Origin of the sequence: Nocardioides potassii (genome assembly GCF_021648885.1) — a bacterium.
In the GTDB taxonomy this organism is placed as follows: Bacteria; Actinomycetota; Actinomycetes; order Propionibacteriales; family Nocardioidaceae; genus Nocardioides; species Nocardioides potassii.
This window is the reverse complement of record NZ_JAKJHZ010000013.1, coordinates 1-43,042: the sequence shown is the minus strand read 5'-3', so window position 1 is coordinate 43,042 and position 43,042 is coordinate 1. Positions and strand designations below refer to the sequence as shown.

Annotated in this window: 41 protein-coding genes; 28 read left to right on the top strand and 13 right to left on the bottom strand. The window is 70.9% G+C overall.

Going from position 1 to position 43,042, the window contains the following annotated elements; all coding sequences use genetic code 11:
• Positions 1 to 985, top strand: a 985-nt coding sequence (ccsB, locus tag L2K70_RS20595; RefSeq protein WP_236405297.1) for a c-type cytochrome biogenesis protein CcsB, incomplete at its 5' end; no start/stop codon positions are given.
• Here ccsB and L2K70_RS20590 read toward each other — a convergent pair.
• A complete protein-coding gene (locus L2K70_RS20590) occupies positions 890 to 1,087 on the bottom strand; it encodes a hypothetical protein (protein ID WP_236405295.1) in 198 nt (65 codons plus the stop codon). The two genes, ccsB and L2K70_RS20590, sit on opposite strands and share 96 nt — an antisense overlap.
• Before the next feature lie 36 nt (positions 1,088 to 1,123).
• On the opposite strand from L2K70_RS20590, the gene L2K70_RS20585 reads away from it, so the two are divergent.
• Both L2K70_RS20585 and L2K70_RS20580 read left to right on the top strand, forming a co-directional pair.
• Positions 1,124 to 1,387, top strand: coding sequence for a DUF4229 domain-containing protein (locus L2K70_RS20585; RefSeq protein WP_236405293.1), 264 nt, complete (start codon positions 1,124 to 1,126; stop codon positions 1,385 to 1,387).
• A 7-nt stretch (positions 1,388 to 1,394) separates the two neighbouring features.
• Positions 1,395 to 2,465: a DNA glycosylase AlkZ-like family protein gene (locus L2K70_RS20580; protein WP_236405291.1), complete on the top strand. Its 1,071-nt coding sequence runs from the start codon at positions 1,395 to 1,397 to the stop codon at positions 2,463 to 2,465.
• On the opposite strand, the gene L2K70_RS20575 is transcribed toward L2K70_RS20580, so the two are convergent.
• The 3 genes from L2K70_RS20575 to L2K70_RS20565 all read right to left on the bottom strand — a co-directional run bounded on the left by L2K70_RS20575 (position 2,452) and on the right by L2K70_RS20565 (position 6,098).
• Entirely contained in the window at positions 2,452 to 3,708 is a 1,257-nt protein-coding gene (locus tag L2K70_RS20575; protein WP_236405289.1) for a GNAT family N-acetyltransferase, read from the bottom strand. The genes L2K70_RS20580 and L2K70_RS20575 overlap by 14 nt on opposite strands.
• 178 nt (positions 3,709 to 3,886) lie before the next feature.
• Positions 3,887 to 4,759, bottom strand: coding sequence for a 1,4-dihydroxy-2-naphthoate polyprenyltransferase (locus L2K70_RS20570; protein WP_236405288.1), 873 nt, complete (start codon positions 4,757 to 4,759; stop codon positions 3,887 to 3,889).
• Positions 4,743 to 6,098, bottom strand: a complete 1,356-nt coding sequence (locus tag L2K70_RS20565; RefSeq protein ID WP_236405286.1) for an MFS transporter — start codon at positions 6,096 to 6,098, stop codon at positions 4,743 to 4,745. Before L2K70_RS20565 ends, L2K70_RS20570 begins: the two co-directional genes overlap by 17 nt.
• A gap of 244 nt (positions 6,099 to 6,342) precedes the next feature.
• On the opposite strand from L2K70_RS20565, the gene L2K70_RS20560 reads away from it, so the two are divergent.
• Both L2K70_RS20560 and L2K70_RS20555 read left to right on the top strand, forming a co-directional pair.
• The gene (locus L2K70_RS20560) at positions 6,343 to 7,797 is read left to right on the top strand and encodes an HNH endonuclease signature motif containing protein (protein WP_236405284.1); all 1,455 of its coding nucleotides are present in this window, start codon (positions 6,343 to 6,345) and stop codon (positions 7,795 to 7,797) included.
• Positions 7,798 to 7,871: 74 nt separating this feature from the next.
• Entirely contained in the window at positions 7,872 to 8,372 is a 501-nt protein-coding gene (locus tag L2K70_RS20555; RefSeq protein ID WP_236405282.1) for a DinB family protein, read from the top strand.
• Here L2K70_RS20555 and L2K70_RS20550 read toward each other — a convergent pair.
• The 3 genes from L2K70_RS20550 to L2K70_RS20540 are packed head-to-tail and all read right to left on the bottom strand — an operon-like array spanning position 8,369 to position 9,671.
• Positions 8,369 to 8,707, bottom strand: coding sequence for a DUF1801 domain-containing protein (locus tag L2K70_RS20550; RefSeq protein ID WP_236405281.1), 339 nt, complete (start codon positions 8,705 to 8,707; stop codon positions 8,369 to 8,371). The two genes, L2K70_RS20555 and L2K70_RS20550, sit on opposite strands and share 4 nt — an antisense overlap.
• A gap of 1 nt (position 8,708) precedes the next feature.
• The gene (locus L2K70_RS20545) at positions 8,709 to 9,002 is read right to left on the bottom strand and encodes a DUF1330 domain-containing protein (protein WP_236405278.1); all 294 of its coding nucleotides are present in this window, start codon (positions 9,000 to 9,002) and stop codon (positions 8,709 to 8,711) included.
• A 9-nt stretch (positions 9,003 to 9,011) separates the two neighbouring features.
• Positions 9,012 to 9,671 carry an endonuclease/exonuclease/phosphatase family protein gene (locus L2K70_RS20540; protein ID WP_236405276.1) on the bottom strand — a complete coding sequence of 220 codons (660 nt, stop codon included), beginning with the start codon at positions 9,669 to 9,671 and terminating at the stop codon, positions 9,012 to 9,014.
• An 82-nt stretch (positions 9,672 to 9,753) separates the two neighbouring features.
• On the opposite strand from L2K70_RS20540, the gene L2K70_RS20535 reads away from it, so the two are divergent.
• From L2K70_RS20535 to menD, 3 genes are read left to right on the top strand one after another with little or no spacing between them, the layout of a single operon-like run.
• Positions 9,754 to 10,773 (top strand): AMP-binding protein, encoded by a 1,020-nt coding sequence (locus L2K70_RS20535; RefSeq protein ID WP_236405274.1) that lies wholly within the window; start codon positions 9,754 to 9,756, stop codon positions 10,771 to 10,773.
• Positions 10,773 to 11,735 (top strand): o-succinylbenzoate synthase, encoded by a 963-nt coding sequence (locus L2K70_RS20530; RefSeq protein ID WP_236405272.1) that lies wholly within the window; start codon positions 10,773 to 10,775, stop codon positions 11,733 to 11,735. Before L2K70_RS20535 ends, L2K70_RS20530 begins: the two co-directional genes overlap by 1 nt.
• Complete coding sequence (gene menD, locus L2K70_RS20525) at positions 11,732 to 13,378, top strand: 2-succinyl-5-enolpyruvyl-6-hydroxy-3-cyclohexene-1-carboxylic-acid synthase (protein WP_236405271.1); 1,647 nt, start codon at positions 11,732 to 11,734, stop codon at positions 13,376 to 13,378. The genes L2K70_RS20530 and menD overlap by 4 nt, the downstream gene beginning before the upstream one ends.
• A 40-nt stretch (positions 13,379 to 13,418) precedes the next feature.
• On the opposite strand, the gene L2K70_RS20520 is transcribed toward menD, so the two are convergent.
• The gene (locus tag L2K70_RS20520; RefSeq protein ID WP_236405269.1) at positions 13,419 to 14,633 is read right to left on the bottom strand and encodes a glycoside hydrolase family 16 protein; all 1,215 of its coding nucleotides are present in this window, start codon (positions 14,631 to 14,633) and stop codon (positions 13,419 to 13,421) included.
• A 145-nt stretch (positions 14,634 to 14,778) separates the two neighbouring features.
• Between L2K70_RS20520 and L2K70_RS20515 the strand changes: the two genes are divergently transcribed.
• Complete coding sequence (locus L2K70_RS20515; RefSeq protein ID WP_236405266.1) at positions 14,779 to 15,414, top strand: MBL fold metallo-hydrolase; 636 nt, start codon at positions 14,779 to 14,781, stop codon at positions 15,412 to 15,414.
• 3 nt (positions 15,415 to 15,417) lie between these two features.
• Here L2K70_RS20515 and L2K70_RS20510 read toward each other — a convergent pair whose 3' ends face one another.
• On the bottom strand, positions 15,418 to 16,671 hold the full coding sequence (locus L2K70_RS20510) for an isochorismate synthase (protein WP_236405265.1): 1,254 nt from the start codon (positions 16,669 to 16,671) through the stop codon (positions 15,418 to 15,420).
• A gap of 118 nt (positions 16,672 to 16,789) precedes the next feature.
• Between L2K70_RS20510 and L2K70_RS20505 the strand changes: the two genes are divergently transcribed.
• Positions 16,790 to 17,974 carry an AMP-binding protein gene (locus L2K70_RS20505; RefSeq protein ID WP_236405263.1) on the top strand — a complete coding sequence of 395 codons (1,185 nt, stop codon included), beginning with the start codon at positions 16,790 to 16,792 and terminating at the stop codon, positions 17,972 to 17,974.
• A 7-nt stretch (positions 17,975 to 17,981) separates the two neighbouring features.
• Here L2K70_RS20505 and L2K70_RS20500 read toward each other — a convergent pair whose 3' ends face one another.
• Positions 17,982 to 19,052, bottom strand: a complete 1,071-nt coding sequence (locus L2K70_RS20500; protein WP_236405261.1) for a L,D-transpeptidase family protein — start codon at positions 19,050 to 19,052, stop codon at positions 17,982 to 17,984.
• A 99-nt stretch (positions 19,053 to 19,151) separates the two neighbouring features.
• Here L2K70_RS20500 and L2K70_RS20495 point away from each other — a divergent pair, with 99 nt between their 5' ends.
• From L2K70_RS20495 to L2K70_RS20420, 16 genes are all read left to right on the top strand, one after another.
• The gene (locus tag L2K70_RS20495; protein ID WP_236405259.1) at positions 19,152 to 19,841 is read left to right on the top strand and encodes a demethylmenaquinone methyltransferase; all 690 of its coding nucleotides are present in this window, start codon (positions 19,152 to 19,154) and stop codon (positions 19,839 to 19,841) included.
• A gap of 197 nt (positions 19,842 to 20,038) precedes the next feature.
• A complete protein-coding gene (locus L2K70_RS20490; RefSeq protein WP_236405257.1) occupies positions 20,039 to 20,398 on the top strand; it encodes an NADH-quinone oxidoreductase subunit A in 360 nt (119 codons plus the stop codon).
• Positions 20,399 to 20,411: 13 nt separating this feature from the next.
• The gene (locus L2K70_RS20485; protein WP_236405255.1) at positions 20,412 to 20,966 is read left to right on the top strand and encodes a NuoB/complex I 20 kDa subunit family protein; all 555 of its coding nucleotides are present in this window, start codon (positions 20,412 to 20,414) and stop codon (positions 20,964 to 20,966) included.
• A gap of 185 nt (positions 20,967 to 21,151) precedes the next feature.
• Positions 21,152 to 21,826, top strand: a complete 675-nt coding sequence (locus L2K70_RS20480; RefSeq protein WP_236405303.1) for an NADH-quinone oxidoreductase subunit C — start codon at positions 21,152 to 21,154, stop codon at positions 21,824 to 21,826.
• A 1-nt stretch (position 21,827) separates the two neighbouring features.
• Complete coding sequence (locus L2K70_RS20475) at positions 21,828 to 23,168, top strand: NADH-quinone oxidoreductase subunit D (protein WP_236405252.1); 1,341 nt, start codon at positions 21,828 to 21,830, stop codon at positions 23,166 to 23,168.
• Positions 23,165 to 23,854 (top strand): NADH-quinone oxidoreductase subunit NuoE, encoded by a 690-nt coding sequence (gene nuoE, locus L2K70_RS20470; RefSeq protein ID WP_236405250.1) that lies wholly within the window; start codon positions 23,165 to 23,167, stop codon positions 23,852 to 23,854. Before L2K70_RS20475 ends, nuoE begins: the two co-directional genes overlap by 4 nt.
• A 54-nt stretch (positions 23,855 to 23,908) precedes the next feature.
• Positions 23,909 to 25,219, top strand: a complete 1,311-nt coding sequence (nuoF, locus tag L2K70_RS20465; protein ID WP_236405248.1) for an NADH-quinone oxidoreductase subunit NuoF — start codon at positions 23,909 to 23,911, stop codon at positions 25,217 to 25,219.
• Complete coding sequence (locus tag L2K70_RS20460) at positions 25,216 to 27,663, top strand: NADH-quinone oxidoreductase subunit G (RefSeq protein ID WP_236405246.1); 2,448 nt, start codon at positions 25,216 to 25,218, stop codon at positions 27,661 to 27,663. Before nuoF ends, L2K70_RS20460 begins: the two co-directional genes overlap by 4 nt.
• An 11-nt stretch (positions 27,664 to 27,674) precedes the next feature.
• Complete coding sequence (gene nuoH / locus L2K70_RS20455; protein ID WP_372477495.1) at positions 27,675 to 29,018, top strand: NADH-quinone oxidoreductase subunit NuoH; 1,344 nt, start codon at positions 27,675 to 27,677, stop codon at positions 29,016 to 29,018.
• Positions 29,011 to 29,574, top strand: coding sequence for an NADH-quinone oxidoreductase subunit NuoI (gene nuoI, locus L2K70_RS20450; RefSeq protein WP_236405243.1), 564 nt, complete (start codon positions 29,011 to 29,013; stop codon positions 29,572 to 29,574). The genes nuoH and nuoI overlap by 8 nt, the downstream gene beginning before the upstream one ends.
• The gene (locus L2K70_RS20445; protein WP_236405242.1) at positions 29,571 to 30,383 is read left to right on the top strand and encodes an NADH-quinone oxidoreductase subunit J; all 813 of its coding nucleotides are present in this window, start codon (positions 29,571 to 29,573) and stop codon (positions 30,381 to 30,383) included. The genes nuoI and L2K70_RS20445 overlap by 4 nt, the downstream gene beginning before the upstream one ends.
• Positions 30,380 to 30,673, top strand: a complete 294-nt coding sequence (gene nuoK / locus L2K70_RS20440) for an NADH-quinone oxidoreductase subunit NuoK (RefSeq protein ID WP_201932131.1) — start codon at positions 30,380 to 30,382, stop codon at positions 30,671 to 30,673. Before L2K70_RS20445 ends, nuoK begins: the two co-directional genes overlap by 4 nt.
• Positions 30,674 to 30,755: 82 nt before the next feature.
• A complete protein-coding gene (nuoL, locus tag L2K70_RS20435) occupies positions 30,756 to 32,678 on the top strand; it encodes an NADH-quinone oxidoreductase subunit L (protein WP_236405301.1) in 1,923 nt (640 codons plus the stop codon).
• On the top strand, positions 32,675 to 34,153 hold the full coding sequence (locus L2K70_RS20430) for an NADH-quinone oxidoreductase subunit M (protein WP_236405240.1): 1,479 nt from the start codon (positions 32,675 to 32,677) through the stop codon (positions 34,151 to 34,153). The genes nuoL and L2K70_RS20430 overlap by 4 nt, the downstream gene beginning before the upstream one ends.
• Complete coding sequence (gene nuoN / locus L2K70_RS20425; protein ID WP_236405299.1) at positions 34,153 to 35,742, top strand: NADH-quinone oxidoreductase subunit NuoN; 1,590 nt, start codon at positions 34,153 to 34,155, stop codon at positions 35,740 to 35,742. Before L2K70_RS20430 ends, nuoN begins: the two co-directional genes overlap by 1 nt.
• Positions 35,739 to 36,737 (top strand): polyprenyl synthetase family protein, encoded by a 999-nt coding sequence (locus L2K70_RS20420; protein WP_236405238.1) that lies wholly within the window; start codon positions 35,739 to 35,741, stop codon positions 36,735 to 36,737. Before nuoN ends, L2K70_RS20420 begins: the two co-directional genes overlap by 4 nt.
• A 316-nt stretch (positions 36,738 to 37,053) precedes the next feature.
• Here the strand turns inward: L2K70_RS20420 and rarD are convergent, their stop codons facing one another.
• Positions 37,054 to 37,962, bottom strand: a complete 909-nt coding sequence (gene rarD / locus L2K70_RS20415) for an EamA family transporter RarD (protein WP_236405236.1) — start codon at positions 37,960 to 37,962, stop codon at positions 37,054 to 37,056.
• A gap of 109 nt (positions 37,963 to 38,071) precedes the next feature.
• Between rarD and L2K70_RS20410 the strand changes: the two genes are divergently transcribed.
• Positions 38,072 to 38,482, top strand: coding sequence for a hypothetical protein (locus tag L2K70_RS20410; protein WP_236405234.1), 411 nt, complete (start codon positions 38,072 to 38,074; stop codon positions 38,480 to 38,482).
• A gap of 16 nt (positions 38,483 to 38,498) precedes the next feature.
• Here L2K70_RS20410 and L2K70_RS20405 read toward each other — a convergent pair whose 3' ends face one another.
• Positions 38,499 to 39,644, bottom strand: coding sequence for a 2-oxoacid:ferredoxin oxidoreductase subunit beta (locus L2K70_RS20405; protein WP_236405232.1), 1,146 nt, complete (start codon positions 39,642 to 39,644; stop codon positions 38,499 to 38,501).
• On the bottom strand, positions 39,644 to 41,569 hold the full coding sequence (locus L2K70_RS20400) for a 2-oxoacid:acceptor oxidoreductase subunit alpha (RefSeq protein ID WP_236405230.1): 1,926 nt from the start codon (positions 41,567 to 41,569) through the stop codon (positions 39,644 to 39,646). Before L2K70_RS20400 ends, L2K70_RS20405 begins: the two co-directional genes overlap by 1 nt.
• Positions 41,570 to 41,845: 276 nt before the next feature.
• Here L2K70_RS20400 and L2K70_RS20395 point away from each other — a divergent pair, with 276 nt between their 5' ends.
• A complete protein-coding gene (locus tag L2K70_RS20395; protein ID WP_236405228.1) occupies positions 41,846 to 42,895 on the top strand; it encodes a sulfate ABC transporter substrate-binding protein in 1,050 nt (349 codons plus the stop codon).
• The last annotated feature ends 147 nt before the right edge of the window (positions 42,896 to 43,042 follow it).

Sequence of the window (43,042 nt, the reverse complement as noted above, 5' to 3'; positions counted from 1 at the left end):
GGCCGATCTCCGCGTTTTGCGGGTAATACTGCGCGCCGTTGTGGGTGGTGGGGGCGCCGGCGCCGCCGCCACCATGGTGGAGGACGTCCCCGCGGTGCCGGAGGAGAAGGCGCACCGCACGGAGATGGCCGGCCGCCTCGGCGTCCTGCTGGTCGCCATCGGCGCCCTGGCCCACTTCATCGCCCTGCTCGGGCGTGGCATGGCCGCGGACCCCAACCGGGTGCCGTGGGGCAACATGTACGAGTTCACGCTGACCGGCACCTTCGTCGTCGTGGCGCTCTTCCTCGCGACCACGAGCCGCTGGCGGCTCGCCTGGCTCGGCCCCATCGTCGTCGGCTTCGTGCTCTGCGTCCTGCTGGCCGACGTGCTCTGGCTCTACGAGCCCGTGGCCCCGCTGACCGAGGCCCTGGAGTCCTACTGGCTCGTCATCCACGTCGTGGCCGCGTGCATCGCGACCGGTGCCTTCACCCTCGGCGGGATCACCTCGGTGCTCTACCTGCTGAAGGCCCGCTCGACCAAGGAGACGGGCTACCTCGCCCGCCTGCCCGAGCTGCCCGCGCTCGACCGCATCGCCTACCGGATGCACGCCTTCGGCTTCCCGGTGTGGACCTTCGGCGTGCTGATCTCCGGCCCCATCTGGGCGCACCAGGCGTGGTCGTCGTACTGGAACTGGGACCCCAAGGAGGTGTGGGCCTTCATCACCTGGGTGGTCTACGCCGCCTACCTCCACGCCCGCGCGACCGCCGGGTGGCGCGGTCGCAACGCCGCGATCCTGGCGCTCGTCGGTGCCGCGACGCTGTGGTTCAACTTCATCGGCATCAACTTCTTCAGCACGACGAGCCAGCACTCCTACGCCGAGGGAGCCGCTGTCGAGCGGACGGTCGAGCCGTCAGTCGTCGTCGGGCTTGGGGCCGGGCTTCGGCTTCCGGTCGAGCCCGCGCAGGAAGTCCGGGTCGTCGTCGGGGCCGAGGGTCCGCGGGCGTGAGCCGCCTTCTCCGCCGCCGCCGTCGAGGCGGCGCAGCATCAGCTTGACCAGCACCCACACCACGACCGCGATCAGCGCGACCACGAGCAGCACCTTCAGCATTGCTCCAATGTAGCCACGCCGTCCTAGGCTGGTGGCGTGAAGGAGTTCGTCGTCTACACCGCGTTGCGGATCGTGCTGTTCCTCGCGTCGTTCGGCATCGTCGTTGGCGTCATGGCGCTGTTCTCCGACGGGTCCTACAACCTGTTCTGGGCCGTCGTGCTGGGCTTCCTGATCTCCGGCGTCGGCTCGTTCTTCATCCTCGACCGTCAGCGCCGGGCCTTCGCCGAGCGCGTCGAGACCCGGGCCGCCAGGGCGTCCGCCGCCTTCGAGGAGCGCAGGTCGCGCGAGGACGTCGACTGAGGCGACCGTGCGCGTCCCCGAGGTCACCCGCCAGCAGGCGCTCACGTGGCGCCTGCAGCGCCAGCACCTGACCGTGGGAGCCGCCTCGGTCGTCGAGGTGGTTCGCACGTTGGCGGCGGTCTCGGTGTTCGCCAGCGACCCCGACCTCGCCGTCCGTCGGCGGCTCGACGAGCCCGGCGAACCCGGGGAGGTTCAGCGCGCACTGGCCGACGGACGCCTGGTGCGCACCTTCTCGTTCCGCGGATCGGTGCAGGTGATGGCGCCGGAGACCGCGGGCGCCTACCTGGCCGTCCGGTCCGCGGGACGGCAGTGGGCCCTCAGGAGCTGGGTGGACCACTACCGGCTCGAGCCCGACGACTGGCCGGAGCTGCGCGCCCTCGTCCGGGAGGTCGTGGCCAACGGACCCGTTCCACCGCAGGAGATCGCCGACGCCGTCACCGGTACACGGTTCGACCACCTGGCGCGGGAGTTCGCGGAACCCAACGTCACCCTCATCAAGCCGCTGTGCTGGCAGGGCGACGTGGTGCTCGGCCCCGACCAGTCCGTCGGCCTCACCCTGCAGAGCCCGGCGGCTGCGTCGGCGTGGGCCGGCATCCCACCGCTCGACGAGGCGGGCCCGCAGACCGTGCTGGAGTACGTCGGCACCTACGGGCCGTGCACCCGCGAACACCTGGACCACTGGCTCGGTGGCGGGCTCAGCGCCGGTCGTGCGCGGCTGGCTCGCTGGTGGGCGGAGGTCGACGAGAGCCTCGCGGAGGTCGACGTCGACGGCGAGACCCGGTGGGTGCTGGCCGATGACCTGCCCGGGCTGGTCGACGTACGCCCGGAGTCGTCGGTGGTGCTGCTGCCCGGCAAGGACGACTGGGTGATGGGACCGGGTACGAAGGACGAGTGGGTCGTGCCGGCCGAGTGCCGCACGTCGATGACGCGCGGCGCGAACCCGGTCCTGGTCGACGCTGTCGTCCGAGGCACGTGGCGCCTCTCCGGTGGGGCGGTCGAGGTCGATGCGCCGGCGGCTCCGTCCGACGTGACGGCACGCGAGGTGGAGCGGCTCGAGGCCCTGCTCAGAACCCCGTGAGGCTGTACGGCGCCTCGCTGAGGTCGGCCATCGCCGCGAACCGGCGTACGGCCTCGTCGTCACCCCTGACCCGACCGGCGCGGTGCAGGTGCAGGGCCGGGACGGCGGAGAGGTAGAGCGAGCCGAGGGTCTCCGCGCTGACCTCCACCTCCGCGGGTCGGTCCGTGGCGGCGACCGTGGCGACCCCGTCGGACGTGGTGACCTCGAACCGTCCGGCGGCGTGGCCGTGCGGGTCGTCGACGCCGAGCACGACCGTGCCGTCGGCCGCCCAGGGCCGGGCAGCCAGGCAGCGCGGGACGTCGAGGACGCGCAGCCAGAGGAACTCCTCCACCTCGGTCGTCTTCACGCGGTTGAGGTCGGTGAGCGCCCAGGGCAGCGGGTCGTCAGGATGGAACAGGTTGAAGGTGACCTTCTTGATCCGGTCCATGCTCGCGAGGAACGACCAGAGGCCGAGCTGGGCGTCGGTGGTGAGCGCGATCATCTCCTCGACGCGGACGGAGTAGTCCTCGCCGTGCTTGAAGATCACGAACCCGTCGACCTGCCTGGTGCCGTCGAGGTGGACGGCCGCGCGGATCTTCTTGTTCGGTCCGCCGTCATTGAAGTCGTAGGACCCGCTGTGGATGTCCTCGTACTGCGCGGGCCACTCGACGGACCCGCGCTGGCGGCGGTGGAAGGTGTCGAAGACCGCCTTGACGTGCGGCCAGGCGTCGGCCGGCTCGACCAGCTCGACACGGCCCGGGTCGGTGAAGTCGCGGAACGCGAAGCCGGGGGAGGCGTCGACCTCGACGCCCACGCGGAAGGTGGCCGGCCCGAAGCCCCAGCGGCCGTAGATCGTCGCCTCCGACGCCGTGAGCGCTGCCATCGGGACGCCCGTCGCCACGGCGTCGGCGAGGTCGTCCTCGATCAGTCGGCGCAGCAGCCCCTGACGACGGTGGCTGGCGCTGGTCGTGACGTCGGTGATCATCCGCAGGGGAAGGAGCTCGCGGCCGGCGTTGAGCGTCTTGTCGAGGCTGGCGTAGGTCGCCACCGGCATGGGGCCGGCGCCGAACTCGCCCTCGGGGAGCCAGGCGCCGCTGACGTCGACCTCGTCGGCGCGGTAGTGGGCGACCCACTTGTCGACCAGCTCGTCGTCCGGGCGAGGATCGCGGAACCCGCGCAGCACCGCGCCGACCCACCCGCGACGGCGTGCCACGGCCTCCTCGGAGTCGTCGTGGAGGTCGAGGTGCGCGAAGTCGTAGTCCACCCGCGCGACGCTAGTGACCCGGGTGCGGGTCGGGCCACGGCTTTTCGACTCAGCGCAGCCGCGACCAGCGACCGCCCGTGCCCCTGGGCCAGGCCCGAAGCCCGCACCTCGGCAGTGACGTCGCGATGGCTCGAGGATCCCATGTCCGTTCGACGGCCTCCGGGGATTGGCGGAAGTGTCAGCGCACGAACAGGGGGAGGGCCACGAGGACCGACCACGCGAGCTCTGACGCCCCGGACGCCGCGAGGACCGGGATCAGCGCCGGGCCGGCGGCGCCGCCGAGCACGGCCTTGGTCGGCGCCGCGGCGCGGGCGAGGAAGACCAGTCCGAGCAGCGCCCACCACGTGGTGGCTGCCGCCACCGCGACCACCGCTGCGGCGGCGACCAGGACGAGGAAGGCGTAGAGGTAGCGGGTGCGCTCGTCGCCCAGCCGGACGGCCAGCGTGCGCTTGCCGGCGACGGTGTCGGTGGGGATGTCGCGCAGGTTGTTGGCGACGAGGATCGCGCAGGCCAGCGAGCCGATGCCGATGCCGGCGTAGAGCGCCGCCCACTCCCACCGCTCGGTCTGGACGTAAGTCGTCCCGACGACCGCGACGAGGCCGAAGAAGACGAACACCATGACCTCGCCGAGGCCGAGGTAGCCGTAGGGCTTCTCGCCCCCGGTGTAGAACCACGCCGCGACGACGCAGACCGCGCCGACCGCGACGAGCCACCAGGCGGTGGTCGCGGCGAGCACCAGGCCGGCGACCGCGGCGACCCCGAAGGCGGCGAAGGCCGCGGTCTTGACGGCCCGCGGGGTCGCCGTACGGGAGCCGACGAGGCGCATCGGTCCCACCCGGTCGGCGTCGGTGCCCCGGATGCCGTCGGAGTAGTCGTTGGCGTAGTTGACGCCCACCTGCAGGGCGAGGCTCACCACGAGGGCGAGCAGTGCCTTCCACCACACGGCGTCGTCGACGTGGGCCGCGACGCCGGTGCCGGCGAGGACGGGTGCGACGGCAGCGGGGAGGGTGCGCGGCCGGGCGCCGGCGATCCAGTCAGCGGATGAGGTCACCGGTGGATTCTGGCAGCGTGCCGTCGTGGTCGAGCATCGAGGGCGGCCCGCCGGCTGCCTCGGCCTCGGTGCTGGGCGCACCGGCCCTGGCGTCCGCGAGCACGTCGGGCGGCACGTGCTGCTCGAGGTAGCGCCGGGCGGCGTGGGCGGAGGCGTGCAGGCCGGTCGCCGCGGCCACGACGATGGCCGCGATCGTGAGCCAGCCGAAGGTGCCCCACTGCATGGCGAGGAAGCCGTAGACCGCCGGTGCCCAGAACCTGCCGAGAGTGCCGCCGAGCTCGGCGACACCCTGGTAGTCGCCGCGTCGGCGCGGGTCCATCAGCTCGGCCTCGAGAGTCCAACCCGACGCGGAGAGGAAGAGCTCCGCCCAGGTGAGGACCACGTGGCCGAGGAAGAACATGACGATGGTCAGCCAGCCCACGGTCTGGTGGGTCGCCAACGTGATCAGACAGGTCAGCACGAAGAAGAACGTGGAGAACCGCACGGCACGCAGCGCGGTGCCGACGTCGTGGATGCCCCTCGACGCAAGTCGGGGCAGCACGATGCACATGACCGTGTTGGTGCCGAAGAGGATCGCGACGAGGACCTTCGGAGCGTCGGTCTCGGTCACCAGCCACACAGGGATCACCGTGTGCAGCAGCACCTGGTTGGTCCACATGACCCCGGTGAAGGTCGTGACCGCGATCCATGCGCGGTTGCGGATGGCCGGGATGCCCTCGGGCTTCACGCGCGGCTCACTGCTGCGGACGTCGTGCGTCGCGTCCGGCAGACGGAGGATCCAGGCGCTGTTGGCCAGGAAGAGCAGCGCGCTCAGCACGGGCGCCCAGCGGAGCACGTCGGTGCCGAAGGCGATCGCGCCACCGCTGAGGAAGGCGCCGATGCTGAACCCCACGTTGAGGGCGGAGTACATGTAGGCCCGCGACTCCACGCGCTCGGCCGGCGGGAGGACGTCGATGACGTAGGCGCCGTGGCCGGTGCCGCTGAGGGTGCCGACGACCTCCATGGACACCGCGAGGGCGACGTACTGGGGGAAGCCGTCGACGAAGGGCCACGCCAGGAACAGGGCGCCCTGGATCACCGCGCCGAGTGCCCACATGCGCTTGGGGCCGTAGTGGTCGACCAGCTTTCCCATCGGGATCGCCACGACGAAGCTGGCGATCGCCGCGATGGTGAGACCGATGCCCACCTCTCCCAGAGACAGGCCCACCACGAGGGTGAAGTACACCGCCGAGCCGGCGATGAAGGCGCCGTCGCCGGAGGCGAAGATGAGTGACTGCAGTGACAGCCGCCCGGCGAGTGAGGACGGGGGCGTGGCGTAGTTCTTGAGAGCGGTGAGCATCGTCGACCATTCTCCGTCTCGGGTCGGACGCTCGCCTGCCATTTTCGGACGCGATCGTGTGACCTCTCCCTCCTGGCTCGAGCAGCCGGAGGGTCTCGCTGGTCGGGCACCTGGAGCGAGCAACGAGCGGAGGCGCATCGAGACCACCGAGATCGCGTGTGCGATGGACACTTGTTCGAAAATAGTTCTCCACATCCGCCCACGCGCAGGTCAGAGTGTCGGTGGCCTCTGGGACGATGGACCCATGTCCACCACCACTCTCGACCGCAGCGCCGGGGCCGACACCCGGTTGGTGCTGGACCGTGCGCGGACCGCGCTGTCCGTACGGCGCCAGGCCGAGGTCGAGGTGCTGGAGTCGGTGTTCGAGTGGGCGCACGCCCACCCCGCCGATGCCCATGCCGACGCGGCGGGCTGGCGCGGGGAGGGCATCCCTGCGCCGGGGTCCTACGCGGAGGCGATGTTCGGGGAGCGGGCCATCCCGATCGCGGGCACGGGTGCGCCGCTGGTGGCGGAGTTCTGCATCCAGGAGCTGGCCGCCGCGTTGGACCTGTCCCACGAGGCGACGCTCGCTCTGGTGGGCGACGTCCTCGACCTCGCACACCGGTTGCCTCGCCTGTGGGGACTGGTGCGGTCGGGACGGGTGCCCGTGCACCTCGGCCGGGAGGCAGCCCGTGCCTCCCGCGACCTAGACGTGGACGCCGCGGCACACGCGGACCGCCTGCTGGTGTGGCAGCCCCGCCGGCTCAACCCGCACCGGGTCGGGGTGCTGGTCCATGAGGCCCGGCTCTACTCCGACCCTGACCGGGCGCTCGCCGACCACGACTCGGCACTCGCGTCCCGGAAGGTCGACGTGCGTCTCGGCCCCGATGTGGGCGCACCAGGCACGGGGGAGGTGTTCATGGTCCTCGACGAGGCCGATGCCATCGCGTTCGACCACACCGTGTCCACGATGGCGGGCGCCATCGGGACGCTCGGTCATCCGGGCAGCCTCGACGTACGACGTGCCCACGCCGTCGGGCTGCTGGCAGACTCCCAGGCCGCGCTCGACCTCCTCGCCGGCGCGACGTCGGGCCCGGACAGCGAGTCGGCGTGCGCCGCCGAGGACCTCGCGCACGAGCGCGCCAACCCGTTCCGACGACCCACCACTGCTCACGACGAGACGCCGGTGGGCGAGGTCGAACTGGTCTTCCACGTCTCCGACCGCGACCTCCTCGACGACCCGCAGGGAGTGGCCCGATCGCCCCGGCTTGGTCCGGTCCTCGTCGGACGACTGAGGTCGTGGCTCCTGGCCGCGGGCAGCGTGACCATCACCCCGGTCGTCGACCTCGACCCGGATGCCCATCCGCCGGTCGACCAGCACGACCCACCCGCCCGGATGGCAGCCATGGTCCGGCACCGCGACCAGACCTGCGTCTATCCCCGCTGCGGACAACCGGCCGAGGCCTGCGACCTCGACCACATCGGTCCCTACGTGCCCATCGATCGAGGTGGGCCGCCCGGCCAGACCCATCCCGGCAACCTGGCCCCGTTGTGCCGCAAGCACCATCGCGCCAAGACCTTCGGCCGCTTCAGCTATCGACGACTCCCCGACGGGTCCTACCGGTGGACCCTGCCGACCGGCGTCACGGTGACGACCGATCCACGGACCCCGAGGCCGGCCCCGCCACCCCGAAAACCGCTGCCCCACCGACGACCCTGACCGCCCAGCGCCCGACACCCTTCCGGTGATCGGGCCGCAGGCGCGCCTCGGCTTCGGCGTGATGTGCTGGAGTGGTGAGCAACGACCAGATCACTCGCGACGACCTGCTCTCCTGGCTCGACAGCAAGCGACGGCACGTGGTCCAGCAGGTCGAAGCCATGTCTCCGGAGGCCCGCCGGAGCTCGTGCGTCCCATCTGGATGGACACCGCTCGGCCTGGTGCACCACCTGACGCACGACGTCGAGCGTGTGTGGCTGCGCGCGGTGATGGGCGGTCAGCAGGTCGACATCCCGGAGGGTTACGAGGGGTGGGAAGCGCCCGCTGACGTCAGCGACGGTGACGTGCTCGAGGCCTATCGCCGGGAGTGCGGACTGGCGGACGACGCGATCGCCGACCTGCCGCTCGACCAGTCACCGGCCTGGTGGTTCGAGGGAGCCGGCGCACCGCCGTACTCCAACCTTCGCGAGGTCCTGCTGCACGTGCTGGTCGAGACGAGCACGCACGCCGGCCACCTCGACATCTGTCGTGAGCTGGCCGACGGCGGCCAGCGGCTGGTGCTCGACGTCCCGGACTAGCCCCGGTTCGTCGCGACCGCCTCGCGGACCAGTGCCACGAACGCGTCCTCGTCGATCTCGTCGCCCTCGTGGATGTCGACCGCACGACGGGTGCCGGCGTCGAGGCTGGCGTTGAAGATGCCGGTGGGGTCGTCGAGGGACGCCCCCTTGGCGAAGGTGACCTTCACCTTGTCCTTGTAGGTCTCGACCGTGCAGATGAGGCCGTCGGCGGAGAACGTCGGTACGCCGTCGGGGTTGGACGCCTTGCGCCACTTCACGTCCTCGGTGGCGTCCGGCTCGGCCCGGAGGATCAGGCCCCGGACCGTGTCGACGGTCTGCGCACGCCAGTCGGCCACGTCAGCCCTCGTAGCCGGGCACGACGCGCAGGTCGCGGTCGGCGCCGTCGCCCAGCGCCCGCAGGGCTTCCTGGTAGGCCTCGCTGTCGTGCGTGGCCACGGCAGCCTCGACCGACGGGAACTCGATCACCACCGTGCGGGTGGGCTCGGCCTGCTCGAACGTCGCCTCGGGGTTGCCCCGGGCGAGGAAGCGGCCACCGCCGGCGGCGATCGCGGGACCGGCGAGCTCGGCGTAGGCCGACACCTTCTCCTGGTCGTGCACGGCCTTGTAGACGCAGATCCAGTACGCACTCATGGGGCGAGCCTATGACGCCGGGCCGGGTGGGACCGGGGTCGTCTCGACGACGTAGGCGTCGTGGTCGGAGAGTCCTGTCGCGTCGACGCGGGTGGCAGACGAGACCTCCCAGTCGTCGGGTACGGCGATGTGGTCGATGCTCAGCACCCCGTCGAGCCGGTGGGGCAGGGACTCGGTCGGGACCTGGAGCCCGAGGTCGGCCACGGTCGCCAGGATGAGGGCTCGACCAGCCTTCGACCCAGCCCACTCCTGTCCCGAGAGGCTGTGGTTCCAGTCGCCGCCCCAGATGTCTGGGCGAGCGACGGCAACGGCCGCCGTGGCGTGCGCAGTCCGCGCGGCGGTGTTCGTCCCTTCCCAGGGCGCCGCGCCTCCGCAGCCACGCCAGGGGAGCACGGACGAGCAGACCTGCAGGCCCGCTGTCACCGCTGAGGCCGACGCGCCGTGGGGAACGCCGGTCGACGACAGCCCGGTTCGCGATGCCACGGCGGCCCAGCGGCGGCGGGGGCTCATCACCTCGCCGAGGTGGACGTCGTACCTCGGCAGGTCGACGCGCTCCGACACCTCCGTCAGCAGGAGCACGTCGCAGTCGAGAGCATCGACGAAGGTCGCGTGCCGCTCCGTCCACCGACCCTCGAGGTTCCACGTCCCGATGCGCACCGTCGTACGCATGTCAGGCCGCGGACCCGTGCCGGGCCTGTGGGTCGGTCGTTTCCATCGCCGACATGGTCGCAGAGCCACTAGCGTTGTGCGCGTGAGCTTCCTCCGGCCCTCGGACGAGCCCTCGGTCGCGATCAGGCAGCTGTCGCGGTGGCTCGAGGCCGACAACCCAGACCCGCTGCTGATCGAGACGTCCGGCTCCACCGGCAGGCCGAAGCGCGTGGTGCTGCCGCGTCGCGCGGTGCTCGCCAGCGTCGAGGCGTCGGCCCGGCGACTGGGCGAGTCCGGTCGGTGGCTGCTCGCGCTGCCGTCGTCGTACGTCGCCGGAGTGCAGGTGATCGTGCGCTCGCTCGTCGCCGGCCACGAGCCGATCATCGTGGATGGTCTCGACGTCGGCCGCGCGGCGGCGTCCGACCACAGCGCCACGCCGGCGTTCGTGTCACTGGTGCCGACCCAGCTGCACCGCATCCTCGCCAACCCCGAGCAGCTCGCCTCGCTCGCCCACTGCCACACCGTGCTGGTCGGCGGCGCCGGCCTCGACCGCGACCACCGCCGGCAGGCCGAGGACGCGGGCGTCCGGATCGTCTCCACCTACGGCTCGTCGGAGACCGCGGGCGGCTGCGTCTACGACGGTGTCCCGCTCGACGGGGTCGGCGTCAGCCTCGGTGACAACGACCGCATCCGGATCGCCGGCCCCACCCTCTTCAGCCACTACGAGTCCGACCCCGAGCTGACGGCGGAGTCGGTCGAGGACGGCTGGTTCCTCACCGCCGACCAGGGCCGCTTCGACGACGACGGCCGGCTGCAGGTCGTCGGCCGCATCGACGACGTGGTGATCAGCGGTGGGGTCAAGATCCCGCTCGCCCTCGTGGCCGAGCGGCTCCGCGAGAACCTCCAGGTCGAGCAGGCCGAGGTCTTCGGCGTGCCCGACCCCGAGTGGGGCCAGAAGCTCGTCGCGGTCGTCGTCGGCACCGCCAACGACGCCGAGCTGCGCGACTGGGTCAGCGCGGTCCACCCGCGCTCGTGGGCGCCGCGCGAGTTCGTCCGCGTCTCCGCCCTCCCGACCCTGCCCAACGGCAAGGTCGACCGCCAGGCCCTGCAGGCCGGGCTCTGATGCCCGACGCGTCGCCCCCGCTGTCCGTCTTCTCGATCCCGCTCCACACGCGCTTCCGCGGCATCACCGTCCGCGAGGGCGTGCTGCTGCGCGGCGACGCGGGCTGGGGGGAGTGGTCGCCCTTCCTGGAGTACGACGACGAGGTGGCGCGCCCGTGGTTGGCCTGCGCCCGCGAGGCAGCGGACGCCGGCTGGCCCGAGCCGCTGCGCAGCGAGGTCCCGGTCAACGTCACCGTGCCGGCCACCGACCCCGAGCGGGCGCACGCGATCGTCGTCGCCGGCGGCTGCCGCACCGCCAAGGTGAAGGTGGCCGAGAAGGGCCAGGCGCTCGCCGACGACCTCGCCCGCGTCGAGGCCGTGCGCGACGCGCTCGGTCCGGACGGCCTCATCCGGGTCGACGCCAACGGCGCGTGGGACGTCGACGAGGCCGTCCGCGCCATCGCCGCCATCGACCGGGCCGCGGGCGGCCTGGAGTACGTCGAGCAGCCCGTCATGGCGGTGGAGGACCTCGCCGTCGTACGACGTCGCGTGGACGTGCCGATCGCGGCCGACGAGTCGATCCGCCGGGCCGAGGATCCCTACCTCGTGCGGGACCTCGAGGCCGCCGACGTCGCGGTGCTCAAGGTGCAGCCGCTCGGCGGCGTGCGCGCGTGCCTGCGGATCGCCGAGGACATCGGCCTGCCCGTCGTGGTCTCGAGCGCGGTCGAGTCCAGCGTCGGGATCGCCGCCGGCGTGGCCCTCGCGGCCGCGCTGCCGGAGCTCCACCACGCCTGCGGCCTCGCCACGATCCAGCTGCTGACCGACGACGTCGCCGCCCACCCCCTGCTCCCGGTGGACGGGATGCTGCCGGTGGGTCGGCCGGAGGTCGACGAGTCCGCGCTGGCCCGGCTCGCCGCGACGGACGACCGGGTCGACCACTGGCGTCGGCGCCTCGCGTCCGTAGGGCAGGATCAGCCGGTGTGAGCAACCCCTCGACCGAGCTCGCCCGGGCGGTGGTCACGGCCCTGCGCGGCGCCGCCGTGCGCGAGGTCGTCCTGGCCCCCGGGTCGCGCAACGCCCCGCTCTCCTTCGCGCTGTACGACGCCCAGCGGCCGTCGACGCCCACCGAGCCGGGCCTGCGCCTGCACACCCGCGTCGACGAGCGCACCGCCGCGTTCCTCGCCCTCGGGCTGGCGAAGGTGAGCCGCCGCGCCGCGGCGGTGGTCTGCACCTCCGGCACCGCCGCCGCCCACCTGCTCCCGGCGGTCATGGAGGCGGCCCACGCGGGAGTCCCGCTCGTCGTGGTGACGGCCGACCGGCCCGCCCGGCTGCGGGGCACGGGCGCCAACCAGACCACCGACCAGGTGGACCTCTTCGGCTCCTTCGCGCCGACGCTCGACGTCAGCGCCGGGCAGGACGCGGCCGACCTCGACGAGCTGCTCACCTTCCTCCGCCGGCACGACTTCCGCCGACCGGTCCACCTCAACGTCCAGCTCGACGAGCCGCTCCTGCCCGATGACGACGGCGACTGGGACAGCGGGGAGGTGCCCCCTTGGGCGGTGCCCGCCATCGGTGGTCCGGAGCGCCGTCCGCTGCGGCTCGACCTGGGACCGCGCACGGTCGTCGTGGCGGGCGACGACGCGGGACCGCCGGCGCGCCAGCTGGCCGAGAGCGGCAACTGGCCGCTCCTCGCCGAGCCCAGCAGCGGATGTCGTACCGGCGACACGGTCATCCGCACCTACCGGCTGCTGCTCGACAGCGACTTGGGCACCCGCATCGAGCGCGTCGTGGTCTACGGGCACCCGACCCTCTCGCGCCCGGTGTCCCGGCTGCTGGCGCGCGACGACGTCGAGGTGGTCTCGGTGCGGGCGCCGGGGCAGTGGGCCGACCGCCCGTTCCCGGTGGCGGTCGAGGTCAGTGCGTACGACGGCGTGGCCGTGGCTTCCACGGAGGACCCCGACTGGCTCGAGGAGTGGCACCTCGCCGACCTGTCGCTGTCCCGCCGGCTCGACCGGCTGCTCGCCGACGAGCCGGACCTCACGCCGCACGAGGTCGCAGGCGCGGTCAGCCGGGCGCTGCCGCGCGAGGGCCTGCTGTTCGTCGGCGCCTCCAACCCGGTCCGCGACCTCGACGTGATGGTCGCGCCCTACGAGGTCGGCGGGCGTCGCAAGGTCATCGCCAACCGCGGACTGGCGGGCATCGACGGGACGATCTCGTCGGCGATCGGCGCGGCGCTCGGCCGGCCGAGGTCGTCTCGCGCGATCGCCCTGATGGGCGATGTGACCTTCCTGCACGACACGACCGGCCTCTTCCTCGGCCCGCGCGAGGAGCGGCCCGACCTGACGATCGTCGTCGTCAACGACGACGGCGGGTCGATCTTCGCCACGCTGGAGCAGGGCGCACCGGCGTACGCCGACCGCTTCGACACGCTCTTCGGCACCCCGCACGGCGTCGACCTCGCCAGTCTCTGCGCGGCGGCCCGGGTCCCGCACCTGCGGGTCACGAGCCTGCCCGAGCTCGAGCAGGCCCTCGCGACGCCCAACGGCGGCATCGAGGTCATCGAGGCGCGCGTGCGTCGCGACAACCGCGCGGAGCTGGACAAAAGGATCCGCGCGCTGGCCCCGTAGCGGGGCCAACGCGCGGATCGCGTGGTTCAGCTGTGGTCGATCAGGGCTGCGGGGTCTCCCACACGCGCACCCAGTCGACGTACATGTGCTGCGGGAGCTTCTTGTCGGACATCTCCAGGGCCTCGTAGTCGGAGGCGAGCAGGCTCAGGATGAGGTACTGCTGGGCCTTCGAGACGCGGGCCGACGTGCGCCAGGTCTCCTTGCCGTCGATGTAGAAGATGATGACGTTCGGCGTCCACTGGACCGAGAACACGTGGTAGTTCTTCGACCAGCCGTCGCGCTTGTTCTGCAGGAACGACGTCGAGTTCTTGATCCACGAGCCGGTCTTGATCAGGCGCTGGCCCTTGTACCAGTGGATGAAGCTGGTGAGGCCGCCCTGCGGGTGCTTGTCACCGAAGTACTCGATGACGTCGATCTCGTGGCCGTCGCTGCCGGGACGGTTCTCGCCGACGGGCTGCAGCCAGAAGCTGGCGTGCTGGCCCTGGAGCTTCTGCATCTTGATGCGGGCCGAGGCCACGCCGTAGCGGAAGGAGAAGCCGCGATCGGTGCCGACGTGGCCGTTGAGGCGGTAGGAGATCCTCTTGGTCTGCTTGCGCGAGACGGCCTTGCACTTGCCGCTGCGCGACCTGTCCTTGATGACGCTCAGGCGCAGCGTGCCGCCGCCGACCTTGACCGCGGACGGGTCGCCCTTCGAGCACACGCGCTTGCTCAGCGGCTCGTAGTCCTGGCCGCGCATGCCCCACACGGGGTTGAGCGTCGAGCCGCTGAACTCGTCGGTGAAGGTCGGGACGAGCCAGCGCGAGGTGTCGACGCTGTCGCTCTTGACGGCCTTGAGCGAGCCCAGCTTCTGGGCGGTGACGCGGTAGGTCAGGGCCTGGCCGCCCTTGGAGACGGCTGCCTTGAAGTAGGCCTTGCCGGACTTCTCCTGCTTGGCGGTGCCGACCTTCTTCCACGAGGAGCCGTTCTGCTGCTCGAGGACGACCTTGCGGCCGACCTTGACCGGCTTGATGGTCGCGATCGCGGAACCCTTGGCGGCGTTGACGCTGGCGGCGCGCTTGCCCGGCTGGACGATCCCGGGCAGCACCTCCAGCGAGATCTTCTGGCCGGCCTTCTTGGCGGTGGCGGACGTCGGCGTCGACGCGGCGCGGGCCGCGGAGCCGGAGTCAGTGGCCGAACCCGTCTCGGCGTTCAGGAGCAGGGTCGCGGGCAGGATCAGCGCGAGTGCGCTGCCTGCGAGCACGCGGCGTGCAGACATGTGAACTCTCTTCGTCTCGGGTGCGATTGGCTTTCCCCCTGGGCACTCCACCCGTCGGAGGCGCCATCACCTTAACCGCGAACCCCACCCGTCACACGATTCCGCGCGGAAACGCCGCCGAGGCGGCCCGCCTAGTCTGGTCCACATGCGGATCACCAAGTTCGGCCACGCCTGCGTCCGGGTCCAGGGTGAGGGCGGCACCGTGGTCATCGACCCGGGGAGCTTCACCGACGCCTCCGCCCTCGACGGCGCGGACGCCGTGCTGATCACCCACGAGCACGCCGACCACGTGCACCCGCCCCACCTGCGCGGCCTCGACGTGCCGGTCTGGACGATCGACGCGGTGGCGCGGATGCTGCGCGAGCACGCGCCCGACGTGGCCGAGCGCGTCACCGTCGTACGACCCGGCGACCGGCTCGAGGTGGCCGGCACCGCGGTGGAGGTGGTCGGCGAGAAGCACGCCGTGATCCACCCCGACTACCCGCGCTTCGACAACTCGGGCTACGTCCTGTCGTCGGGCGGCTCGAGCGTCTACCACCCGGGCGACTCGCTGACCGCTCCCGGCCGCACCGTCGACGTGCTCCTCGCCCCGGTGAGCGCGCCGTGGCTCAAGGTCGGCGAGGCGATCGACTTCGTGCGCGAGGTGGCGGCGCCCACCTCGCTCGGCATCCACGACTGCGTCTACAGCGACATCGGCCTCGCCATGGTCGAGCAGCACATGCACAACCTGCTCCCCGACGGCCAGGCGTTCGAGCGTCGCCAGCCGGGCGAGGACCTGTAGGCCCTACCCGGCCTCGAGCGCGTCGCGCACCGGGACGAACTTGGCCTGCGACTCCGCCAGCTCGGCCTCTGGGTCGGAGCTGGCGACGATGCCGCAGCCGGCGAAGAGGCGGACGCCGCTCTCGGTGACCTGCGCCGAGCGCAGGGCGATGCCCCACTCGCCGTCACCGGAGGCGTCCATCCAGCCCACCGGACCCGCGTAGCGGTCGCGCGGCATGCCCTCGATCTCCTCGATGAGTGCCGTCGCGGCGGGGGTCGGCGTTCCGCCGACGGCGGCCGACGGGTGGAGCGACTCGGCCAGCTGGAGCGAGGTGGCGAGGTCGTGGACGACGCCGTTCACGTCGGTCGCGAGGTGCATCACGTTGGGCAGGTGCAGCACGAACGGTGCCTCGGGGACGTTCATCGACGAGCAGTGCGGCTCGAGCGCATCGGCGACGGACCGGACGGCGTACTCGTGCTCCTCGAGGTCCTTCGACGAGCGGGCCAGGGTGGCGGCGAGCGCCAGGTCGCGCTCGTCGTCGCCCGTACGACGGATCGTGCCGGCCAGCACGCGGGAGGTCACCAGCCCGCGCTCGCGCCGGACGAGCATCTCGGGGGTGGCGCCGAAGAGGCCGTCGACGTGGAAGGTCCAGCACATCTCGTAGTTCTCGGCGAGGCGGCGCAGCGGCCAACGCACGTCGAGGGGCTCGTCGGTCGTGGCGATCAGGTCACGCGCCAGCACGACCTTCTCCAGCTCGCCCGCCGTGATGCGACGGACGGCCTCGCCGACGACCGACATCCACTCCTCGCCGTTGCGAGCGCCGTCGGAGAAGGTCAGCCCGACCGGGGGACGCGGGGTGGGTGCGGGCTCGAGCTCGGGTGCCTCCACCGACACGGTCGTCAGCCAGGCGCGGTCACCGCGCCGTCCGACGACGACCTCGGGGATGACCAGCACGGAGTCGCCGGGCTCGTCGGCGAACGCGAAGGCGCCGAAGCAGACGGGGCCGCTCCCGGGCTCGCCCACGGCGTCGACGACGTCGGCGCGGGCGATGGTCTCCGACCACCACTTCACGGCGTCGCTGAAGCGGGTCGGGCCCGAGGTCTCGAGGCGCGCGGCGACGCCCCAGCCGACGAGGCCTTCTCCCCGGCGCAGCCAGCTCACCGGCTGGTGCTCGGGGAGCAGGTCGAGGAGCCGCAGGTCGGCCAGGTCCACGGGGACGGTGCGCACGACCAGCGGTGCGGCAGGTCCAGGCTGCGGGCCGGACGCGGGGGTCGTCACGAAGGGGGAGCCTACGCCGGGGCTCGCAGCGCCCCGACGCGAGATCGGCCAAACGGCGAACAGGACCACCCGGGGTGTCCTACGTTGCGCGGGTACATCACGACGCAGGAGGTCGCAAGTGCCTGTCCACGAATCGCCGCTCGCCCGGCTCGAGCGCCACGCCCGCGCGCGTGCGCTGGACGTCGCCGTGGTCGAGCAGCGGGAGCAGGGCGGCCGCGGGGGCTGGGCTTCGCTGACGTGGAACGAGCTCTACCGCCGGGTCATCGACGGTGCCGCCGGGATGATCGAGGCAGGCGTCAACCCCGGTCAGGTCGTGGTGATCCGCGTCCCCACCGGCATCCGCCAGCTCGAGCTCGAGCTCGCCACCCGCGTCGCGGGTGCGGTCCCGCTGCTCCTGCCCGACCACCTGGACCCGGCCGAGGTGGGCCGCCTGCTCGACGAGATCCAGGTGCGCCTGGTCATCGTCGACGACGAGAGCCGCCTTCCGCTGCTGCGCCGGGCCGCGCTGGCCGAGGCGCAGCTCTTCGAGTGCGACGACCGCTCCTGGGAGCGGCTGCGCGGCATGGGCCTCGAGCGTCGCAAGCGGCAGCCCGACCTGCTGTCGTACGTCGACTCGGCTCGCGCCGGCGCCCCGTCGAGCGCCGTGCTCGGCCTGCCGCGCGAGAAGTCGCAGGCCTGGCTGTTCCGTCCCGAGTGCTCGGGGATGCTCTCCGACCTGGGGCCGGAGGACGTCGTGCTCCTCACCGGCGAGGCCACCGACCGTTTCACCACCGTCGCCCGTGACGCCCAACTGACCGCCGGCTGCACGCTCGCATGGGTCGAGCGGCCCGACCAGCTTGAGGCGGCCCTCACCCACGTGCACCCGACCCACGTCCTGCTCGACCACACGACCGCCAAGGTGCTCGAGGACCTGCTCGCGGTCGGCCGGGTCGACGGCGTGCCGTGGCACGAGACCCCGGTCGAGGTCCTCGAGGTGAACTCCGCCCGGGTCGCCGAGGCACGGCTGAGGGGCAAGGACAGGAAGCTCGCCGCCGAGATCGACGCGCTCGCGCCGTGGTGGGGCGAGCGGATGCGGATGCTCGTCCTCGACCTGCGCGTCAATCACACCGTCAGCGGCATGGCCTCGGCGCTCGGCTTCCGCCTCGGCCGCATCGCGCATCACCCGGCGGCCAGGCTCGAGCTGGCCCGCGAGCACGGCGTCGTGGTCGTGCCGTCTGCGCCCGTGATGGAGGTGCCGTCGGAGGCGCTGCCCCGTCGCGGCCGGGCGGGCGCCGAGATCGACGCCGCCTTCTCCCTGGCCTGAAGCGGGCTCAGGAGCGGTAGACGATCACCTTGTCGCCGATCCTGACGTGGTCGAAGAGCCACTCCACGCCCGCGCGGTCGCGCACGTTGACGCAGCCGTGGGACGCGCCGTTGTAGCCGTTCGCGGCGAAGTCGGGGGAGTAGTGCACGGCCTGCCCGCCGGAGAAGAACATCGCGAACGGCATCGAGGTGCCGTAGAGGTTCGAGACGTGGTCGCGCGACTTGCGGTAGACCGAGAACGCGCCCTCGCGCGTCGGGAGCTCGTCGGAGCCGAAGCGCACCTCGACGGTCCGCAGCACGACACCGTCCACGACCCAGCGCAGGGAGCGCGACGACTTGTCCACGCACATCGCGCGGCCCGTGGTGCAGCGCGGGTCCAGCGCCGGCCCCTGCGGCACGATGTTGAAGAGCTCGGCCCTCGTGGGCTCGCGGGTCATCGCCGTGAGCCGGTCGAGCGTGCGGCGGTCGACCTGGCCGGTCACCGGGATCTTCCGCTTCGCCTGGAACCCCTCGACCGCCTCGACGGTCCGGCCGGTGTAGCGGCCGGTCACCTTCGCGTCGTACCAGCGCACCTGCTTGAGGCGAGCCTGGACCTGACGCACCCGCATGCCGCGGTCGCCCTTCTCCAGCAGCGGTCGACCGGGTGTGTAGACGTTGTGCAGCGCCTCCGGCGTGGGCTCGGCGGTGAGGCCGACCAGCTTGAGCCAGGTGCGCTCGTCGACGACGCCGCCGGTGTCCCAGCCGCGCCGCGCCTGGAAGGTCGTCACGCCGGCGCGGGTCTCGGCGTCGTACCGGTTGGTGATCACCTCCGAGTGCAGGCCGAGCTGGTGGAGCCGGCTCTGCAGCTCGCGCACCCGCCACCCCGTGTCACCGGGCCGGATCGGCTCGAACTCGGCGCGGGCCGAGGTGCTGGACGCAGCGCCCGACGCGGACGCGGCGTCCACGACGGACAGCGTGCCGAGCGAGCAGAGCAGCGCGAGCAGGAGCGCGGTGGTGGTGCGCGCGGCGGTGCGCGCGGCGGTGCGCGTGGTGGTGCCCGTGGTGGTGCCCGTGGTGGTGCGGGTGGTGCGGCGTGACATGGAGATCCCCCGGAGTACGACGTGGTCCGACGAGTGTAGGGACGCGGCGCAGGCGCCCCAGGTTGCTCCCGGCCCGCGGAAGCCGCCTACGCTTCCGACGTGGCCCGCGCTGACCTGGACAAGCAACCGACCGACGTCCGTCGCATGTTCGACACCGTCGCCAAGCGCTACGACCTGACCAACGACCTGATGACGGCCGGTATCCAGCGCAGCTGGCGCCGCTCGATGGTCGCGGCGGTCGACCCGCACCGGGGCGACCTCGTGCTCGACCTCGCCGCCGGCACCGGCTGCTCCAGCGAGCCCTTCGGGGCGTACGGCGCCACGGCGGTCGCCTGCGACTTCTCGGTCGGGATGCTCCAGCAGGGCAAGAAGGACCGTCCGGCCCTGCCGTTCGTGGCCGGCGACGGCACCCGGCTGCCGTTCCTCGACGACACCTTCGACGCGGTGACGATCTCCTACGGACTGCGCAACTTCGTCGACCCGGTCGCGGGCCTGAGGGAGATGCGTCGGGTCACCCGCCCCGGCGGCCGGCTCGTGGTGTGCGAGTTCAGCACCCCCACCAACGGCGCCTTCCGCAGCCTCTACATGGACGGCTTCATGCAGGCGCTGCCGAGGATCGCCTCGCTGACGGCCAGCGCCTCGGACGCCTACGTCTACCTCGCGGAGTCGATTCGCGCCTGGCCCGACCAGGAGGGCCTCGCGGCGCTCGTCGCCGAGGCCGGCTGGCAGGCGCCGGAGTGGCGCAACCTCACCGGCGGCATCGTCGCCCTGCACCGCGCGACGGCCTGACCCGGGCGTCACCCGGCGCGCCATTTAAGACACGTCCCTGTGGCGTAAATCCGCAGGTCAGGACCGGTGCGAACGGTCGTGACCCCGACGTGGCGCAGGTCGCACGAGAGTCCTAGACTGTGGCCCGCGCCACTCGTGAAGGCATTCACAAAGTCACATGCCCACGGCCCCCGGCGCGATGGACCGGAAGGGAATCGATGGAGCTCTACACGCCGATCCTGGTGCTGGCACTCCTCGCGACGGGCTTCGCGGTGTTCTCCGTGGTGGTCAGCTCGTTGACGGGTCCGAAGCGCTACAACAGGGCCAAGCTCGACTCCTACGAGTGCGGCATCGAGCCGACGCCGCAGCCCGTGGGTGGCGGCCGCTTCCCGGTCAAGTACTTCATCACGGCGATGCTCTTCATCGTCTTCGACATCGAGATCATCTTCCTCTACCCGTGGGCCGTGCACTTCGAGGCGATGCGCCTCTTCGGCCTCGTCGAGATGGTCCTGTTCATCGCCACTGTCTTCGTCGCGTACGCCTACGTGTGGCGCCGCGGCGGTCTCGACTGGGACTGAGGGAGCGCACCACATGGGACTCGAAGAGAAGCTGCCGTCCGGCGTCCTGCTGACCACGGTCGAGGGCGTCGCGGGCTACATGCGCAAGGCCTCGTTCTGGCCCGCCACCTTCGGCCTGGCCTGCTGCGCCATCGAGATGATGACGACCGGTGGACCCAAGTACGACCTCGCGCGCTTCGGCATGGAGGTGTTCCGGGCCAGCCCGCGCCAGGCCGACCTGATGATCGTCGCCGGCCGCGTGAGCCAGAAGATGGCCCCCGTCCTGCGCCAGATCTACGACCAGATGCCCGAGCCCAAGTGGGTCCTCGCGATGGGTGTCTGCGCCTCGTCCGGCGGCATGTTCAACAACTACGCGGTGGTGCAGGGCGTCGACCACGTCGTCCCGGTCGACATGTACCTCCCCGGCTGCCCGCCGCGTCCGGAGATGCTCATCGACGCGATCCTCAAGCTCCACGACCAGGTCCAGGCCACCAAGCTCGGTGCCCACCGCAGGACCGAGGTCGCCGAGCTCGAGACCGCCGCCCTCCGCGCCCTGCCCACCTCGGAGATGAAGGGCCTGCTCCGTTGACAGACACGCCTGACGAGAAGCACGACGAGAAGGCCGCGGGCGCCGCGAAGGACGAGTCGGACGACAAGACCGACAAGAACGAGTCGGCCCGGCCGGCCGAGGAGCGCAACCTCGACGCCGCGAAGGAGAAGACCGGCACCGGGAGCGGTGTCGAGCAGCCTGCGCCCGACCAGTCCCCGGAGAACGTGCCGGCACCCACCGGGGAGGTCCGCGCGGTCGGCGTACGCCACGGGATGTTCGGCGCCTCGGGCACCGGCGACACCTCCGGCTACGGCGGCCTGGTCAGCAGCAAGCTCTTCCCGGCCGCGACGCAGAAGCCCTACGGCGGCTGGTTCGACGAGGTGTCCGACGCCCTCGAGGAGCGCCTCGAGGCGACCGAGCTGACCTCCGCGATCGAGAGCGTGGTCGTCCACCGCGGCGAGATCACCTTCCACGTCCGTCGCGAGGACCTCCCGTTCGTCGCGCAGATGCTGCGTGACGACGAGCGGCTGCGCTTCGAGTTCTGCTCCGGCGTGAGCGGCGTGCACTACCCCGAGGACACCGGGCGTGAGCTCCACGCGGTCTACCACCTGACCTCGATGACCCACAACCGTCGCATCCGCGTCGAGGTGACCGCGCCCGACAGCGACCCGCACGTGCCCAGCCTGGTGAGCATCTACCCCACCCTCGACTGGCACGAGCGCGAGACCTACGACATGTTCGGGCTGGTCTTCGACGGCCACCCCGCTCTGACCCGGGTGCTCATGCCGGACGACTGGCCCGGCCACCCGCAGCGCAAGGACTACCCGCTCGGCGGCATCCCCGTGGAGTACAAGGGCGGTTCCATCCCTCCGCCGGACCAGCGCAGGAGCTACAACTGACATGACGACCGACCAGGACTTCTACGCAGCGCCCGGCGACACCAGCCAGGGCAGGGTCTTCACCGTCACGGGTCAGGACTGGGACTCGATCACGCAGAGCATCGGCGAGTCCGCCGAGGAGCGCGTGGTCGTCAACATGGGTCCGCAGCACCCGTCCACCCACGGCGTGCTCCGCCTGATCCTCGAGCTGGAGGGGGAGACGGTCACCGAGGCCCGCTGCGGCATCGGCTACCTCCACACCGGCATCGAGAAGAACATGGAGTACCGCTCCTGGGTGCAGGGCACGACCTTCTGCACCCGCATGGACTACCTCTCGCCGTTCTTCAACGAGATGGCCTACGTGCTGGGCGTCGAGCGGCTGCTCGACATCGAGGACGAGGTCCCGGAGAAGGCGCAGGTGATGCGCGTCCTGCTGATGGAGCTCAACCGCATCTCCTCCCACCTGGTCTGCATCGCCACCGGCGGCATGGAGATCGGCGCGCTGACCGTCATGACGATCGGCTTCCGTGAGCGCGAGCTCGTGCTCGACCTGTTCGAGCTCATCACCGGACTCCGGATGAACCACGCGTTCATCCGTCCCGGCGGTGTGGCGCAGGACCTCCCGCCCGGCGCGCTCGACGAGATCCGCGACTTCATCGCCCTGATGAAGAAGCGCCTGCCCGAGTACGCCGCCCTCTGCAACGCGAACCCGATCTTCAAGGGTCGCCTCGAGGGCGTCGGCCACCTCGACCTCGCCGGCTGCATGGCGCTCGGCCTCACCGGCCCGGTGCTGCGCTCGACCGGCTACGCCTGGGACCTCCGCAAGACCCAGCCCTACAGCGGCTACGAGGACTACGACTTCGAGGTCCAGACCTGGGACACCTGCGACTCCTACGGTCGCTTCCGGATCCGGCTCAACGAGATGTGGGAGTCGCTCAAGATCGTCGAGCAGTGCACCAACCGGCTCGCCGGCCTCGAGGGCGCGCCCGTCATGGTCGGCGACAAGAAGATCGCGTGGCCCAGCCAGCTCGCCATCGGCAGCGACGGCATGGGCAACAGCCTCGACCACATCCGCCACATCATGGGCGAGTCCATGGAGGCGCTGATCCACCACTTCAAGCTGGTCACCGAGGGCTTCCGGGTCCCCGCCGGCCAGGCCTACGTGCCGATCGAGTCGCCGCGCGGCGAGCTGGGTGCCCACGTCGTCTCCGACGGCGGTACGCGCCCCTTCCGCGCGCACTTCCGCGACCCGTCGTTCACCAACCTGCAGGCCACGAGCGTGATGAGCGAGGGCGGCATGGTCGCCGACGTCATCGTCGCGATCGCGTCCATCGATCCCGTGATGGGAGGCGTCGACCGATGACCCTGGACACCAAGACGTGGGACGAGCTGCGCGAGATCGCGGCCCGCTACCCCGAGGCCCGCTCCGGGCTGCTGCCGATGCTGCACCTGGTGCAGTCGGTGGAGGGCCGCGTCACCCCCGAGGGGATCGAGGCGTGCGCCGAGGTCCTCGGCATCAGCGCCGCCGAGGTCAACGGCGTCGCGACGTTCTACACGATGTACAAGCGCAAGCCGGTCGGCGACTACCACGTCGGCGTCTGCACCAACACGCTGTGCGCCGTGATGGGCGGCGACCTGATCTTCGAGCGGCTCAAGGACCACCTCGACGTCGGCAACGACGAGACCACCCCCGAGGAAGAGGGTCGGCGAAGCATCACCCTCGAGCACATCGAGTGCAACGCGGCCTGCGACTACGCCCCGGTGATGATGGTCAACTGGGAGTTCATGGACAACCAGACCCCGGAGTCGGCCGTCCAGGTCGTCGACGACCTGCGCGCCGGCAACGAGGTCCACTCCACCCGCGGCCCGAGGCTGTGCACGTGGCGGGAGGCCGAGCGCGTGCTCGCCGGCTTCCCCGACGACCGCGCCGACGAGGGCCCGGCCGCAGGCGAGCCGTCCCTGGTGGGACTGAAGATCGCCCGCGAGCGGGGCTGGACGGCCGGCGGCACCTACGGCTCGCGTGCGAGCGACGAGGGAGAGAGCAAGTGACCGTGTTTCGAGGCTCGCTCCGCTCGCACCTCCACAACAGAGAGAGGGCACTCCGTGGCTGACACACTGACCCCGGTCCTCACCGACAACTGGGACGTCGAGCGGTCCTGGACCCTCGCCTCCTACGAGGAGCGCGGTGGGTACGCCGCCCTCGACACAGCCTTCGCGATGGCGCCCGACGACGTGATCAACGCCGTCAAGGAGTCCGGGCTGCGCGGCCGCGGGGGAGCGGGCTTCCCCACCGGCATGAAGTGGGGCTTCATCCCGCAGGACAACCCGAAGCCGAAGTACCTCGTCGTCAACGCCGACGAGTCGGAGCCGGGCACCTGCAAGGACACCCCGCTGATGCTGGCCAGCCCCCACACGCTGGTCGAGGGCGTCATCATCAGCTCCTACGCGATCCGCGCCAACACCGCGTTCATCTACGTCCGCGGCGAGATCCTCCACGTCATCCGCCGCCTCCAGCGCGCGGTGCAGGAGGCCTACCTGGCCGGGCACCTCGGCAAGAACATCCACGGCTCGGGCTTCGACCTCGACCTGATCGTCCACGCCGGGGCGGGGGCCTACATCTGCGGTGAGGAGACGGCGCTGCTCGAGGGCCTCGAGGGCCGTCGCGGCCAGCCCCGCCTGCGTCCGCCGTTCCCGGCGGTCGCCGGGCTCTACGCGAGCCCGACCGTGATCAACAACGTCGAGTCGATCGCCTCGGTGCCGAGCATCATCGCCAACGGTGCCGCCTGGTTCGCCGGCATGGGCACGGAGAAGTCCAACGGCTACGGCATCTTCAGCCTGTCCGGCCACGTCACCAGGCCGGGCCAGTACGAGGCCCCGCTGGGCATCACGCTGCGTGAGCTGATCGACCTCGCCGGCGGCATGCGCGAGGGCCACGAGCTGAAGTTCTGGACGCCCGGTGGCTCCAGCACCCCGCTCCTGACACCCGAGCACCTCGACGTGCCGCTCGACTTCGAGTCGGTCGGCGCCGCGGGCTCCATGCTCGGCACCCGTGCGCTGCAGCTCTTCGACGAGACGACGTGCGTCGTGCGGGCGGTGCTGCGGTGGACCGAGTTCTACAAGCACGAGTCCTGCGGCAAGTGCACCCCGTGCCGCGAGGGCACGTGGTGGCTGACGCAGACCCTGGCCAAGCTCGAGAAGGGTGAGGGCAGCGAGTCCGACCTCGACCTGCTCCTCGACCAGTGCGACAACATCCTCGGCCGCTCGTTCTGCGCGCTCGGTGACGGCGCCACGAGCCCGATCTCGAGCTCGATCCAGCACTTCCGCGACGAGTACCTCGCACACCTGTCCCACGGCGGCTGCCCGTTCGACCCGGCCGCCTCGACCGCCTTCGCCCCTGCGGGAGCCACTGCATGACCACGACCGACAAGGCGCCCGACAAGGTCGACACCGACCTCGTCACGCTGACCATCGACGGCGTCCAGGTGAGCGTCCCCAAGGACACCCTGGTGATCCGCGCCGCCGAGCAGGTCGGCGTACAGATCCCGCGGTTCTGCGACCACCCGCTGCTCGACCCGGTGGGTGCGTGCCGCCAGTGCCTGGTGGACATCCCCGACGCCGGCAACGGCCGCGGGTTCCCCAAGCCGCAGGCCTCCTGCACGCTGCCCGTCGCCGAGGGCATGGTCGTCAACACCCAGGCGACCAGCGAGGTGGCCGACAAGGCCCAGCAGGGCGTGATGGAGTTCCTGCTGATCAACCACCCGCTCGACTGCCCCGTCTGCGACAAGGGCGGCGAGTGCCCCCTGCAGAACCAGGCGATGAGCAACGGGCGCGGCGAGAGCCGCTTCGCCGAGAACGGTGGCGTCAAGCGCACGTTCCCCAAGCCGATCAACATCTCCGCCCAGGTGCTGCTCGACCGTGAGCGCTGCGTCCTCTGCGCGCGGTGCACCCGCTTCTCCGAGCAGGTCGCGGGCGACCCGTTCATCGCCCTCGCCGAGCGGGGTGCGCTGCAGCAGGTCGCGATCTACGAGCGCGAGCCCTACGAGAGCTACTTCTCCGGCAACGCGATCCAGATCTGCCCGGTCGGCGCGCTGACCTCGGCCGACTACCGCTTCCGCTCGCGTCCCTTCGACCTGGTCTCCACGCCGAGCGTGGCCGAGCACGACGCCTGCGGCGCCGCGATCCGCGTCGACCACCGCCGCGGCAAGGTGATGCGGCGGCTGGCCGGCAACGAGCCCGAGATCAACGAGGAGTGGATCAGCGACAAGGACCGGTTCGCGTTCCGCTACGCGCAGGTCGAGGACCGGATCACCTACCCGCAGATCCGCGAGGACGGTGAGCTCCGTCCCGCGTCGTGGACCGAGGCGTTCGCCGTCGCAGCCCGAGGCCTGCGCGACGCCGGTGCCGGCGCGGTGCTCACGGGTGGTCGCCTGACCGCCGAGGACGCCTACGCCTACGCCAAGTTCGCCCGCGTCTCGCTCGGCACCAACGACATCGACTTCCGTGCCCGTCCGCACAGCGCCGAGGAGGCCTCGTTCCTGGCCTCGCGCGTGGCGCTGTCCGGCGAGGTGACCTACGCCGACCTCGAGGCCGCCCCCGTCGTCGTGCTGCTCGGCCTCGAGCCCGAGGACGAGGCGGCGACGATCTTCCTGCGGCTGCGCAAGGCCGCCCGCAACGGTCGTACGCAGGTCGTCTCCGTCGCGCCGTGGAGCTCGCGCGGGCTGAAGAAGATGAAGGGCCGCCTGGTCCCCGCCGCGCCCGGCGCCGAGGTCGAGGTGATCGGCTCGCTCGCCGACGCCGAGCACGGCGTCTCCAAGGACGCGGTCATCCTGGTCGGCGAGCGCCTCGCCGCCACGCACGGCGCCCTGTCGGCCGCCGCCGACCTCGCCGCCCGCACCGGTGCCCGCCTCGCGTGGGTCCCGCGTCGCGCCGGCGACCGCGGCGCGGTCGAGGCAGGCGCGCTGCCCAACCTGCTGCCCGGTGGCCGGCCCGTCGGCGAGGCCTCGGCCCGCGTCGACGTCGCCGCCGCGTGGGGAGTCGGCTCGCTGCCCGCCAAGGCCGGACGCGACGGCAACGCCATCGTCGCCGCGCTCGCCAAGGGTGACCTGGGTGGGCTCGTCGTCGGTGGGGTCGACCCCGACGACACCGTCGACCCGGCTGCGTTCCGCACCGCCCTCGACGCGGCCCGATTCGTCGTCAGCCTGGAGCTGCGCGCGACCGACGTGACGGCCGCGGCCGACGTCGTGCTGCCGGTGGCGCCGGTGACCGACAAGGCCGGCACGTTCGTGACCTGGGACGGGCGCGCGCGCGAGTTCCCCGCCGTCTTCTCCAACCCTGCCTCCCTGCCGGACCTGCGTGTCCTCGCCGGCATCGCCGACGAGCTCGCGGCGCTGGGTCACGGCTCCTCGCTCGGCTTCCGAACGGTCGCCGAGGCGCGCGCCGAGATGCAGTCGCTCGGCCCGTGGGACGGCGAGCGTCCGACCCTCGACGCCGGCAAGGCCCCGAAGCCGCCCAAGGCGGGCAAGGCGGGCTCGTTCGCGCTGGCCACCTGGAAGCAGCTCATCGACCTCGGGTCGATGCAGGACGGCGAGGCGCACCTGCGCGCCACCGCCCGCCCGCCGGTCGTCCGCCTCAACCGCGCGGCCTACGAGTCGGTGTTCGGCCTCCTGGACGACACCGAGCCCGGCGGCGCCCGGCTCGCCCAGGTCACCGGTGACCGTGGCAGCATCACGCTGCCGGTGGTGGTCGCCGACCTGCCCGACGGCGTGGTCTGGGTGCCGGCCCGGTCCTTCGGCCGCGGCGTCCTCGCCGAGCTCGCCTCGCCGGGCAGCACGGTCACCGTGAAGGGAGCCTCCCGATGATGGGCACAGCGATGGGCATCCTGCCGCTGGCGGCAGACCTGCCCGACCCCGACCTGGCCCAGTTCGGCCAGGACCCGTGGTGGATCATCCTGATCAAGGCCGTCGGGATCTTCGTGATCCTGGTCCTGCTCACGCTGTTCAACATCTGGTTCGAGCGCCGCGTCGTGGCCCGCATGCAGCACCGCGTCGGCCCCAACGTGCACGGCCCCTTCGGCCTCCTGCAGTCGCTGGCCGACGGCGTCAAGCTGGCGCTGAAGGAGGACATCGTCCCGAAGGCGGCCGACAAGGTCGTCTTCATCCTCGCGCCCGTCATCGCGGTGGTGCCCGCCTTCGTGACATGGTCGGTGATCCCGCTCGGTCCCGAGGTCAACCTCTTCGGCCACCGCACCCCGCTGCAGCTCACCGACATGCCGGTCGCCGTGCTCTTCATGCTCGCGATCGCCTCGATCGGCATCTACGGCATCGTCCTCGGCGGCTGGTCGTCCGGGTCGACGTACTCCCTGCTCGGCGGCCTGCGCTCGAGCGCGCAGATGATCTCCTACGAGGTCGCGATGGGCCTCGCGCTCGTCGCGGTCTTCCTCTACGCCGGCTCCATGTCGACCTCGGAGATCGTCGCCGCGCAGGACCGGTTGTGGTTCGGCCTCATCCTCGCGCCGTCGTTCGTGATCTACGTGATCTCGATGGTCGGTGAGACCAACCGCGCACCCTTCGACCTCCCCGAGGCGGAGGGCGAGCTGGTCGGCGGGTTCCACACCGAGTACTCCAGCCTGAAGTTCGCGCTGTTCTTCCTCGCCGAGTACATCAACCTCGCGACCGTGTCGGCGATCGCCACCACGCTGTTCCTCGGCGGCTGGGCCGCTCCGTGGGGCATCGAGAACGTGTGGGAGGGCGCCAACAGCGGCTACTGGCCACTGCTCTGGTTCTTCGGCAAGGTCTTCATCTTCATCTTCCTGTTCGTCTGGCTGCGCGGCTCGCTGCCCCGCATGCGCTACGACCAGTTCATGGCGCTGGGCTGGAAGATCCTGATCCCGGTCGCGCTCGCCTGGACGGTCGCGGTCGCCACGATCCGCGTCATCTCGCTCGAGGCGGACAACGGCATCAACCGCACCTACCTCGTCGCCGCGATCGCCGTGCTGCTCGTCCTGACCGTCGGGCTGATGTTCCTGCCCGAGCGCACGGACGACGAGGACGCGACCGAGGCGGCCGACGAGCCGCACGACGCGTTCGCGGGCGGCTTCCCCGTGCCGCCGATGCCGGCGGGAGGTGCCGTCCGTGGTGCCGCCCAGCCGCTGACCTTCAGCCCGGGTCGTACCACCGTCACTGCAACGGCAGAGTCCGAGGAGAACCATGAGTGAGTCCAGCTCCGGCTCGGAGTCGAAGGGCATCAAGGAGAGCCTCTGGGACCCGATCGCCGGGTTCGGGGTGACCTTCCGCACGATGTTCAAGAAGGTGGTCACCGAGCAGTACCCCTTCGAGAAGGTCCCGACCGCGCCGCGCTTCCACGGCCGCCACCAGCTCAACCGCTGGCCCGACGGCCTCGAGAAGTGCATCGGCTGCGAGCTGTGCGCGTGGGCCTGCCCGGCCGACGCCATCTACGTCGAGGGCGCGTCCAACAGCGACGTGCCCGATGCCGATGGCAACAGCCAGCGCTACAGCCCCGGTGAGCGCTACGGCCGCGTCTACCAGATCAACTACCTGCGCTGCATCCTGTGCGGGCTCTGCATCGAGGCGTGCCCGACGCGCGCGCTGACGATGACCAACGAGTACGAGCTCGCGGACAACAACCGCGCGGACCTGATCTACGAGAAGTCCGACCTGCTCGCGCCGCTGCTGCCCGGCATGGAGCAGCCGCCGCACGAGATGAAGCTCGGCGACGACGAGGGCGACTACTACCGGGGGGCGACGCGATGACCTTCTGGATCCTCGCCCCGCTGATGGTGCTCGCCGCGCTGGGCATCCTCTTCGTCCGCAAGGCCGTCCACGCCGCGCTGCTGCTCGCCGTGGTCATGATCGGCCTGGCGTTCCTCTACGCCGTCATGGACGCGCCGTTCCTCTTCGCGGTGCAGATCATCGTCTACACCGGCGCCATCCTCATGCTGTTCCTCTTCGTGATGATGCTGATCGGTGTCGACGCCTCCGACTCGACCGTGGAGACGATCCGCGGCCAGCGCGCGATGGCGATCGTGCTCGGCCTGCTCTTCGGCACCGTGCTCGTCGTCGGGATCAGCCAGGTCACCTACGGGACCGTGGTCGGCCTCGACACCGCCAACAGCGGCGGCAACGTCCCGGCGATCGCCAACATCCTGTTCTCCCGCTACGTCTTCGCCTTCGAGGCCACGAGCGCCCTCCTCATCACCGCGGTGCTCGGCGCGATGGTGCTCGCCCACCGCGAGCGGCTCACGCCGAAGCCCACGCAGGCCGCCCTCGCCGCCCAGCGCATCCGCGACTACGCCGAGCACGGCAAGCACCCCGGTCCGCTGCCCTCGCCCGGTGTCTACGCCCGCCACAACGCGGTCGACACCCCGGCACTGCTGCCCGACGGCACGGCCGCCGAGTCCTCGGTCTCCCGCGTCCTCGCGGCCCGCGGCACCGTCCGGTCCGCTCCGGCGCTGGCCGACGACATCGACGACGTGACCCGGCAGATCGGCGACCCGGCCCACATGCCCGAGACGTCCGGCAAGGCCGGCTCGCCCGAGAACACGACGGAGGACGTCAAGTGACCCAGTACGTCGTCCTGTCCGCGATCCTGTTCACGATCGGCTGCGTGGGTGTCCTCACCCGGCGCAACGCGCTGGTGGTGTTCATGTGCGTCGAGCTGATGCTCAACGCCTGCAACCTCGCGTTCGTCGCCTTCGCGCGCCAGCACGGCAACCTCGACGGCCAGATCACCGCCTTCTTCGTGATGGTGGTGGCGGCGGCCGAGGTCGTGATCGGGCTCGCGATCATCATGACCATCTTCCGCACGCGACGCTCGGCCTCGGTCGACGACGCCAGCCTGCTGAAGTACTGAGGGAGCACCTGTGAACCTCTTGTCCCAGACGATCCTCCTCGCTCCCTCGCTGGAGGAGGGCGGCGCCGCCCACGCGCCCGTCGTGGCCCCGGACACCGGCGCCGGCGGCGTCTTCGACCTGCTGTGGCTGGTCATCGCGCTCCCGCTGCTCGGCGCCTTCCTGCTCCTCGCCGTCGCGCCGTTCCTGCCCGCCTCGGCCAAGGCCACCGCGGACAGGCACGGCCACCTGCTGGGCACGGCCATGTCTGCGCTGTCGTTCGTGCTCAGCCTGGTGCTCTTCCTCTCGCTCCTCGGCCGCGGTGCCGAGCAGCGTCAGGTCGGCCAGCACCTGTGGACCTGGTTCGAGACCGGCTCGATCAACGTCGGCATGGACCTGCTCTACGACCAGCTGGCCGCGCTGTTCCTCCTGCTGATCACCGGTGTGGGCTCGCTGATCCACGTCTACGCCATCGGCTACATGGAGCACGACCCGCGCCGTCGCCGGTTCTTCGGCTACCTCAACCTCTTCGTCGCGGCGATGCTCACGCTGATCCTCTCGGCGAACTTCGTCGGCCTGTTCCTCGGCTGGGAGGGCGTCGGCCTTGCGTCGTACCTGCTCATCGGCTTCTGGCAGCACAAGCCGTCGGCGGCCGCCGCAGCCAAGAAGGCCTTCGTCATCAACCGTGTCGGTGACATCGGGCTGTCGCTGGCGATCGCGCTGATGTTCGCGACCTTCGGGACGACCGACTTCGGCGGCGTCAGCGAGGTCGCGGGGGAGGCCAGCCAGTCCACGCTCAACGCGCTCGGCCTGCTACTGCTCCTCGGCGCCTGCGGCAAGTCGGCGCAGGTGCCGCTGCAGGCCTGGTTGCTCGACGCCATGGAGGGCCCGACCCCGGTGTCGGCCCTCATCCACGCGGCCACGATGGTCACGGCCGGCGTCTACCTGGTCGTGCGGTCCAACTTCATCTTCGAGCTCACCCCCGTCGCGCAGACCGCCGTGGTCGTCGTGGCCACGGTGACGCTGCTCTGGGGTGCCGTGCTCGGGTGCGCGAAGGACGACATCAAGAAGGCGCTGGCCGGCTCGACGATGAGCCAGATCGGCTACATGATGCTCGCCGCCGGGCTCGGCCCCGTGGGCTACCCGTTCGCGATCTTCCACCTGCTCACGCACGGCTTCTTCAAGGCCAACATGTTCCTCGGCGCCGGCTCGGTCATGCACGGCATGGACGACGACGTCGACATGCGCCACTACGGCGCGCTCAACAAGGCGATGCCGGTGACCTTCCTGACCTTCGCGATGGGCTACCTCGCGATCATCGGGTTCCCGGGCTTCTCCGGCTTCTGGTCCAAGGACCGCATCATCGAGTCGGCGCTCGCCGACAACCTGCTGGTGGGCCTGCTGGCCCTGCTCGGTGCCGGCATCACCGCGTTCTACATGACGCGACTGATGCTGATGACCTTCTTCACCGAGAAGCGCTGGGCGAAGGACGTGCACCCGCACGAGTCGCCCAGGGTGATGACCGTCCCGCTGATCGTGCTGGCTGCGCTCTCCGTCCTCGGTGGCGTGCTGCTGCTGGGTGACTGGATCGTGAACTGGCTCGAGCCGGTGACCGGTGCTGCCGAGCACCACGAGCCGCCGCTGCCCGCCCTGGTGATCACGCTGATCATCACCGCGGTCGTCGCGATCGGCGTCGCCACCGCCTGGTTCCTGGTCGGCAAGCGCGACGTGCCGCGCGCGGCCCCGCAGGACGTGTCGTTCGCGACCCGCGCTGCGCGTGCCGACCTCTACGGCGACGCGTTCAACGACGCGGTCGTCGTACGTCCGGGGGCGTCGCTGGTCGGCGGCCTCGCGACGTTCGACCGGGTCGGCGTCGACGGAGCGGTCGAGGGCGGCTCCGCCGCGGTCGGCGGCCTGTCCACGACGATGCGCCGCCTGCAGAACGGCTTCGTCCGCTCCTACGCCCTGTCCGTCCTCGCCGGTGCGCTGCTCCTCGTCCTGGCCCTCCTGGCGGTGAACCTCGCATGATCCTCACCATCCTCATCCTCCTGCCGCTGGTCGGCGCCGTCGTGACGGCGTTCTCGCCCCACGCGGTCGCCCGGCTCGTCGGCCTCGGCTTCTCCGGCGCCACGCTGGTCGCCGCCGTCGTGGCGGCGGTCCAGTACCAGGCCGACGGCGGCATGCAGCTGACCGAGACCTACTCGTGGATCGACTCGCTCGGCGTGCACTACGCGCTCGGCGTCGACGGGCTGGGCATCTTGATGGTGCTGCTCACCGTGGTCCTCGTGCCGATCGTCCTCCTGGCGGGCTGGCGCGAGTCCGACGCACCGGGCAACAACGGTGCCAAGGCGTTCTTCGCCTGGACCCTCGCCCTCGAGGCGATGTCCCTGGCGGTCTTCACGGCGACCGACGTGCTGCTGTTCTACGTCGTCTTCGAGGCCACGCTGATCCCGGCGTACTTCCTCATCGGCGGTTTCGGCCGCAGCGGTCGCGGCCGCGCGGCGACGAAGTTCCTGATCTACCAGCTCGCCGGCGGGCTCGTGATGCTCGCCTCGGTGATCGGCCTCTACGTCGTCTCGGCCAACGACGGCAACCCGAGCTTCCTGCTCAGCGACCTCGCCGCGATCGACATCGACCCGATCACCCAGCGCTGGCTCTTCGTCGGCTTCTTCATCGCCTTCGCGATCAAGGCGCCGATGTTCCCGGTCCACACCTGGCTGGCAGACACGACCGAGAAGGCGACGCCCGGCACCTCGGTGCTGCTGGTGTGCATCCTCGACAAGATCGGCACCTTCGGCATGCTGCGGTTCTGCCTCGGCCTGCTGCCGGACGCCTCGCAGTGGGCGACGCCGGTCGTGGTGGTGCTCGCGCTCATCTCGATCATCTACGGCGCGCTCGTCGCCATCGGCCAGGACGACGTCCTGCGCCTCATCGGTCTCACGTCGCTGTCGCACTTCGGCTTCATCGTGCTCGGCATCTTCGTCTTCAGCTCGACCGGCGGCACCGGCGCGATCCTCTACATGGTCAACCACGGAATCGCGACCGCGCTGATGTTCCTGGTCGCCGGCTTCCTCATCCGGCGCACCGGCACGGCATCGATCCGCGAGATGGGTGGCGTGGAGAAGTCGGCGCCCGTGCTCGCCGGGTTCTTCCTCGTCGGCGGCCTGGCGGCGTGCGGCCTGCCCGGGCTCTCGCCGTTCGTCTCGGAGATGATGGTCATCATCGCCGCGTTCGACCACCACTGGCTGGTGGGCGCGGTCGCGGTCCTCGCGATCGTCCTGGCGGCGTTCTACGCGCTCTGGATGTACCAGCGCACGATGACCGGCCCCGGGCTCTCCGCCGTGGAGGACCTCGATCGACGTGAGGTCGGCATCCTCGCCCCGCTCGCGCTGGCGCTCGTGCTCTTCGGCTTCTTCCCGATGCCGCTGCTCGACGTCATCAACCCCGTCGTCCACGACACCCTCGCCGGGGTGGGCGTCGCCCAGGAGGCTGGTCAGCAGTGATCGAGTTCAGCAAGCCCAGCATCGAGTACTTCGAGCTCTGGCCGCTCCTCCTCGTCTTCGGCGTCGCCTGCCTCGGCGTCGTCGTGGAGGCCTTCGTTCCGCGCGCCCTGCGCTACCTCACCCAGGTCGTCCTCGCGCTCGTCGGCCTGGCCGGGGCGCTCGTGGGCGTGGTGCTCGTCGCGCGGGACGTGAAGACGTACGACGACGGCGCTGCGCGAGGCGTCCTCGCGGTCGGCGGCACGGTCGCCGTCGACGGGCCGAGCCTCTTCATCTGGGGCCTCGTGCTGGCCCTCGGCATCGGCGGCATCCTGCTCTTCGCCGAGCGCCACCTCGACGGCGGTCTCTCGGCCTTCGCCGGCCAGGCCTCAGCGGTCCCGGGCACCGACGCCGAGACCGCCGCGGTCGCCGCCCAGCGCGAGCACACCGAGATCTACCCGCTGATGATGTTCGCGGTGTTCGGGATGATGCTCTTCCCGGCGGCCAACGACCTGCTCACCATGTTCGTCGGCCTCGAGGTGCTCTCGCTCCCGCTCTACCTGCTGTGCGGGCTGGCGCGCCGTCGCCGCCTGCTCAGCCAGGAGGCGGCGCTCAAGTACTTCCTCCTCGGCGCCTTCTCCTCCGGCTTCTTCCTCTACGGCGCCGCGCTGCTCTACGGCTACGCGGGATCCATGGACTTCGCCGCGATCAACGAGGCCGTCCGCAACGACGTCGGCAGCAACAGCCTGCTCCTGATCGGCACGGGCCTGCTCTCGGTCGGCCTGCTCTTCAAGGTCGGCGCGGTCCCGTTCCAGGCGTGGACCCCCGACGTCTACCAGGGCGCCCCGACCCCGGTCACCGCCTTCATGGCCGCCGGCACCAAGGTCGCGGCCTTCGGCGCGATCATGCGCCTGTTCTACGTCGCCCTCGGCGCCGACCGGTGGTCGTGGCAGCCGATGATGTGGATCATCGCGGTCCTCTCGATGGTGGTCGGTGCCGCGCTCGCGATCACCCAGAGCGACATCAAGCGCCTGCTGGCCTACTCCTCCGTCGCGCACACGGGCTTCATCCTCACCGGCGTCCTCGGCCTGCAGGCCTCCGACCAGCTCGCCGTCGGCGAGATCACGTCGGTCCAGGCGGTGCTCTTCTACCTGACGACCTACGGCTTCGCGACGCTCGGCGCCTTCGCCGTCGTGAGCCTGGTCCGCGACGCGGGCGGCGAGATGACCGCGATCGACCGGTGGGCCGGGCTCGGCAAGGAATCGCCCGTCGTGGCGGCGGTCTTCGCGTTCTTCCTGCTCGCGATGGCCGGCATCCCGCTGACCTCCGGGTTCGTCGGCAAGCTCGCGGTGTTCTCCGTGGCGCTCGCCGCCGGTGCGTGGCCCGTCGTGGTCGCCGCCGTGCTCGCGAGCATCGTGGCCGCGTTCCTCTACATCAAGGTCATCAAGGTCATGTACTTCGACGAGCCGGTCGGCGACGGACCGAGCGTCGCGTACCCGTCCGTCCTGACCGCGACGACCATCGCCGTGGGTGCCGCGGTGACCCTGGTGCTGGGCGTCCTGCCGGGTCCGGTGCTCGACCTCGCGGCCGTTGCTGGAGAATTCATCAGGTGAGTGACTCGCCCCTCGCCATGCCCGTCGTCGACGCTGCGCTCGAGCAGCGTCTCGTCGCTCGGCTGGCCCGCATCGAGGAGCTGCTCGTCGAGCACTGCCGCGCGCGGACGCCCTTCGTCACCGAGGCGGCGACCCACCTGATGACGGCCGGCGGCAAGCGGTTCCGGCCGCTGCTCGTCCTGCTCGCCGCCGAGGCCGGACCGCACCCCCAGGCCGACGAGGTGGACACCGCGGCCTGCGTCGTGGAGCTCACCCACGTCGCCTCGCTCTACCACGACGACGTCATGGACGAGGCCGCCCTGCGCCGCGGCGCCGACACGGCCAACGCGCGCTGGGACAACCACGTCGCGATCCTCACCGGAGACTTCCTGTTCGGGAAGTCCTCGGAGCTCACCGCCGACCTCGGCCCGGACGCCGTACGGATCCAGGCGCAGACGTTCACCAGCCTCGTCGAGGGCCAGATCCTCGAGACGGTGGAGCCCGGTCCCGACGAGGACCCGCTGGCGCACTACCTCGAGGTCGTGGCCGGCAAGACCGGCTCGCTGATCGCGACCTCCGCACGCTACGGCGCGATGTTCTCCGGAGCCTCGCCCGAGGTGGTCGAGGCGCTGCGCGCCTACGGCGAGATCGTCGGCTCCACCTTCCAGCTCTCGGACGACATCCTCGACATCGCCTCCGAGTCGCACACCTCCGGCAAGACACCCGGCACGGACCTCCGCGAGGGCGTCCCGACCCTGCCCAGCCTGATGGCGCAGGCCTCGACCGACCCGGCCGACGCCCGGCTCCTCGAGCTGCTGGGCCGCCCGCTCACCGACGACGCCGAGCACGCCGAGGCCCTCGACCTGCTCCGCAAGCATCCGGCGATGGACCAGGCGCGCGCCTACGTCCTCGGCCAGGCGACCGTCGCCAAGCAGCACCTCGAGGTGCTGGAGCCGGGCCCCGTGCGTACGGCGCTCGCGTCCTTCGTCGACGTCGTCGCCACCCGCTCGGCCTAGGGATCGCCCGAACCGTCAGCGGTGCGCGACGGGCATTTCGGCCCGCTCGGAGCCGCTTCTCCCGCCGCTCGCCCGCGTGTCGTACGGCGGCGCGCCGGCCGGCGGTGGGTGAGGGGCATTGTGCGGCCTCCGGATCCTCCTCACGCACCGCTCGAGCCGCGAGCGGTGGTGGAGCGACATTTCGCGCGCCCGGAATGTGGGTGGACCACCGCTCGAGCGCGTGTCGTCGGGCGGCGCGCCCGCGGGCGGTGGTGGAGCGACATTCCCCGCACCCGGAATGTGGGTGGACCACCGCTCGAGCGATGACCGGAAGGCCTCAGACGGCGGAGGCGTGCGCGACCAGCCGGAGCTGGTGGCGCCGGTGGTTGAGTGCCTCGATGGTGAAGACGACGAGCGCGAGCCAGACCAGGCAGAAGCCGATCCATCGACTGGCCGGCATCGCCTCGTCGAAGACCGTGAGACCGAGGGCGAACTGGATGGTCGGGGCGAGGTACTGCAGCAGCCCGAGAGACACCATGGAGACGCGGATCGCGGCCGCGCCGAAGAGCATCAACGGGACCGCGGTGATGACGCCGGTGGTGGTGAAGAGCAGCGCGTGGCCCAGGCCGTGGGACCCGAAGCTCGACGCCCCGGTGGCCATGAGCCACACGATGTACGCCACGGCGAACGGCGTCAGGACGGCGGTCTCGACCGTGATGCTCTCCACCGCTCCCACCCCGGCCTGCTTCTTGAGCAGCCCGTACGTACCGAACGAGAACGCCAGCAGGAGGGCGATCCAGGGCGGACGTCCGTAGTCGACCGCGAGGACGACGACCGCCACGAACGCGATCGCCATCGCGACCCACTGCAGCCGGCGCAGCCGTTCGCCGAGGACCAGCACGCCCATCAGCACTGTCACGAGCGGGTTGATGAAGTAGCCGAGTGCGGTCTCGACGACCCGGCCGTTGTTGACGCCCCAGATGTAGCCGCCCCAGTTGAGGGTGATCACCACGGCGGCGCAACAGATCAGCAGCAGGCGCCGACGGTCGCGCAGGAGCGCCTTGAGCTGGGGCACCCGACGGAGCGCGACCACCAGGACGACCATGACGACGCTCGACCACGCGATCCGGTGGGCGAGGATCTCGAGGGCGCCGCCCGGCTCGAGCAGGGTCCAGTAGAGCGGAAAGGTCCCCCACAGGAAGTAGGCCAGCGCGCCGAGCAGAAGTCCACGGCGGCTGTCTGGCACTCCCGAAGTCTAGGACCGCGGCGTCGCCTACGATGGGGCGGTCCGGGGTTGGGACCCCGCGTCACCCGAAGTCAGTCAACCGAGGTCGTCTCTCGAGGGGGAGTTCCACATGCGCAAGCTCCGCGCTGTCCTGGCAGTACTCATCGCCGCTCTGCTCGTCGGAGGTGTGCTCGCGACGGGCGCCACCGCCGGCTCGCTGCCCAAGCGGATCATCGACGAGGTCCCGCCAGGCACCAAGCAGGTGTCCTACAACGCGTTCAAGCTCAAGGGCACGGTGATGGAGCCGCAGGCCGACGGCACGCTGCTGCCCTACGCCAACCAGAAGGTGAAGATCCTCAAGAAGGCGTGCGGCACCTGCCAGTGGAAGACGGTCAAGAAGGTGAAGACCAACGACGCCGGCGCCTACAAGACGCGGATCTACGCGCCGTCGAAGGGTCGCTGGAAGTGGCGCTCGAAGGTCGACCACTCCAACGGCTACGGCAACACCAAGGGCAAGATCTGGACGCTCTACTTCGACTGACCCGATCGCGGGACGATCAGAGGATCGTCCAGGTGTCACCGCCGCCGATCAGCCCCGCCAACCGGGCGGACTGGTCGGCGGTGTCGTCCCCGGACGCCGCGCTGCGCGACGCCGCGACCTGCTCGCGTGCCGCGTCGTCGTACGTCGTCCGCTCGACCTGGCGGAAGATGCCGATCGGTGAGGTGTTGAGGTATCCCGAGTCGGTCAGTCGCGAGATCGCGAAGGCCATCGTCGGGTCGGGGCTGTGCGCGTCGTGGACCACGATGTCGGCCGCGTCGACGTCGGTCGTCGCGACGACCTTCACGCCACCGGTCGCCTGGTCGCGGATCAGCGCCTTGGAGCCCTTTCCAACGAGCGGGCCGTCCTCGAACTGGGCGCCGAACGTGACCGGCTCGCCGTGCACGAGCGGGATGATCGCGTCGGCCTTGGTCTCGGGCGACTTGATGGCGTCGAACGCGCCGTCGTTGAAGATCGGGCAGTTCTGGTAGATCTCGACCAGCGAGGTGCCGCGGTGCGCGGCGGCCGCGGCGAGCACGGACGTCAGGTGCTTGCGGTCGGAGTCGATCGTGCGGGCCACGAAGGTCGCCTCCGCGCCGAGCGCGAGCGAGACCGGGTTGAACGGGTGGTCGAGCGAGCCCATCGGGGTCGACTTGGTGACCTTGCCCGTCTCCGAGGTGGGGGAGTACTGGCCCTTGGTCAGGCCGTAGATCCGGTTGTTGAACAGCAGGATCGTCATGTTCACGTTGCGGCGCAGCGCGTGGATGAGGTGGTTGCCGCCGATCGACAGCGCGTCGCCGTCGCCGGTGACGACCCACACCGACAGGTCCTCGCGCGCGGTGGCGATGCCGGTCGCGATCGACGGCGCGCGGCCGTGGATCGAGTGCATGCCGTAGGTGTCGAGGTAGTAGGGGAAGCGCGACGAGCAGCCGATGCCGGAGACGAAGACAATGTTCTCGCGGCGCAGGCCGAGGTCGGGCAGGAACGACTGGACGGCCTTGAGAACGGCGTAGTCACCGCACCCGGGGCACCAGCGGACCTCCTGGTCGGAGGTGAACTCCTTTGCCGTCTGCGCGCCGTCGGCCTCCGAGTCGTGGCTGGGCACCAGCTCCGTGCCGGAACGGAGGCCCGGGAGGCCGAGATCCGTCAAGGGGGTCGTGCTCATCAGATGTGCTCCTTCTGCGTGGGCTCGCCCCAGACGCCCAGCTCGATGTCGATCCCCTCGGCCTGGCCGACCAGCTCACCGATCGCGTGGGCGAGCTCGGTGGCCTTGAGGGGCAGTCCGCGGACGTGGTTGTAGCCGACGGCGTCGACGAGGTACTTGGCCCGCAGCAGCAGCGAGAGCTGGCCGAGGTTCATCTCCGGCACCAGCACCTTGTCGTAGCCCTTCAGCACCTCGCCGAGGTTGCTCGGGAACGGGTTGAGGTGGCGCAGGTGCGCCTGCGCGACCTTGTAGCCGGCCTTGCGGACCCGGCGGACGCCGGCGCCGATCGGGCCGTAGGTGCTGCCCCATCCGATGACGAGCACCTTCGCCTCGCCCGACGGGTCGTCGACCTCGACCGGGGGGATGGTCTCGGCGATCCGGTCGACCTTGGCCTGGCGGGTGCGGACCATGAAGTCGTGGTTGGCCGGGTCGTAGGAGATGTTGCCGTGCCCGTCGCCCTTCTCCAGGCCGCCGATGCGGTGCTCGAGGCCCGGGGTGCCGGGGATGGCCCACGGGCGCGCGAGCGTGGCCTCGTCGCGCAGGTAGGGCCAGAACTCGGCGTCGTCCCCCGAGCCGTGGTTCTTCTCGGTCGCGAAGGCCGGGTCGATCACCGGCAGCTCGTCGATCGTCGGGACCCGCCACGGCTCGGAGCCGTTGGCGAGGTAGCCGTCGGAGAGCAGCAGCACGGGCGTGCGGTAGGTGACGGCGATGCGGGCCGCCTCGACCGCCGCCGCGAAGCAGTCGCCGGGCGACTGCGGTGCCACGACCGGCACGGGCGCCTCGCCGTTGCGGCCGAACATCGCCTGCAGCAGGTCGGCCTGCTCGGTCTTGGTGGGCAGGCCGGTCGAGGGACCGCCGCGCTGGACGTCCACGACGACGAGCGGCAGCTCGGTCATCACCGCGAGGCCGATCGCCTCGGACTTGAGCGCCACGCCGGGGCCCGAGGTCGACGTCACGCCGAGGTGACCGGCGTACGACGCCCCGATGGCGGCGCCGACGCCCGCGATCTCGTCCTCGGCCTGGAACGTCGTGACGCCGAAGGACTTGTGCTTCGACAGCTCGTGAAGGATGTCGGAGGCCGGGGTGATGGGGTAGGTGCCCAGGAACAGCGGGAGACCGGACTGGACGCTGCCGGCGACGAGGCCGTAGGCGAGCGCGAGGTTGCCGGTGATGTTGCGGTAGGTGCCGGGCGGCAGGGTCGCGGGCTTGATCTCGTACTGGACGGCGAACGCCTCGGTCGTCTCGCCGAAGTTCCAGCCGGCCTTGAAGGCGGCGATGTTGGCGTCGCGGATGTCGGGGACCTTGGCGAACCGCTTCTCGAGGAACGTGGTGGTCGGGTCGGTCGGGCGGCCGTACATCCACGACAGGAGGCCGAGAGCGAACATGTTCTTCGCCCGGGACGCGTCCTTGCGGGACAGCCCGTAGTCCTTGACCGCCTCGACCGTCATCCCCGTCAGGTCGACGGTGTGGACGGCGTACGCGTCGAGGCTGTCGCCCTCAAGCGGGTTGTCCTGGTAGCCGGCCTTGGTGAGGTTGCGCGCGGTGAAGTCGTGGGTGTCGACGATGATCGTCGCGCCCTTGTGCAGGTCGCCGAGGTTGGCCCGTAGCGCGGCCGGGTTCATCGCCACGAGCACGTCGGGGGCGTCGCCCGCGGTGAGGATGTCGTGGTCGGCGAAGTGGACCTGGAACGACGACACGCCAGGGAGGGTGCCCTGGGGGGCACGGATCTCGGCGGGGAAGTTGGGCAGCGTCACCAGGTCGTTGCCGAAGGCCGCGGTCTCCTGGGTGAACCGGTCACCGGTCAGCTGCATGCCGTCGCCGGAGTCGCCTGCGAACCGGATGATGACGCGGTCGAGCTGCTTGACCTGCTTGGCGGGTCCACTCACCTGTTGTGCCCTGCTTCCGTGCGTGCTGCGTGCGTGTCTGCTGCGTGTCGGGGGACGTTTCCCCGACTTCCCAGAGTAGTCGGGCACGGGTGGTCTGGACGTCCGTCCCCACGTGATGGACGCCTCGTCGAGGCCGTTCCCACGCGTGATCCACGCGCGGACACCGGTGTCGTGATCCACGACACGCGCTCGAGGAACGGGCAATGTCATCGCCATCCATAAAGTCATGTATCTTTCTCGACATTGCTCACCGATCCAGAAAGTCGAGATCCCCCCATGCAGATCCGTTCACGTGCCGCCCTCGCGGCCGCTCTCGTCGGGCCCCTGGCCCTGTCCGCCTGCTCGGGCGACGCGGAGGGCTCTGGCTCCGGTGATGGAGGCAAGACGAACCTCGCCGTCGTGGGCTTCTCCGTGATGGAGACCCCCAACGACGCCCTGTTCAAGGCCTTCGAGGAGACCGACGCGGGCAAGGACGTCACCTTCGACGGCCCGGCCTACGGCGCGTCCGGCGACATGAGCCGCGGCGTCGTCGACGGCCAGGACGCCGACCTGGTCCACTTCTCGCTCGAGCCCGACATGACCCGCCTCGTCGACGCCGGCATCGTCGCCGACGACTGGAAGGACGGCGACACCAAGGGCATCTGCACGCAGTCCGTCGTGGTGATGGTCGTGCCCAAGGGCAACCCCAAGAACATCGACAGCTGGGACGACCTCGTCAAGGACGACGTCTCCATCGTCACGCCCAACCCGGCCTCCTCGGGCTCGGCCAAGTGGAACCTGCTCGCGGCCTACGGCTCGGTGATCTCCGACGGCGGCAGCGAGGACGACGCCAAGGCGTACATGACCGACTTCTTCGACCACGTCTCCGCGCTGCCCGACTCGGGCCGCGACGCCACGACCGCCTTCACCGCGGGCCAGGGTGACGTGCTGCTCTCCTACGAGAACGAGGCCATCCTCGCGCGGCAGAACGGTGAGGACTTCGACTACGTCGTGCCCGACACCACCCTGCTGATCGAGAACCCGTGCGCCGTGACCGAGGACGCGCCCGACGTGGCGTCCGACTTCCTCGACTACCAGCGCTCGGAGGAGGGCCAGAAGCTGTACGCCGGCTTCGGCTTCCGCCCGCTCACCGATGTCGGGGACGTGCAGGTCGAGGGTGCCCTCGACCCGGCGAACGCGTTCCCCGAGCCGGCCACCGAGCTCACCATCGACGGTGACTTCAACGGCTGGGGCGAGGCCAACGACAAGTTCTTCGGCGACGGCGAGGACGGCAACACCCTCGGCATCATCACCGAGATCCAGGCCGGCTCCGGGGTCGGTAGCTGACCTTGGCAACGGCAACTCTCACGACCGGTCGCCCGGCGCGCAAGCGCCGGGCGACCCGGCCGCGTGCCCTCGGTGCCAGCGCGAGCCTCGGCCTCGGCGTCGGACTGCTCTGGTTCAGCCTGCTGGGGGTGATACCCCGGTGCGCCG

Bases quoted from the DNA above. Each gene is read 5' to 3' on its own strand.
- L2K70_RS20590 (WP_236405295.1), bottom strand. From the start codon at position 1,087: ATGCTGAAGGTGCTGCTCGTGGTCGCGCTGATCGCGGTCGTGGTGTGG.
- L2K70_RS20565 (WP_236405286.1), bottom strand. From the start codon at position 6,098: ATGCTCACCGCTCTCAAGAACTACGCCACGCCCCCGTCCTCACTCGCC.
- L2K70_RS20560 (WP_236405284.1), top strand. From the start codon at position 6,343: ATGTCCACCACCACTCTCGACCGCAGCGCCGGGGCCGACACCCGGTTG.
- L2K70_RS20545 (WP_236405278.1), bottom strand. From the start codon at position 9,002: ATGAGTGCGTACTGGATCTGCGTCTACAAGGCCGTGCACGACCAGGAG.
- L2K70_RS20540 (WP_236405276.1), bottom strand. From the start codon at position 9,671: ATGCGTACGACGGTGCGCATCGGGACGTGGAACCTCGAGGGTCGGTGG.
- L2K70_RS20530 (WP_236405272.1), top strand. From the start codon at position 10,773: ATGCCCGACGCGTCGCCCCCGCTGTCCGTCTTCTCGATCCCGCTCCAC.
- L2K70_RS20520 (WP_236405269.1), bottom strand. From the start codon at position 14,633: ATGTCTGCACGCCGCGTGCTCGCAGGCAGCGCACTCGCGCTGATCCTG.
- L2K70_RS20515 (WP_236405266.1), top strand. From the start codon at position 14,779: ATGCGGATCACCAAGTTCGGCCACGCCTGCGTCCGGGTCCAGGGTGAG.
- L2K70_RS20500 (WP_236405261.1), bottom strand. From the start codon at position 19,052: ATGTCACGCCGCACCACCCGCACCACCACGGGCACCACCACGGGCACC.
- L2K70_RS20490 (WP_236405257.1), top strand. From the start codon at position 20,039: ATGGAGCTCTACACGCCGATCCTGGTGCTGGCACTCCTCGCGACGGGC.
- L2K70_RS20485 (WP_236405255.1), top strand. From the start codon at position 20,412: ATGGGACTCGAAGAGAAGCTGCCGTCCGGCGTCCTGCTGACCACGGTC.
- L2K70_RS20475 (WP_236405252.1), top strand. From the start codon at position 21,828: ATGACGACCGACCAGGACTTCTACGCAGCGCCCGGCGACACCAGCCAG.
- nuoE (WP_236405250.1), top strand. From the start codon at position 23,165: ATGACCCTGGACACCAAGACGTGGGACGAGCTGCGCGAGATCGCGGCC.
- L2K70_RS20460 (WP_236405246.1), top strand. From the start codon at position 25,216: ATGACCACGACCGACAAGGCGCCCGACAAGGTCGACACCGACCTCGTC.
- nuoH (WP_372477495.1), top strand. From the start codon at position 27,675: ATGGGCATCCTGCCGCTGGCGGCAGACCTGCCCGACCCCGACCTGGCC.
- nuoI (WP_236405243.1), top strand. From the start codon at position 29,011: ATGAGTGAGTCCAGCTCCGGCTCGGAGTCGAAGGGCATCAAGGAGAGC.
- L2K70_RS20445 (WP_236405242.1), top strand. From the start codon at position 29,571: ATGACCTTCTGGATCCTCGCCCCGCTGATGGTGCTCGCCGCGCTGGGC.
- L2K70_RS20430 (WP_236405240.1), top strand. From the start codon at position 32,675: ATGATCCTCACCATCCTCATCCTCCTGCCGCTGGTCGGCGCCGTCGTG.
- L2K70_RS20410 (WP_236405234.1), top strand. From the start codon at position 38,072: ATGCGCAAGCTCCGCGCTGTCCTGGCAGTACTCATCGCCGCTCTGCTC.
- L2K70_RS20405 (WP_236405232.1), bottom strand. From the start codon at position 39,644: ATGAGCACGACCCCCTTGACGGATCTCGGCCTCCCGGGCCTCCGTTCC.
- L2K70_RS20395 (WP_236405228.1), top strand. From the start codon at position 41,846: ATGCAGATCCGTTCACGTGCCGCCCTCGCGGCCGCTCTCGTCGGGCCC.